Genomic DNA, 57,671 nt, shown 5'->3' with positions numbered 1-57,671 from the left:
GTGCGCGTGGATGCCGCCCGCATGGCGCTGGCCCAGCAGGCGGTGATGCTTGTGGGCCTGCAGCGCGAGGATTTCAGCGCTGCACTGGAGGCCGTGCTGGTCAGCCGGGAGCAAGACCGCATGGTGTTCCGCGAGCTGTTTGACGCCTACTTTCGCAACCCCAACGTCGCGCAGAAGCTGCTGGCACAGATGCTGCCCAGCGCCGAGTCCAAGGCCGAGCCCGTCAAACGCCGCCCGCGTGTGAGCGAGGCGCTGGCGCCGGTACGCGCTGCACGCAACGCGCCGCCTGCACGCGAAGAAGACAAGATCGAGTTCGATGCCGCCATGACGGCCAGTGACCTGCGGCGCCTGCGGCAGGCTGACTTCAACCAGCTCTCGGCCAGCGAATACATCCTGGTGGAGCGCCTGGCGCGCGACGTGCCCTTGCCCTTGCCGCACTACGCCGCCCGCCGCACCCGGCCGGGCGCCCGCGGCAGCCGCCCGCACTGGCCCGGCGCCATGCACCATGCGGCGCGCAGTGGGGGCGAGGTGCTGCACATCCCCTTGCTGCAGCGGCGCCAGCAACCGCTGCCGCTGCTGGTGCTGGTGGATGTGTCGGGCTCTATGGAGCGCTACGCGCGTTTGCTGCTGGCCTTTTTGCACGCGGCCACCGCACCGCGCCACACCGGCGCCGCCGTGCGCCGGGACGTGTTTGCGTTTGGCACCGGCTTGACCGACCTCACGCCCGCCTTCCGCCTGGCCGACACCGATGCGATGCTGGAGACTGCCAGCCATGCCATCACCGACTTTGCTGGCGGCACCCGCATGGGCGACAGTCTGGGCCAGTTGCGCCTGCAGCACGCGCGGCGACTGGTGGGGCGGCGCACGCTGGTGCTGCTGATTAGCGACGGGCTGGACACGGGAACGCCCGAGGTGCTGGAGCGCGAGCTGGCCTGGTTGCGCCGCCACTGCGGTCGCCTGCTGTGGCTCAACCCCCTGCTGCGCTACGAGGGCTACGCCCCCACGGCGCGCGGTGCGTCGGCCCTACACCGCCAGGCCCACGGCATGGTGGCCGTGCACAACCTGAGCCATCTGAAGGACCTGGCTGCCAGCCTGGCGAGCGTGCTGCGGCAATGACGGCGTCGTGCCCCACGCCGCACTGAGTCCAGCCATGCAGCGGACCGATTGAATTCCCACAACATCCACACACATTAAAGACCGAGAGGACCCACCATGGAAATGCAAGCCAGCCGAACCCTTGCCGTCAGCCAGCAACAGGCCTGGGAGGCGCTCAACGACCCCGAGGTGCTCAAGCTGTGCATTCCCGGTTGCGACAAGGTCGAGCCCACGGGCGAGAACCAGTATTCGGTGGCCATGGCGCTCAAGATCGGGCCTGTGTCGGCCAAATTTGCGGGCAAGATCACGCTGTCCGACATCGTGCCACCCGAGAGCTACAACATCGCCTTTGACGGCTCCGGCGGCGTGGCAGGCTTTGGCAAGGGCAACGCCCAGGTCAAGCTGGTGCCGCTGCCCGCCGACGCTGCCGGGCAGGCCAGCTGCGAGCTGCACTACACCGTGCACGCCTCGGTGGGCGGCAAGATCGCGCAGCTGGGCCAGCGCCTCATCGACGGCGCTGCCAAGAGCATGGCCGAAGACTTCTTCAAGCGGTTTGACGAGGAGATGCAGCGCCGCTTTCCGCGCGCTGAAGCCCCCCCTGCAGACGCAGCGGCCAGCGCCGATGCCATCACCCAGCCTGGCACCGTGGAAGAGGGCAGCGCCACCCAGGGTGGCGGTATCCCTGCGTGGGTGTGGGGTGTTGGCGTGGCGGCCCTCGTATTGCTGGCCTGGTGGTTCAATCGGGGCTGATTGCTCGGGGCAGCGGAAGGAAGTGAGTCATGGAAAATTTGGACGTCGTCGTGCTGCGCACGCTGCAGGGCTGGCGCGCCGCAGGGCGCCGCGCGCTGCTGGCCACGGTGGTGCGCACGTGGGGCTCATCACCCCGGCCGGTGGGCTCGATCATGGCGCTGTGCGAAGACGGCGCGGTGGTGGGGTCGGTGTCGGGCGGGTGCATTGAAGACGATTTGATCGACCGCCACACCCGCGCCTATGCACAGGCGGGTGCGGCGGCAGACGGTACCGACCACCGCATCCCCAGCGGCCCGCCATCGTTCGTCAAATACGGCGTCAGCGCCGACGAGGCCCACCGTTTTGGCCTGCCCTGCGGCGGCACGCTGGAACTGTTGCTGGAGTACGACCCTGATCCCACCCTGCTGGCGGACCTCATTGCCCAGTTGGCCGCCGGGCGCCTGGTGCAGCGCACCGTGCGCTTGTCTGACGGCACCGTGACCCTGGCGCCCACCCAGGCCCCCGAGGATCTCAAGGTGGATGCGCAGCAGCTCACCAACACCTTCGGCCCCGAGTACCGCATGCTGCTCATCGGTGCGGGGCAGCTCACCGAATACCTGGCCACCATGGCCTTGTTCAACGGCTTTGCCGTGACGGTGTGCGACCCGCGCGAGGAGTACCGGGGCAGCTGGAGCGTGCCCGGCGCCACGGTGGTGAGCGACATGCCCGACGATGTGGTGCTGGCCTTCAAGCCCGACCGCCGCACCTGCGTGGTGGCCCTCACGCACGACCCCAAGCTGGACGACCTGGCGCTGCTGGAGGCGCTGAACACCGAGGCGTTCTACGTGGGCGGCATTGGCTCGCGCCGCAACAACGAGGCGCGGCGGGCCCGCATGATCGAGCACTTTGACCAGACCGAAGCCAGCCTGCAGCGCCTGCGCGGGCCCATTGGCATCTACATCGGCAGCAAGACACCGCCCGAAATTGCGGTGAGTGTGATGGCCGAAATTTTGGCCGTGAAGAACGGCGTGACCCTGCCGCGTGACATGGAAGTGGCCCAGGCCAAGAACGACCGGGAGCTGGCTCACAACGACCCGGGCGCCCTGGTGTGCGGCGTGCGGTAGCTCGGGCCGTCCCGGTGGTCAGTGCTGCACCGGTGGCACCTGCGCCTGCAGCTGGTCTTGCAGCTGCCGCTGCACGTGCCTGAGCAGCCCTTCGCAGGCGTCTTCCACCAGGTCCAGCACCTCCTCAAACCCCTGGCTGCCGCCGTAGTACGGGTCGGGCACCACCGGGCTGTCGAACTGCAGGCAGAACTCCGTCATGCGCCGCAGCTTGTGCGCGTGTGCGGGTGGGCACAGGTCTTGTGCCAGGGCGAGGTTGTCCCAGTCCATGGCCAGGATCAGGTCGTAACGCGCAAAGTCCGCATCCGTGATCTGCCGGGCCCGCAGGTCCGACAGGTCATAGCCGCGCTGCGCCGCGTGGCGCTGGGTGCGGGTGTCGGGCGGCTCGCCGGGGTGGTAGTTGTGCGTGCCCGCCGAGTCCACCACCACACTGTGCGCCAGGCCGCTGTGGGTGATCTTGTGGCGAAACACACCGTGGGCTGTGGGGCTGCGGCAGATGTTGCCCATGCACACGAACAGGATGGCGTAGCGGGACATGGTGATGGTCGCGTACGTTCAGGCCTCGATCACCACCGGGCCGCCCTTGGCAATGCCGCGCTGGTAGGCCGGGCGGGCATGCATGCGCTCCAGGTAGGCCTGCAGGTGCGGGCAGCGGCTTGCGTCGTTGGCGCGGGACATCAGCGCCTCCACCGCAAAGCTCATCTGAAAATCCGCCATGGTCAGGTGCTCCCCGGCAAACCAGCGGTGGGTGCCCAGGTGCTCTTCAATGAATGCCAGCGCCGTGTCCACGTTGGGGTCGATGAGCTTTTGCTGCACCGTGCCGCACAGGGCGCGCGCAATGGGCTTCACAAAGAACGGCATGGGCTGGGTGGGGATGGTCTTGAACACCAGCTTCATCACCAGCCAGTTCATCAGCGAGCCCTCGGCATAGTGCATCCAGAAGCGGCACTGGCGGTGTTCGGCGGTGCGTGGCGCGGGCTGCAGGTGGGCCAGGTCGCCCCGGGCTTGCTCGCCATAGGTTTCCACCAGGTACTCGATGATCGCACCCGATTCGGCGATCACTTCGTCGCCATCCGTGATGACCGGTGACTTGCCCAGGGGGTGAATGGCCTTGAGCGCCGGTGGGGCCAGCTTCGTGGCCTTGTCGCGCGCGTAGATCTTGAGCTCGTAGGGCACGCCCAGCTCTTCCAACAGCCAGAGAATGCGCTGCGAGCGCGAGGTTTCGAGGTGGTGCAGGGTGATCATGGCCGCCATCTTATTGAAGAGTGGGCCGAATCCACCCTGCCTCGGTCCTTGTTTTTTGCGCGAGCTTTGGCTGATCTGGTGGGTTCAGGCGGTGCGGCGCCGCTGCTGCCAGATGGAACGCTGCATCCACTGCACGTACAGGTCCACAGAAAGCAGCACAGCCATCGCAAAGGCGCAAGCGGCCACAGTTGGGCCCAGGCCCAGCGAACTGACCAGCCCGGTGCCCTGCACGGTGGCAAAGCGGTTGGGGGTGGTGCAGATGAACTCGGCCGCACCCATGCCGGTGTAGTGCATGGCACACACGGCAGCGGCCATAAGCAGGGCGGCCCCTGCGCGGCTGGCCATGCTGCGGGTGTTGAAGGCCAGCCACAGGGCGGCTGTGCCTGCTGCCACCGCGATGAGCACTGAAAGCGCCACGGTCCGCAGGTCCCAGTTGATGTAGCCGCCAATCTTCATGCCGTACATGCCCAGGTAGTGCATGCCCGCCACACCCAGGCCCAACAACAACCCTGCGCCCAGAATGCGTCCCAGGTCCCGAGGCGCCTTGGACACGACGATGAGTGCGGCCGAGGTGCAGACCACGGCAGCCACCAGGGACACCGCGCTTTCGACAATGCCATAGCTGCTGGCTACATCCAGCCTTAGCGCCACCATGCCCACAAAGTGCATGGACCACACGCCGATCCCACCCAGGGCCACACCCGCCGTGACTGCGGCTGCGCGGTTCAGCGAGCCATCCTGGTAGCGGATGCGCCGCGTGACCATCAGCGCGATCAGTGAACCGATGAACGCCAGTGCGAACGAGGCGGCGACGAGGTGAGGGCGGTATTCGGAGACAACGGTGGAGTCCATGGAGAGCTGCCTGTGAGGGGTGAAAGGGGCGTTTCACACCGCTCAGGGAGCGGTTGAAACCAATTGTTTCCATATTAGACCAATTGGTTATTTTTTGCTCTGAATGGTTATTTTGGAGAAAAGTGGTGCCGTCCCCCGATGGGGTGGGTGTTTTCAGGTGGGGGGTGGCTGGGTGGAAGATCGCCCACTGCCGGACCGCTGCAAGGCCACGCGGTGGGCCCGTAGCGCCACTGGCGCCGGGTCAGAGCTGCAGGAGAAACGCCCGCAGCAGGCGCCAATGTTCCAGGCACGCCTCGGGGGCAGACTGGGCGGCCGCGTTTTCCAGCTGTCGGGCGCGCACGCTCTGGGCTGGGTGGCCGAGGGTGAGCAGCACGGTGGCGAGGCTGTGTGCCAGGCGCCGCAGCGCGGGCCAGTCTTGCGCCGTGCAGGCGGCGTCGCCTTGCCGTACGTCGGCCGGGAACTGCTGCAGGCAGCTGGCGCGGTAGGCCTTGAACAGAAACTCATCGCCCGCAAAGTGGGTGGCAATGGCCTGCGCCTCATCGTCGGCCGCTTCATCGGCCGGCGTGGTGGTTGCGGCTGGCGCGTTGGCAGGGGGATCGGCCACCAGCGCCAGCGCATCGGTCACGCAGGCCTCCAGCTCTGCCACCGACGCGGGTTTGGACACCATGCGCCACACCTTCATGGCCTGCAGTTGCTCGCGCACGGGGGGGGTCAGGCCTGCGCTGAACACCGCGACTGGAATCCGGCGGCCCTGCACCGGTTCCTGCAGCAGCCGCTGTACCAGGTCAATGCCGGACTCGCCTGGCAGCATCAAGTCCGTGATGATCAGCTCTACGCCGCCTGCATGCAGCGTCTGCATGGCGTCCGGCACGTTGGCACAGGTCACCAGCTCAATGGGAAGCTCCTCCAGCGCCATCTGCACAAAGCGTGCGATGGAGCTGTCGTCTTCCACCAGCAGGACCTTGGGCGTGCTCATGCGGGCACCTGGGCCTGTGGAATACACGCAGCCAGTGCGCTCGGCAGCTCGGCCACCAGTCGGGGTTTGTGAATGACCTTCACGCCCTGCAGGGCGAAGGCGTAGGGCTCGCGTTGCTGCTCGTCGAGCGAGGTGACCACGATAAGGTGGCTGCGCGCAAACTGAGGGTGCGAACGCAGCGTGGTGATCAAGGTGGCGCCGTCAATGCCCGGCAGCAGGATGTCCACGATCAGCACCTCGGGTTGTATCTGCCCATACAGCGCCAGACCGGTGATGCCATCGTTTGCCACCTGCAACTGCACACCCGGAAAGTGTTGCTGCACGATGAGGCCGACCAGATTCTGGAAATGGATCGAGTCTTCAATCAGCAGGATCTGCGGCGCGCGCCCTTTGGCGGGGGCCACGGGCGGTGCCAGAGGGGGGCGGCTGGTCACCGGCGTGCCGGCTGCGGGTGCCGGGGCCGCGCCCCCGGCGCCGTGGGCGGTCATCCAGCGTTCCACCGATGCGCGGGAAATACGGCGATGTCCGCCCGGCGTCTTCCAGGCCTCCAGCTCGTTGCGGTCCACCATCAGCTGGACGGACCGTACGGCCATCCCCAGCATCTTGGCGACTTCGAGCGTTGTGTAGTGGTCGGCCATGGCGCGCTCCGCGAGGGAATGGTCAGATTGCATAGATCGCGCATTTTCTCCTAATTTTTTCAAACACGTGTCTTGTATTTGATAAAAATGATTGATATGATTCTATCAATGGCAAAAAAACACCCTGATCTGTGCTTTTTTGTATTTCCAAGCCGACCTCTGCCCCACAAGGGTTCCCGCCATGAAAAAGATTCTCATCGTCGAAGACCACATCGATATCCGCAAGCTGCTCAAGATGACGCTGGAGTTTGATGACTTCGAGATCCACGAAGCCGCCACGGGCGACGCGGGCTGGGTGCTGGCCCAGGAGCTGCAGCCGGACATCGTGCTGCTCGACGTGATGATGCCGGGCACCCTGAACGGCCTGGATGTGTGCCGCCGCATCAAATCGGCCCCGGGCATGCGCCACACCAAGGTGATCATGCTGACGGCCCGGGTGCAGTCGGATGACCGGGCGGCAGGTTTCGCGGCAGGAGCCGACGACTACCTGATGAAGCCCTTCAGCACGCTGCAGGTGCTGGAGACCATCTACCGCATGGAGGCAGCGCAGTGACTTCGCTCCCAGTGCTGGAGCCTGCGCCCCAGGCGCCGCCAGACACGCGGTGCTTTGACGAGGCCGCAGCGGCGCAGATGGAGCGTTTTGTGCGTGACTTCGGCCGCATGTACCGGGAGCGCAACGAAGCGCTGCGCGAGGTCACCCGCGCACACCACGCGGCACTGCTGCACCTGTCGGCCGCCGCAGACCTCAAAGACGATGACACCGGCGTGCACATCGTGCGCATCGGCTATCTGGCCGAGGCCTTGGCCCTCGCGCTGGGGCAGACGGTGGGCTACGCCCGCATGCTGCGCAAGGCGGCGCCCATGCATGACATCGGCAAGATCGGCACCCCGGACAGTGTGCTCAAGAAGCCCGGCAAGCTCACCCCGGAAGAGCGCCAGACCATGAACTGCCATGCCGCCATGGGTGCCGAGATCCTCGGGCGTTCGCAGATTCCCGTCTTTCGCATGGCGGCCGAGGTGGCGCTCACGCACCACGAACGCTACGACGGCCAGGGCTACCCTGCAGGCCTGGCGGGCGATGCCATTCCGCTGTCGGGCCGCATCACGGCCGTGGTGGACTTTTTTGACGCACTGACGATGGACCGGGTGTATCGCCCCGCCTTCACCGTGCCGGTGGCGCTGGAGATGCTGGCAGCCGAGCGTGGGCGCGCGTTTGACCCGGTGATCGTGGACACGTTTTTGGCGCATGCTGCGGCCATTGACGCACTGCGGTGCAAGATCACGCAGGAATGCCCGTCGTTTGATGCACTGATCGATGCGCCCTGACCCTTTTTTGGCCGCTCTGCGGCAGGCCACTGTGGGTACGGTGGTTGGATTGATTCAAGGATTCCCCATGATGATGACGATGATGCAGTGGCTGAAACCGGGGGCACGTGCCATCACCCGCCTGCTGCTGGCGGGGTGCGCCACCAGCGCGCTGGCAGGGCCTGTGGCCGACCGGGTCCAGAGCCAGTCGGTGCTGCGCGTGTGTGTGTGGCCGGACTACTACGGCGTGACCTTTCGCCACCCGCGCACGCAGCAGCTGGGCGGCATCGACATTGACCTGTCGGGCGAGCTGGCGCGCGATCTCAAGGCCCGGGTCGAATACGTGGACTCTTCCTTTCCCACCCTCATTGATGACCTGAACCAGGACCGTTGTGACGTGGCCATGTTCGCCATTGGCATGCTGCCCCAGCGCATGGAGAAGCTGGCTTTCACCCAGCCCTATATGCGCAGCGACATCTATGGCATCACAACCAAAACCAACACGGTCATCAAGCAGTGGGCCGACATCGACAAGCCAGGCGTGCTGGTGGGGGTGCAGGCGGGCACGTTCATGGAGCCCATCATGGCCCAGCGCCTCAAGCAAGCCACGCTGGTGCGCATCCAGTTGCCCGCAACCCGGGAGCGCGAGCTGACGGCCGGGCGCATTGACGTGTTCATGACCGACTACCCCTACAGCCGGCGCCTGATGGACAACGCCGACTGGGCCCGGCTCATCGAGTCGCCCGAACCTTTTTCGGTGCTGCCCTACGGTTATGCGGTCAAGCGCGGTGATGCTGCATGGCTGGCCACGGTTGAGGCCTTTGTGGCACGCATCAAGGCGGATGGCCGCCTGCAGCGCGCTGCCTCCCAGAACGGCCTGAGCGCCATCGTGGTGCGCTGACATGGCGGACCGTCAGCTGCGCCAGTCCCCCTGGGCCAGACTGCGCGCATGGATGTCGCAGACCAGCCATCTCGTTCTGATCACCGGCGGGCTCTCCGCACTCGCGGCACTGGTCGCTGTGAGTGCACTGGCCGTCAACGGCTTTCGCTCAGAACACATCAGCCACCAGAACCATGCTGCCATGCTGGCCCGGGTGTTGGAGGATCAGGCGACACGCACCATGCAGACGGCCGAGCTTTCCATGGAGTCACTAGCCACCTCCCCCGCTCTTACGGCGGTGACATCTGAGCCTCGGCGCATGCAGGAAGCCCTGGGCCAAGCCCTGGCAGCGCTGTCATTTCTCCGAGGGCTGGCCGTGGTGGATGCGGGCGGTCGGGTGATCGCCAGTACGTCCCAAGGAGATGCCGAGAGTTTTGTGGACTTGTCCAAGCTGGCGCCTCCGGTGGAAGTGGGGCGGACTGTACAGGGGGGGCTCATCCCGGGCCGCAGCTTGCAAAGCGTGCGCCTGGGGGCCGCAGCTCAGACGGTCCCCGTCGGTGTGGCTTTCATACCCGTGCTCTACGGCTACCAAAACGAGGCCAAGCAAAAGCTGGTATTGGTAGCTTTGGTCAACCCTGACTCACTGTCCAACTTTCAGCATCTGACGTTGGAGTCCGAGATTTTTGACTCGGTGGTGACTTCGTACGACGGGCAGGTGCTGGCGACATCGGGCGCAGCGTCAGCCTTGGCTGGCACCCGGGTGAATCACATCCCCGTGTTCAGCCAGTATCTGCCTCGGCAGGAACATGCCACTTACCTTGGGGCAGGTGTGCTGGGAGAGCGACAGATCGTCAGTTTTAGAGCTTCCTCCGCCTTGCCGCTTGTAGTGGTGGTCGAAACCTCGTACCGGGCGGCTGTGCAGAGCTGGTTGGCAGACGCCAGGGCTCTGATCGGCATTGGTGTGGCGCTGGTCGCTTTGGTGCTTGGTCTGACCTTCGCGGTATGGCGAGGCCTGCGCACCCGTGAGCGTGCGCGGGTGGCGATTGATGCGGCACAGGCCCGCATCGCTCGCAACGAGCGGGATCTTTCGGTGCTCATGCGCAGCGTGCAGGAGCTGATCTTTCGCACCGATGCCCAGGGCGTGATCACCTATGTGAACGCCCACTGGACCGTCATGACGGGCACTTCCCCCGACCGCGCCATTGGCAAGCGCCTGCACGATCTGGTGGAGCCGCAAAGCCGCAACGAGGTGGTGCGGGCCATCGACCCGCGATCGCCCGATGGCGTGCGGGTGTGCCAGGTGCTGTCCCGCTCTGCGGCGGGCAAGGAAATGACATTCAAGGTGGCGGTGGTGCCCTTGGTGGCGTCCGGGCGCGTGATCGGTTTTGCAGGCAGCGCGGTGGATGAAACCGAACGCTGGATGGCCCAGCAGCAGCTGCAGGCGCAGATCGCTTTCCAGGATCTGCTGCTGGAGACCAACCCGCTGCCCATCTCCGTGACCGATGCGCAGGACCGCTTTGTGCGCGTGAACAAGGCGTGGGAGGAATACAAGGGCCGCGAGCGCGCCACCGTGCTGGGCAAGGCAGTGGCCGAATGCCTGCCCCCTGACGAAGTCAAGGTACACCAGTCGGCCAACAGGCAACTGCTGCGCTGGGGCGGACGGACGCTGGTGGAAACACAGGTGCGCCATGGCGACGGATCGCGCCGCGATACGCGTCTGGCCAAGGCGGCCATTGCAGATGAACATGGCCAGGTCACCGGCGTGCTCACTATCTTGATGGATGTGAGCGAGTTCCGCGAGGCCGAGCGCGCCACCCAGGAGGCCCGCGATGCGGCCGAAGAGGCGTCACGTGCCAAGTCGGAGTTCGTGGCCAACATGAGCCACGAGCTGCGCACGCCGCTGCAATCCATTCTGGGCTTTGCCGAACTGGGCATGTTGCGTGGCCGCACCCAGCCCAAGCTGGCGGGCATGTTTGAAGACATCCATTCCGCCGGCCAGCGCATGCTCACGCTGGTGAACGACTTGCTGGAGGTCTCCAAGCTGGAGAGCACGGTGGGGACCTTCCACATGGAGCGCATCGACTTGCGCGGCGTGGTGCGCCCCGTGATCCGCGAACTGGAGCCCTTGCTGGAGCGCAGCCATCTGATGATGGACTTGCGCATGCCCGACCTTCCGCTGGTGGCCAAGGCCGACCCGCTGCGCTTTCAGCAGGTGATCCGAAATGTGGTGGCCAACGCCATCAAGTTCTCTCCGCCTGGAAGCACCATCACGCTGGAGGGCTACGCGGACCCCCAGGGCCAGACGCACCTGGTGGTGCGCGACGAAGGCCCAGGCATTCCCCCGTCAGAGTTGCACAGTATTTTTGAGGCCTTTGTGCAGTCCAGCAAAACCAAGGATGGATCGGGCGGCACGGGCCTGGGCCTGGCCATTTGCCGCAAGATCGTCGAGGCCATGGGCGGGCGGATTTTTGCCGAGAACGTACCCGCCAGCGGCGCCGCGTTCCACATCATTCTCCCCGCCAGAGGCCAGGCGGAAACCATGCCCGCGCCGCTGGAATAAGCAGGGGGAATAGGCTGTGCAACGCCCACAAAAAAGCCCTCGGAGGAGGGCGTTTTTGTAGATGCTGGTGGGACGCCGCAGCGCCCCGGGTAGCCGATCAGCCGCCCTTGCGCGAACGCTTGCCAGGGTTCTTCTTGCTGCGCGTGGCGACACCACGCTCCAGGCTCACGCGCTGGCCGCGGCCGGGGGTGTTCAGCGTCACGCCGGGCAGTGGCTTGGGTTGGGGGGTGCGCTTGCGGTCTGCTTCGGTGACGATCTTGTTGCCCATGATTGGTCTCTGAGAAAGTGGAGAAAAGGGCCATATTAGGCCACAGGTGCAGCGCGGGCCCCAAAACGGGTGGCACCACGCCCTGCAAGGAAAGGCGCGAAGGTTCAGCTGGGCAGGGCCCATCGCGCCAGAACCTGCGGGGCAGCGCCACCCTGTTGGCGCAGGATAAGTGCCTCGCCCGAGCTCGTGCTGTCTTGTGTGAGGTCGGCCTGTACAAACATGTGGCTCACCCACACTTCAAACCGGCCGCTGCGTGCGGAGGCTGCGGCCAGCGCGTCGCGCAGAGCTCGCAAATGGGCCGCTCCGGTCGTCTCGGGATAGCCCCGGGGCGAGCCCAGCGGCGCCCAGACCTGGGGTGCACCAAAGGCCAGCGTGGCCGTATCGATGCACCGGCACCAGGGGCTGGATAACACCTTGGCTGGCTGCAACTGCCGCGCCTGAAACCATTCGCCAACCCGCCGTGCCTGGGCCCGGCCCTCGTCGTTCAGGTTGCGCTGGGTGCCGCAGTCGCCCAGACGGAAGCCCGGCGGATCGAACGTGCCAGGGGCCAGCGCATGGCGGAATAGCGCCACCACGCCCCCCTGGCGCAGCAAGGCTTCTGCTCCCGCCTCCTGGGCGGCCCAGCTCTGCAAGGCTGCGACACCCAGGGCTCCACCCACGGCGCCCGCCGCGCCCCTGCCCAGCAGGGTGCGCCGCGTGAGGCGTGCGCCGTCCGCACTCGCCGTACCCCCGGCAGCGTCGGTATCAGGCCGCAGGCTGGAAGGCATAGCCATTGCCCGATGCCGCCATGCGACCAAAAGCGGGGAACGGGAAGTGGAAGCCACCCAGCATGGCGTTGCTGGCGGTGGTGCGGGCAAACACTTCGCGCCGTACCTTGCGAGCCGCCTCGGCATCCATGTCAAAGGTCACGGCCCAGTCGGGGTTGCGCGCGAACAGCGCGGGCACGTTGGTCAGGTCTGCCACATAGAAGAAGTTCTGGCCTGCCGACTTCAGCTCAAACAGCGTGTGGCCCGGCGTGTGACCATAGGCGGCCACCGACTGGATGCCCGGCGCAACCTCGTTGCCCGCTTCAAACCGCACCAGCGTATCGGCTGGCATGGTGGCAAAGGTGCGGCGCGCGTTCTCGAACGCGCCCTTCATGCCGGCAGGGGCCGCCGCCATGCGCGCATCGTCCATCCAGAAGGCGTGTTCCGCCGCCGGCACCATCACCTTGGCCTTGGGGAAGGTCCATTCGCCCGCCTTGTTCCGCAGCCCGTTGATGTGGTCGCCGTGGAAGTGGCTGATGAGCACGGTGTCGATGTCCGAGGCCTGCATGCCAGCGGCACGCAGGCTGTCGAGCAGCTTGCCGGTGGTGGGGCCGCCAAACTCGCCCAGCCCGGTGTCGATGAGGATCTTGCGCGCACCTGCCACCACCAGGAACGGGGTGTAGGGCACGTCGATGTAGTCGGTGGGCAGATTCTGCGATGCGAGCAGAGCGCGCACTTCGGCCAGCGGCGCGTTCTTCACGAACTCTTCGCCCAGGGGGCGGCGCGTAATGCCGTCGTTCAGTGCAATCACTTCCACATCGCCCACCTTCATGCGCCTGAAGCCTGGGCTGGGCAGGGTGGGCGTACCAAAGTTGGGGGCGTTCTGAGCCCAGACGGGCACGAAGGAGCCCGCGGCGTAAACAGTGGTGGCCAGGCTTGCGCCCAGGAAGTGACGGCGTGACAGCATGAAACTCTCCAGTCTCGGGTTGAACTAATGAGTCGCAACTGTAACGCCGGACCTCATAAAGGCGTGGCCTGGTGCACTAACCTGTTTGCAACGTGGGGCTTTTTGTCGCTAATTGGGGATAAGGATGTCCTGCATCACTCCCTGCGGTCTGTGATAGCGCGGCCTCGGGCCATCCGCTGCGTTGCTTTTTTTGCCAACAGCACGGCTACTGGCTGCAAAAAGACGCCTTGCGGCCTGTCCCTATCCGCACTACCACCGACTCGCGAGGGTGATGCAGGACATCCTTAACCCTTTGGTCTGGCTTGGGGAGACGGGTCGTGAAGAGGCGGCTCATTCCATCTCAAAGGCCTCGCGCAACGCGGTGCAGAAGTCGCTGCTGCCGCTGAGTGTCAGGGTCAGCGTGGTGCGTGGTGGCGCGGCACTGCCTGTGACCGTGTGCAGTTGCCCAGTTGCTTCGTCAAAGGACAAAGTCAGCGGGCTCTGCACCTCTTGCACACCATGCAGGTCGTAGTGCCACGCGCCGCCGTCTTCCAGCGGTGCGCAGGCACCAGGCCAGTGTGCATGCGCCCAGGCCAGCACGGCGGCGATCTCGCTCTGCAAAGCAGGCAGTTGGGCGGGCAATACGCTGGCCATGGCATCCAGGGTGCCGTTGCCATCAGCGTCTTCGCTGTAGTCAAAGTCGAGGTAGTTCAGTGGCATGGTGAGAGCAGGTGTGAATGCGTCAGGGAGTTGCCGCGTGATGGCTCAAGCCCAGGTCCTGCCTAGCGCCTGTGCGGCCTCTCCCAGCCGAGGTACCAGTTGCAGCGCCCGCCCCAGCGGCATGCGGGCAGAGGGTGCCTGCAGTGCCACGGCGCTGCGCACCTGCCGCCGCCCGCCCGCCATCACGGGCACAGCCACACAGACGAGGCCGTCCACAAACTCCTCGGCATCGGTGGCATAGCCTTGTCGCAGGATCTGCTCCAGCTCGGACTCCAGAGCGGCGCGGTCGGTCAGGGTGGTGGCGGTGTGGCGGGTGAGGGGCAGACCGTCGAGGATGGCGGCCCGGCGTGCGGGCGACAGGTGGGCCAGAAACAGCTTGCCGCTGGCCGAGCAGTGGATGGGCACGCGGGTGCCGGGCCGCAATTCCATGCGCAGCGGAAAGGCTGACTCCACCCGGTCCAGGTAGATCACTTCAGCGCCACTCAACGCCGTGAGGTTGCAGCTTTCGCCAATGTCGGCCACCAGTTGCCGCAGCACGGCGTGGCGCACCCCATGCTGGGTGCCCGCACTCAGCGTGCTTTCGGCCAGGCGCAGCAGGCGTGGCGCGGGGGTATAGCGCCGCCCGTCGGGCTCGCGTGCCAGCAGGCCGCCTCCTTCCAACTGGCCCAGCATGCGATGCACGCTGGGCTTGGGCCAGCCGGTGGCCTCGATGGCATCGCCCAGGCTGAAGGGCTGGCCGTGCGCGCACATCGTTTCCAGCAGTTCAAACAGGCGCAGACTGGGCGGCGTGTTGGTCATAAATCTCGGAATTCGAGACGAATTCATAAAACATTTCGGGATTATTCAGCATTGTGGCTAAGCTGCAAACCCAATTCACCAGGAGCTTCATGACCGCCTCTTTCCAGAACGTAGTGCTCACTGGCGCCTGTGGCGGGCTGGGCCAGGCGCTGGCGCGCGAGCTGATCGGCCAGGGCGCTGCCCTGGCGCTGGTGGGCCTGAACCGGCCCGTGCTGGAGACCCTGGCCGCGCTGGCGCCAGAGCGCTGCACCGTCTATACGCCCGATGTGGCCGACACCACCGCGATGCAGGCCATGGCCGCCGACTGGATGGGCCGGCGTGGGACGCCGGACCTCGTCATCGCCAATGCCGGGGTGGCCGGTGGCTTTGACACCGCCCAGGCCGACGACCTGGCCGTGATGCGGCGCATGCTGGAGATCAACCTGCTGGGCGCTGCCACCACTTTCCAGCCGTTTGTGGCAGCGATGCGGGCGCAGCGGCGCGGCGCGCTGGTGGGCGTGGCCAGCATTGCGGGCTGGCGGGGCATGCCGGGCAACGGCGCGTACTGCGCCAGCAAGGGTGGGCTGATCCGTTACCTGGAGAGTCTGCGTGCCGAGCTGCGCAGCGATTCCATCGTGGTGAGCACGGTCAGCCCCGGCTATCTGCGCACCGCGCTCACCGCAGGCAACCGTTTTGCCATGCCTGGCCTGTTGGAGCCCGAGGACGCGGCGCGTGCCCTGCTGGCCGCGGTGATCCAGGGGCGCACCCACATCGTGCTACCCGCGCGCATCGGCTGGCTGGCGCGCCTGTTGAACCTGTTGCCCGACGCCCTGCACGACCGGCTGCTGCTGGGCCAGCCGCGCAAGCCGCGCGTGGGCGAGGCGGGGGCCACCGCCATTCCGGGGCTGCCCGTGCGCGCCGACAAGAACATCGACACCTGAGAGAGAAAACAGCGAATGACGACAACAACAACGATGCCGGAGACAAGCCCTGCAACGCCCGCAGCGCATGACCTGCGCGGCCACATCGCCCTCATCGGCGCCGGCCCCAGCGGGCTGGCCGCGGCGCGCAACCTGCAGAAGCTGGGTGTGCCTTTTCAGGGCTTTGAAGCACACACCGATGTGGGCGGGTTGTGGAACATCGACAACCCGCGCAGCACCGTCTATGAATCGGCGCACCTGATTTCGAGCAAGCACACCACGGAGTTCACCGAGTTCCCCATGCGCCCCGAGGTGGCCGACTACCCAAGCCACCGGGACATGCGCCAGTATTTCTTCGACTTTGCAGAGCACTTTGGCCTGCGCCAGCACTACTGGTTTGGCACGCGCGTGCTCCGGGTCGAGCCTGTGGGCGAGGGCGCTGCGCCGCTATGGCGCGTGACCTGGACGCAGCACGGTGGCCCCGCGCAAACCGCAGAGTTCAAGGGCGTGGTGATTGCCAACGGCACGCTGGCCGAACCCAGCATGCCCCGCTTTGAGGGGCACTTTGACGGGGAGCTGCTGCACACCAGCGCCTACAAGAGCCCCGAGCTGTTCAAGGGCAAGCGTGTGCTGGTGGTGGGTGCGGGCAACTCGGGTTGCGACATTGCGGTGGATGCGGTGCACTACGCACGCAGCGTGGACATCTCGGTGCGGCGCGGCTATTACTTTGTGCCCAAGTATGTGTTCGGCAAGCCCGCAGACACGCTGGGCGGCAAGTTCAAGATGCCGCCCTGGCTCAAGCAGAAGGTGGACAGCGTGGTGCTGCAATGGTTCACCGGCGACCCGGCGCGCTTTGGCTTGCCCAAGCCCGACTACAAAATGTACGAGTCGCACCCGGTGGTCAACTCGCTGGTGCTGCACCATCTGGGCCATGGCGACATCCACGTCAAGCCCGACATCGCGCGTTTCGAAGGTCACACGGTGCACTTCAAGGACGGCAGCGCGCAGGACTACGACCTGGTGCTCTGCGCCACCGGGTACAAGCTGCATTACCCCTTCATCGACCACAGCCTGCTCAACTGGCAGGGCATGGCGCCGCAGCTGTACCTCAACATCCTGTCGCCCCGGTTCGACAACCTGGCTGTGATGGGCATGATCGAGGCCAGCGGCATCGGCTGGCAGGGGCGCTATGAACAGGCGGAGCTGGTGGCACGCTTTTTCAAGGCGCAGGCCGAGGGCTCGCCGCGCGCCGAGGCCCTGCGTCGGGCCAAGGCCGGGCCGCCGCCGGATTTGTCGGGCGGCTTCAAGTACCTCCAGCTCGAACGCATGGCGTACTACGTGCACAAGGACACCTACCGCAACGCGGTGCGTGCTGCTGCTGCAGCCCTGGAATGAAAGCCCCCCTGAGGCGCTGCGCGCCTTCCCCCCGCTCTCACAGCGCTGCGCACTGCGGGCAAGGGGACGACGCCCTCGCTGCGGGGCGGCCCTTGCTCGGCGTCCCGCGCTGTCGCTGCGACAGTTTCGTGCGTTGCGCGTTTCGCAATACGCGGTGAAGAACTGAACTCAAAGGTTATCTATGCTGCCTGTGGACGAAATACGCCTCAACTTCAACCCCGCGTCGCTGGTGGTGCTCAATGGGGTGCTGGGTTTTCTCATGTTTGGCATTGCGCTGGATACGCGTGTCGCCGACTTCAAGCGCGTGCTGCGTATGCCGGGTGCCATGGCAGTGGGCATTGCCGCGCAGTTCATCGTGCTGCCTGCGGTGACCTTTGTGCTCACGCTGCTGCTCAAGCCTGGGCCCAGCATTGCGCTGGGCATGATCCTGGTGGCCTGCTGCCCGCCCGGCAATGTGAGCAACATCCTTACCCACCGCGCGGGAGGCAATGTGGCGCTGTCGGTGTCGATGACGGCCATCTCCAACGCGCTGGCCATCGTGCTCATGCCGCTCAACTTTGCTTTCTGGGGCGGCATGCACCCCACGGCGGCGCCGCTGCTGCGCAGCATTGCGCTCGACCCGCTGGAGATGGCGGGGCACATTGTGGTGATTATCGGGCTCCCCTTTGTGCTGGGCATCCTGTGTGCCGAGAAGCTGCCGCGCCTCACGCAGCGCGTGAACAAGCCCGTGCGCATCCTCAGCTTTTTGTGCCTCATCGGCTTCATCGTGGGCGCGGTGGCGGGCAACTGGCGCTACTTCCTCGACTATGTGGGCCTGGTGCTGCTGGCTGTGGCACTGCACGATGCGCTGGCCTTCGGCACCGGCTACGCCTGCGCGCGGCTCAGCGGCTTGCCAGACTACGACCGGCGCGCCGTGAGCATCGAGGTGGGCATTCGCAATGCGGGCCTGGGCCTGGTGCTGATCTTCAGCTTCTTTGGCGGGCTGGGCGGTATGGCCGTGGTGGCGGGCGTGTGGGGCTTCTGGGACATCATCGCGGGGCTGACTCTGGCGGGCTGGTGGGGGCGCAGGCCTGCGCAGCTACCGCCGGTCGACGCGCTCGGGGAGCCGCGCACATGACCGGCGTGGTGTGGGAAAACCGGCGCATTCTGGTGACTGGCGCAGACGGCTTTCTGGGCCGCAGCGTGGTAGCTGCACTGGCGCGTGAAGGGGTAGGGACCATCGTGGCGGCCGATGTGCGTGAGGTGCCTACAGAGCGCCGCCTGCCTGGTGTGACCTACCGGGTGCAGGACGTGCGCGACCCTGCATTGGCGCAGACGCTGGCGGACCATGCCATCGACAGCGTGGTGCACCTGGCGTCCATCGTCACGCCCGGCAAGGGCTCCAGCCGCGAGTTTGAATATTCGGTGGACGTGCTGGGCAGCCAGAACGTCCTGGATGCCTGTGTGGCCACTGGGGTGACGCAGTTGGTCGTCAGCTCCAGTGGCGCGGCGTACGGCTACCACGCCGACAACCCCGCGTGGCTGCGCGAGACGGACGCACTGCGGGGCAACGAGGTCTTTGCCTATTCGCACCACAAGCGGCTGGTGGAAGAGATGCTGGCGCAATACCGCACGCAGCACCCGGCGCTGGCGCAGACGGTGCTGCGCATCGGCACCATCCTGGGAGAGCGGGTGGACAACCAGATCACCGCCTTGTTTGAAAAGCCGCGCCTGCTCGCCATCCGGGGTAGCGAGAGCCCGTTTGTGTTCATCTGGGACGAAGACGTGACTGGTGCCATCCTGCATGCGCTGCGCACGCAGCGGGCTGGCTGTTTCAACCTGGCGGGCGATGGTGCCTTGCCCTTGCGCGCGATCGCCCAGCGCTTGGGCAAGCCCGTGCTGGAGCTGCCCGCCGGGCTGCTGCGCACCGCGCTGGCCGTGGGCTCCGCGCTCGGCGTGAGCCGCTACGGCCCCGAGCAGCTCGACTTTCTGCGCTACCGGCCCGTGCTGCTGAATACCGCACTCAAGGAGGTGCTGGGGTATGTGCCGGGCAAAACCAGCGCCCAGGCGTTCGACGCCTTTGTGGCTGCCCGGGCGCGGCAGGGCCGTCCGGTGGCTGCGGGCGCTGCGGTGGCGGCCGCATGAGTGCGCCGGCGGCCTTGAGCCGTGGCGACCTGTTGCGCGCCCTGACGGTGGTGGTCATCTGGGGGCTGAACTTTGTGGTGATGAAGCTCGGCCTGCAGGGCCTGAGCCCCATGCTGCTGGGCGCGCTGCGTTTTACGGCGGCATCGTTGCCTTTTTTGCTCCTCGTGCCGCGCCCGGCCTTGCCCTGGCGCTTTGTGGTGGGCTATGGGCTGGCGCAGGGGCTGGGGCAGTTCGGCTTTCTGTTTCTGGGCCTGCAGCTGGGCATGACGGCGGGCATGGCGTCGGTGGTGATGCAGACCCAGGCGTTCTTCACCTTGTTGCTGGCTGCGCCGTTGCTGGGGGAGCGCGCCAAGCCCTGGCAGTGGGGCGGCTTGTTGCTGGCGTTCGGCGGCTTGATGACCATCGGCCTCGCGCATGGCGAGGGGCCGGGCCAGATGACGCTGGCGGGGTTTGTGCTCACCCTCGGCGCCGCGTTCATGTGGGCGGTGTCCAATCTGGTGGCACGCCGCGCGGCGCAGGCTGGGGCGTATGCGCCGTTTCCGTTCATCGTGTGGAGCAGTGTGGTGCCCATCGGGCCGTTTTTTGCGCTTGCACTGTGGAGCGATGGCGCCGCCGCCGTGTGGGCACAGCTGCAGTCTTTGAATGGCACGGGGTTGCTGGCCGTGGCCTACCTGGCCTTTTTGGCCACCTTGCTGGCCTACACGCTGTGGACGCAGCTGCTGCAACGCCATGCAGCTGGGCGGGTCACGCCGTTTTCGCTGCTGGTGCCGGTGGTGGGGCTGTGGGCGGCCTATGCCTTTCTGGGTGAAACGCCTGCGCCCCTCCAGTGGGCGGGGGCGGTTGCGGTGCTCTGTGGGCTGGTGGTGAACCAGGTAGGGGGCTTGTGGTGGGCCCGGCGTGCCACAGCTTCCTAGAATGGCCGCTTTCCGCATCGAGGAGGCAGGGTGGCTGAGAGCGCGTTTTTGTGGGTGAAAGGGTTGCGTTTTGCGTACCCGGAGTGTGCGGTGCTGGACAACCTGTCGCTGGCCTGGCCCCCGGGCCTGGCTCTGGTGCGCGGTGATGAAAGCACCGGCAAAACCACGCTGCTGCGCGTGCTGGCTGGTGCGCTGACAGCGCAGGCTGGCAGCATCACGCTGCAGGGCGTGGACCTGATCCGAGCCGCCAAGGCCTCGGCCCCCCGGGTGTTCTGGGCGGACCCGCGATCCAGCGAGTGGGACCCGCTCACGGCCCGGGGTTGGCTCGACAGCCTGCCCGCGCGCTACCCCCTGTGGGATGCGGCAGCCCTGGTGGAGCACATCGACGGGTTCAGCCTGCACGAGCATCTGGACAAGCCTTTTTATGCCCTGTCTACCGGCAGCAAGCGCAAGGTGCTCATGGCCGGGGCCTTCGCGTCGAATGCACCGCTGACCCTGATCGACGAGCCGGTGGGAGGGCTGGACAAACCTTCCGTCCGTTACCTCGCGCAGGCACTGGCGTCGCAGGCGGCCCGATCAGACCGCCTGACCGTGGTGGCGCACTACGAAGCCCTGCCCGATGTGCCCTGGGGCTCGGTGCTGGACCTGGAGCGGTTGTAAGGCGCTCTAAGGTGGTCGATGGCGCCTTGGGGGCATGTGCCCTGGGGGCGGTTGTGTCGGCAAGGTCTGCCGTAGACTGCAGAGCTGATTGTTTCCTCTCACCTACGCCTCACCCTGCAAGGACCGCACCATGGATGCGCTGCTATTTGTTCCAGTTGCCATCGCCATCTCGCTCACCCCCGGGCCCAACAACTTTTGTGGCCTCAACAACGGCATCCGTGCAGGCGTGGGCCCCGCGCTGATCGCCACAGTGGGCCGCGCAGCGGCGTTCGCGATCTTTCTGACGGTGTCTGCGGTGGGGCTGGGGGCGATGCTGCTGGCATCCGAGGCGGCATTCACTGCTGTGAAGTGGGTGGGTGCCGCCTACCTGTTCTGGCTGGGCTGGAAGGCCTGGCACAGCCGTGAGTTCAGCGGCCTAGCACTGGATGATGCGCCCGGCGGTGCCCCGGCATCGGGCCAACCGGCACAGTTCTCTTTGCGTGCGCTCATCACCCAGGAGTTTCTGCTGGGCATCACCAACCCCAAGGCGATCATCCTGTTTGCGGCGATCTTTCCGCAGTTCATCGACCCCGCGCAGCCTGCAGCGCGCCAATTTCTGGTGCTCGGCTCCATCTATCTGGGCAGCGAATTCGTGTCGACCGCTGTGTACGCCAGCTTCGGGCGCCAGATCCGCCGCTTCATCCGCACCTCGCGCGGCGTGGCCCGGCTGAACAAAGCCACGGGCGGCTTTTTCATGGGCGCTGGCGGCCTTCTGCTGGCCACCAACCGCTGATTTCTAGCCCCGGGCGGGGCTGAGCCGATACATCGGTAAACCCCGCCCAAAGCGCGCGTAAATCCCCGGTAAAGGGGGCCTGCCGGACGGCAGCCCCGGGGGATGCGCTGGCTACCATACCCCTTCGCTCATTCCTGGTTGCGCCCCACCATGCCCCTGAACCGTTCGTTTGCCCGTCCACAGAGGCCCGCACAATTGCAGTCCGGCAAGCTGCGTTGGACCTCCGCGTTGTTGATGGCCGCCATTGCGCTGGCGGCGGTGGGAGGTGGTGCCTGGTGGTGGAAGCAGCGCCAGGATGCAGCGGCTGGGGCCACCGCTGGTGGTGCCGCCACGGGCCCGAACGCGGCGCGCAGGCCGGGCGGTGGTCCCGGGCGCTTTGGCGGCGGCAACGTGCAGCCCGTGTCGGTGGGCACCGTGCAGCGGGGCGATGTACGGGTGGTGGTGAGTGCCATCGGCACCATGAGCGCCCGCGCCACTGCCGTGGTGCGCGCCAAGGTGAGCGGTGAGCTGACGTCGGTGCGCTTCAAGGAAGGCGACGAGGTGCGTGCAGGCCAGGTGCTGGCCGAGATCGATGCACGCAGCTACCAGGCTGCGCTGTCGCAGGCCCAGGGCACGCTGCAGCGCGACCAGGCGCTGCTCAAGAATGCGCAGCTCGACCTCAAGCGGTATCAGGACCTGCTGGCGCGCGACTCCATCGCCAGCCAGCAGGTGGACACCCAGGCCGCACTGGTGCGCCAGCTGGAGGGTACCGTGGCCTCCGACCAGGCGCAGGTCGATGCCGCGCGCCTGCAACTGAGCTACACCCAGGTCACCGCACCCTTTGCGGGTCGGCTGGGCCTGCGCCAGGCGGACAAGGGCAACGTGGTGGGGCCGAGCGATGCCAACGGCATCGTCACCATCAACCAGGTACGGCCCATCGATGCCGCGTTCTCCGTGCCCGAGGCGCACTTGCCCCAGATGCGCCGCCGCATGGCCGCTGGCGAGGAACTGCCCGTGGAGCTGTGGGACCGCGACAGCCGCCGCCAGCTGGCCAAGGGCCGCGTGGTGGCGCTGGACAACGCCATCGACAGCACAACCGGCACCATCAAGGTCAAGGCCGCTTTTGCCAATGAAGACGGCGCCCTATACCCCAACCAGTTCGTCAACGTACGCCTGCAGGTCAACCTGCTCCAAGGTGTGCTGACCGTACCGGCCACGGCCGTGCAGAACAACTATGTCTACCTGGTGCAGGAAGACAGCACCGTGACCCAGCGCCGCATCCGCGTGGGCGTGACCGACGGCGACCGCGTGAGCGTCGAAGGCGAGCTGCGCGAGGGCGAGCAGGTGGTCACGGACGGCATCGACCGCCTGCGCGAAGGTGCCAAGGTCGCCGTCATCGATGCCGGTGCTGTCACCCGTGCCGACCAGGCAGCGCAGGACCTGGCCGCGCAGCGCCGTGCCTTCATTGCCTCGCTGCCGCCCGATGTGCGCGAAAAGCTGCAGAAGATGAGCCCCGAAGAGCGCCGCGCCTTCCTGCGCGAGCGGCGGGCACAGATGGGTGCGGGCGGCACAGCGGCTCCTGCGTCGGCGGCCTCTGCTGCTGCCTCTTCCGCGTCGGGCGGGGGTACTCCCGCCGCTGCCCCGGCGTCCGCCCCGCAGGCCTCTTCAGCGCCCCCACAGAAGCGCAGCGAAGCACCAGCCCGTGCTGCTGCACCGCAAGCCTCCCCTGGCGCGGCGCCGCCTGCAGCGTCTGCGGCCCCCTTAGCACCTGCTGATCGCGCTGCAGAACCTCCACGGGGGATCCCTCCGCAGGTGAAGGCGCTGCTGGACCAGATGCCCGCTGACGAGCGTGCCCGTGTGATGGCAATGCCGCAGGAAGAGCGCCGTGCCTACATCCGCGAGCGGCTGCAGCAGCAGCCGCCGTCCCCAAGTGGCGCGGCCAGCCCGGCGCGCTGAGCGCAACGGTACCCCGGTTTCTCCCCTGCCTGTTTTGCCAGCGCACCCGTCGCCATGAACCTGTCGCGCCTTTTCATCCTGCGTCCCATCGCTACTGCGCTGCTGATGGTGGCGATCCTGATCGCAGGGCTGATGGCCTACCGGCTGCTGCCCACCTCGGCCCTGCCCGAGGTGGACTACCCCACCATCCAGGTCACCACGCTGTACCCGGGCGCGAGCCCGGACGTGATGACCTCCAACGTCACGGCCCCGCTGGAGCGGCAGTTCGGCCAGATGCCGGGGCTGTCGCAGATGTCGTCCACCAGCTCGGGCGGGGCCTCGGTGATCACGCTGCGTTTTGCGCTCGACATGGCGCTGGATGTAGCCGAGCAACAGGTGCAGGCGGCCATCAACGCAGGCAGCAACCTGCTGCCCAGCGACCTGCCCATGCCGCCGCTGTACAGCAAGGTCAACCCGGCCGATGCGCCCATCCTCACACTGGCCATCACCTCGCCCTCGCTGCCCGTGATCCGCGTGAACGACCTGGTGGAAAACCGCCTGGCACCCAAGCTGTCGCAGGTGCAGGGCGTGGGTCTGGTGGCGATTGCGGGCGGGCGCCGCCCGGCCGTGCGCATCCAGGCCAACCCCACGGCGCTGGCGCAGCTGGGCCTCACGCTGGAAGACGTGCGCACCTCCATCGCGGCGGCCAACGTCAAGCAGGCCAAGGGCGGCTTTGACGGCCCGGCCCGTGCATCCACCATCGATGCCAACGACCAGCTGCAGTCGGCGGCGGAATATCGTGACCTCATCATCGCCTTCAAGAACGGCGCCCCGGTGCGCCTGAAGGACGTGGCCGACACGGTGGACGATGCCGAGAACACGCGCCTCGCCGCCTGGGCGGGCACGGCAGACACCGGGGCCAAACCCGGCGTGATCCTCAACATCCGCCGCCAGCCCGGCGCCAACGTGATCGACACGGTAGACCGCATCAAGGCCCTGCTGCCGCAGCTGCAAAGCACCTTGCCCGCGTCGCTGGATGTGCAGGTGCTGACCGACCGCACGGTGACGGTGCGCGCCTCGGTGCGCGACATGCAGGTGGAGCTGGGCCTGGCCGTGCTGCTGGTGGTGGCGGTGATCTTCGTCTTCCTGCGCAGCCCCTCGGCCACGCTGATCCCGAGCGTGGCCGTGCCGCTGTCGCTCATCGGCACCTGCGGCGTGATGTACCTCGCGGGCTTCTCCATCAACAACCTCACGCTGATGGCGTTGACCATCTCCACAGGTTTTGTGGTGGACGATGCCATCGTGATGATCGAAAACATTGCCCGCTATGTGGAAGAGGGCGAGGCACCGCTCGCGGCCGCGCTCAAGGGCTCGCAGCAGATCGGCTTCACCATCATCTCGCTCACCATCTCGCTGATCGCGGTGCTGATCCCGTTGCTGTTCATGGGCGATGTGGTGGGGCGGCTGTTCCACGAGTTCGCCATCACGCTGGCCGTGTCCATCCTGATCTCGGCCGTGGTGTCGCTCACGCTCACCCCCATGCTGTGCGCGCGCCTGCTGCGCCACACGCCCGAGGAGAGCCACGGCCGCCTGTACCGCGCCACAGGCCATTTCTTTGACCGCACCATCGCGGGCTATGGCCGCATGCTGGGCTGGGTGCTGAACCACCGGGGCACCACCTGGCTGGTGTTTGCGGCCACGCTGGCGCTCACCGTGGTGCTGTACCTGTTCATCCCCAAGGGCTTCTTTCCGGTGCAGGACACCGGCACGCTGCAGGCCACCACCGAGGCCGACCAGTCGATCTCGTTTGCCGGTATGGCCGAGCGCCAGCAGGCCGTGGCTGAGCGGCTGCTGCAAGACCCGGCCGTGCGCAGTGTGTCGTCGTTCATTGGTGTTGATGGCGCCAACACCACGCTCAACACAGGCCGTATGTTGATCGACCTGCAACCCCATGCAGACCGCGACAAGGCCGATGTGGTGCAGCAGCGCCTGGCCGAGCGCGTGCAGAACCTGCCGGGCATCCGCCTGTTCATCCAGCCCGTGCAGGACCTGACCATTGAAGACCGGGTGGCGCGCACGCAATACCAGTGGCTGCTGTCATCGCCCGACATGCAGCAGCTGACTACCAGCACCACCGAGCTGCTGCGCCGCCTGCGCGCCTTGCCCGAGCTGACCGATGTGGCCAGCGACCTGCAGGACCAGGGCCGCCAGGCCTATGTGCAGATCGACCGCGCCCAGGCCAGCCGGCTGGGTGTGACGGTGGCGGGCATTGATGCGGCGCTGTACAACGCCTTCGGCCAGCGCCTGATCTCGACCATCTTCACCCAGTCCAACCAGTACCGCGTGGTGCTGGAGGTGGCGCCGCAGTTCAAGGTGGGGCCCGAGGCGCTGCAGAGCATCTATGTGCCCTCCAGCGTGGGGGCGCCGGTACCGCTGTCGTCGGTGGCGCGCATCGAGGAGCGCAACATGCCGCTGGTGGTGAACCACGTGGGCCAGTTGCCCGCCGCCACCATTTCGTTCAACACCGCGCAGGGGGTATCGCTGGGCAATGCGGTGGCTGCCATCGAGCGCGAGAAGGCGGCCGTGCAGGCCGAGGGGCAGTTGCCGCTGTCGGTGGAGACGAGTTTTCAGGGGGCGGCGCTGGCGTTCCAGGCGTCGCTGTCGAACACGCTGCTGCTCATCCTCGCGGCGGTGGTCACCATGTACATCGTGCTGGGCGTGCTGTATGAGAGCACGGTGCACCCGGTCACGATCTTGTCCACGCTGCCCTCGGCCGGGGTGGGCGCGCTGCTGGCGTTGATGGCGGCCCGGCTGGACCTGGACATCATTGCCATCATCGGCATCGTGCTGCTGATCGGCATCGTGAAGAAGAACGCGATCATGATGATCGACTTCGCGCTGGAGGCGCAGCGGGACGAGGGCTTGGGTGCGCGTGATGCGATTTATCAGGCGTGTTTGCTGCGGTTCCGGCCCATCTTGATGACGACGTTGGCGGCCTTGCTGGGGGCGTTGCCGATGATGCTGGGGACAGGGGTGGGCAGTGAGCTGCGGCATCCGCTGGGGGTGACGATGGTGGGCGGGCTGATCCTGAGTCAGTTGCTCACGCTGTTTACGACCCCGGTGATTTACCTCACGTTTGAGGGGTGGGCGCAGCGGTGGCGTGGGCGTTCCGAGGTCGTGAATGCCTGAAGCGTTGGCCCTTATGAATAGCGTGCTTGGTTTGATCGCGGGAGCCGGGTTGTCGCCCCGGCGGGCGAGGTACTTTTCTTTGCTCCGCCAAAGAAAAGTACCCAAAAGAAAGGCGACCCCCAGTCTGCGACCCCTGCGCTTCGCTCAGGGGCAAACCTGCGTCGGGGTGGTTGCGGGGTGCGCCGTGGAACTCACTGCGCTGCGTTGCAGCTTCGTTCAGACATCCACGGCGAGTCAGTGCACGAAGCATGGGCGCTGCGACGCCCATGCCACCCCCCAACCGCCCCGCCGCAGGCGCAGCCAGCAGGGGTGGGACATCCGAACAGCCGAACAGCCAACATCCATTCGGGCCATTGCTGCGCTCGGTATCGTCTCGCGGGCGCAAGCGCCACGCGCTGCGCAAGCTGGGCCGAGCGAAGCAAAGGCCCGTGGGGATGTTTGGTTCCCCACTCCCCTCTGGATGCGCCGAGGAGCGCAGCGGGCGGGGTGGCGCGTGTGCCGCAGGACACACGCGCTTCGTGAACTGACTCGCTGCGGCTGTTTGAGCGGAGCGCGCCAGCGCGCAGCGAGTTCCGCAGCGCACACCGCCCGCGAGCACCGCAGGTTGCCCCGTAGCGAAGCGCAGGGGACGCAGACAGCGGGGTCGCCTTTCTTTTGGGTACTTTTCTTTGGCGAAGCAAAGAAAAGTACCTCGCACGCCGGGCGACTCCCGGCCTCCGCCCTCAACCCAAGCATGCGGCCAAATCAGCGCACGCAGCTAAACGCTACAAAATCAATAGCTATCAGCGCATATTCCACTAGCGCATCCAGCCAAAAACACCCCAAAACCACCCGGAGAGCCCACCCATGAGCCTCTCCACCCCCTTCATCCACCGCCCCATCGGCACCATGCTCCTCACCCTGGGCCTGGCCCTGGCGGGTGCGGTGTCGTTCTTCCTGCTGCCCGTGGCCCCGCTGCCGCAGGTGGACTACCCCACCATCTCGGTCAGCGCCAGCCTGCCCGGGGCCAGCCCCGACACCATGGCCGCCACCGTCGCCACGCCCCTGGAACGGTCGCTGGGCGCCATTGCGGGCGTCACCGAGATCACCTCGCGCTCTATCCTGGGCAGCACCTCCATCACGCTGCAGTTCGACCTGGACCGCAACGTGGACAGCGCCGCGCGCGATGTGCAGGCCGCCATCAACGCCGCGCGCACGCTGCTGCCCACGGGCATGCCCAGCAACCCGACCTACCGCAAGGTCAACCCGGCCGACTCGCCCATCATGATCCTAGCGCTCACGTCGGACCTGCTCACACGCGGGCAGATGTACGACGCGGCCTCGACCGTGCTGGCGCAAAAGCTCTCGCAGGTCGAGGGCGTGGGCCAGGCCACGGTCAGCGGCGGCGCGCTGCCCGCCGTGCGCGTGGAGCTGGACCCGGTGCGGCTCGCATCCAACGGCATCTCGCTGGAACAGGTGCGCAGCGCCATCGTCAGCACCAACGCCAACCGCCCGCTGGGCGCGGTGGAGCGGGAAGACCACTACTGGCAGGTGGCCACCAACGACCAGGCCCGTGTGGCGGCCGACTACGCGCCCCTGGTGCTGCGCTGGAAGAACGGGCAGGCCGTGCGCCTGCAGGATGTTGCCGACGTGGTGGACTCGGTGCAGGACGTGCGCAACTTCGGCGTGGCCAATGGCAAGCCGGCGGTGCTGCTGCAGGTGTACAAGCAGCCCGGCGCCAACATCCTCGAAGCCGTGGAGCGCGTGCGCTCGCTGCTGCCCGCGCTGCAGGCGTCCATCCCGGCGGCCATCGACATCGAGGTGGTGTCCGACCGCACGCCCACGCTGCGGGCTTCCGTCAAGGAGGTGGAGCGCGCGCTGCTGATTGCCGTGGCGCTGGTGGTGCTGGTGGTGTTCCTGTTCTTGCGCAACGGGCGTGCCACGCTCATCCCCAGCGTGGCGGTGCCGGTGTCGCTGGCAGGCACGTTTGGCGTGATGTACCTGGCGGGCTACACGCTCGACAACCTCTCGCTCATGGCGCTCACGGTTGCAACGGGCTTTGTGGTAGACGACGCCATCGTGGTGCTGGAGAACATCATGCGCCACATGGAGCGGGGCAAGACCGCGCTGCGGGCGTCGCTCGACGGTGCGCGCGAGATCGGCTTCACGGTGGTGTCGATGAGCATCTCGCTCATTGCAGTGTTTGTGCCCATCCTGTTCATGGGCGGCATCGTGGGGCGGTTTTTCCGCGAGTTCGCCATCGTCATGTCCTCGGCCATCCTGGTGTCGATGGTGGTGTCGCTCACCACCACGCCCATGATGTGCGCCGCGCTGCTCAAGCCCCACAGCCCGGCAACGGCGCGGCGCAGGGGCTGGGCTGCGGCCTTCAGCCATCGGATCGGTCGCTGGGTGGATCGTATGCAGGTGCGGGGCATGCGCCTGTACCGCCGCAGCCTGGCCTGGTGCCTGCGCCACCAGCCCGTGGCCCTGCTGGCGCTGGTGTGTGTGGTGGGGCTCAACGTGTACCTCTACACCGCCATCGACAAGGGCTTCATGCCCGAGCAGGACACCGGGCGCATCTCGGGCTTCATCCGGGCCGACCAGGCCACGTCCTACCAGGCCATGGAGCAGCGGCTGCAGCGTTTCCTGTCCATCGTGCAGGCCGACCCGGCCGTGGAGCATGTGACCGGCTTCACGGGGGGCTGGCAGCGCAATGCGGCGCAGATGTTCATGACCCTCAAGCGTGGGCCCGGGCAGGAGAGTTCGGAGGCCGTGATAACGCGGCTGCGCGAGCAACTCAAGAACGAGCCGGGCGCGCGCCTGTTCATGGTGCCGCAGCGCGACATTCGCATTGGCGGGCGGCAGAGCGGTGCCTCGTTCGACTACACCCTGCAGGCCGATGACATTGGCGACCTGCGCACCTGGGAGCCACGCATCCGCCAGGTGCTGAGCCAGCTGCCCGAGCTGGAGGACGTGAACAGCGACGTGCAGGACTTTGGCCTGCAGACCTCGCTGGTCATCGACCGGGATGCGGTCACGCGCCTGGGCCTGACCATGGCACAGATCGACGCCACGCTGAACAACGCCTTCGGCCAGCGCCAGGTGGGCGTGATCTACAACCCGCTCAACCAGTACCGCGTGGTCATGGAGGCCGCGCCGCGCTACCTGCAGAACCCCGAGACGCTGCGCGGCTTCTTTTTCGTCAACAGCCAGGGGCAGCAGATTCCGCTCACTGCGTTTGCGCGCATCACCACCACCAACACACCGCTGTCGGTCAACCACGACCGGGGCACACCCGCCAGCAGCATCAGCTTCAGCCTGGCGCCGGGGGTGTCGCTGTCGCAGGCCACCGAGGCGGTGAACAATGCGGTGGCCGAGCTGGGCGTGCCGGTGTCGGTGCGTGGCTCGTTCAGCGGCACGGCAGGGGCGTTCCAGGACGCGCTGGCGGGTCAGCCATTGCTGATCCTGGCAGCCATCATCACCATCTACCTGGTGCTGGGCATGTTGTACGAGAGCCTGGTGCACCCCATCACCATCCTGTCCACGCTGCCCTCCGCGGGTGTGGGCGCGTTGCTGGCGCTCATGCTGTTCAAGACCGAGTTCTCGCTCATCGCACTCATTGGCGTGATCCTGCTGATCGGCATCGTGAAGAAGAACGCGATCATGATGATTGACTTTGCCCTCACGCGGCAACGCCAGCAGGGGCAGCCGGGCCGGGCGCCCGTCACAGCCGCGCAGGCCATCTACCGCGCCTGCAACCTGCGGTTGCGCCCCATTTTGATGACCACCGTGGCCGCCATCTTTGGGGCCCTGCCGCTGGCCCTGGGGCGGGGCGATGGTGCAGAGCTGCGCCAGCCGCTGGGCATTGCGATTGTGGGCGGCCTGCTGGTAAGCCAGTGGCTCACGCTCTACACCACGCCGGTGGTGTATGTGGCGCTCGACCGGCTGCGTGCGCGCGTGCTGCGCGCGGTGGGGCGGCGCCGCAAGCCAGCGGGCGCCGCGCCTGGGGCCCCGGTGGTATTGCAAGGAAACGACGGATGACCTCTTTCACTTTTTCACGTCGGGTCGCCTGGCCTGCGCTCGTGGCCAGCGGCCTGTGGCTGGCGGGCTGCGCGCAGACGCCGCCGTACGAGCGGCCCACCATTGACATTCCTGCCGCTTACAAAGAGCAGGCCGCCGCCCAGGCCCAGGGCATCTGGAAGCCCGCGCAGCCACAGGCCTCCACCGCCTTGCCCGAGACTTGGTGGACCGTGTACGGCGACGCTGTGCTGGACCGCTTGCAGCAGCAGGCCGAGGCCAACAGCCCCACCCTGGCGCAGAGCGCTGCCCGCCTGCGTGCGGCCCAGGCGGCCGTGACCAGCAGTGGCGCGGCCGCCTTGCCCACCGTGGGGGCCAATGCCAGCAGCAGCCGCGCGCGCAGCGGCACGCAACTGAGCAATCAGGGGGATGGCAGCAGCACCGCCCGCATCAGCACCAGCCATTCGCTGGGCCTGTCTGCCAGCTGGGAGCTGGACCTGTGGGGCCGCATCTCTGCCGGGGTGAGTGCGGCGCAGGCCAGCGCCCAGGCCAGCGCCGACGACCTGGCCGCTGCGCGCCTGTCGCTGCAGGCTGCCGTGGCGCAGACATATTTTTCGCTGCGCGCGGCCGAGGCCCAGGCTGCGCTGCTGGGCGAGACGCTCAAGGCCTACGACCGCAGCTGGGAGCTGACGCGCAACCGCCAGGCGGCCGGTGTGGCGTCCAGCGCCGATGTGGCGCAGGCCGAGGCGCAGTACAAGTCCACCCAGGTGCAGCTGCTGGAGGCGCAGACCACGCGCAGCCAGCTGGAGCATGCGCTGGCCGCGCTGCTGGGGCAGGCGCCTGCCGCCTTTGCGCTGGAGCCTACCGCCGCGCTGCCCGCACCGGCCGATGTGCCCCAGGCCCTGCCGTCCGACCTGCTGCAGCGCCGACCGGACATTGCTGCTGCAGAACGCCGCGTGGCGGCGGCCAATGCGCAGATTGGCGTAGCGCGCGCGGCGTATTTCCCCACGCTCACGCTGTCGGCAGCGGGCGGATACCGGGGGGCGCCGCTGGCGGATCTGTTCAGTGCACCCAACCTGTTCTGGTCTCTGGGGCCGGCGCTCGCGGCGTCGATTTTTGATGGCGGTGCGCGCAGTGCGGCGGTGGAGACCGCCCGTGCCAACCACGCGCAGGTCACGGCCGCCTACCGCCAGACGGTGCTGACCGCGCTGCAGGAGGTGGAGGACAACCTCACGGCCGCTGCTGCGCTGGCGCAGGAGGAACAACTGCAGCGCGAGGCCACCGCCGCCGCCCAGCGTGCGCTGGACGTGGTGGAGAACCAGTACCGTGCGGGCACCGTGGGCTACCTGAACGTGCTGGCGGCCCAGACCACCGTGCTGTCATCGCAGCGCAGCCTGATCGACGTGAAAAGCCGCCGCCTGACGGCCGTGAACGCGCTGCTGAAGAATGTGGCCGGGCGCTGGGAGGCGCTGCCGCCCGCTTGACGCCCGCGTCAAGTCCACGTCAGGCCCGCTTGAACTGCGGGGCGCAGCTACATGGCCTTGAACAGGTGCGCGTAGAGGCGGCTCACCGGCAGCCGCTCGGGCCGCCCGCGCAGGCTCAGGTGCTGCTTGCCCGCCTCGTCGCGCGTGACGGTGGCAATGGCCGTAGCGCGTACCAGCGTGCTGCGGTGCACCTGCCAGAACTCCTGTGGATCAAGCTGCTCGATCAGCTCCTTGAGCGCGGTGCGGATCAGGTATTCACGCTCGGCGGTGAGCACGCGCACGTACTTGTCGGCCGCCTCGAAATACACCACCTCTGCCACCGGCACCATGTGGATCTGCGTGCCGTGGCTGGCCTGGATCACGCTCAGCCGCGTGGCCGCAGCAGCAGGCGCGGCGGCGGGCGCAGTGCCCACGCCGGGTGCGCCCAGCAGCGCGCGCAACTGGGCCATGGTGGCTTCAAGTTCGGGCGTGGGCAACGCCGCCGATGGTGCTGCGGGCGGTGCGCCGGTGGTCGCAACGGCTGAAGCGCGCTGCGCCAGCAGGCCCTGTACCTTGGCCACGGTGCGTGCCAGCCGGTCGGCCTGGATGGGCTTGAGCAGGTAGTCCACCGCCTGGGCTTCAAACGCCTGCACGGCGTACTGGTCGTAGGCCGTAGCAAACACCAATGCTGGAAAGGGCTGGTCATCCGGCCATGCGTCGGCCAGCTCGGCAGCCGCCTCGATGCCGCTCTGGCCGGGCATGCGGATGTCGAAGAACAGCACGTCTGGCCGCAAGGCCAGCGCATGCCGCACGGCCGAGCGGCCGTCGCCCACCACGGCCACCACCTGCAGCTCCGGCCACGCGCGGGCCAGGTCCTGCTGCAGGGCGGCGGCCAGCAATGGTTCGTCTTCGGCAATCAGGGCGCGCGGGACGGGCTCTGTCATGGTGTGGCGGCAGATTTCAAGGGAAAAGTGACGGTAGCGCTAGTACCGTTTGGCTGAACAGCTATCAATTCAAGAGCGCCTGCGGAACCGTGCAGCGTGGCCAGGCGTTCGCGCACCTGGGCCAGGCCAAAGCTCTGGCCGGGGCCCGGGGCGGGCAGTGTGGCGGGCAGGCCTGCGCCGGTGTCTTGCACCTCGATGACCAGCAACGGGCCGTGGGGGCTCTCCTGGGTGGTGGCGCGCACGGTGATGTGGCCGCCTTCCACCTGGGGCTCCAGCCCGTGGCGGATGGCGTTCTCCACCAGCGGCTGCAGCAGCAGGGGCGGCACCGGCACATCGCGCAGGGCCTCGGGCAGGTCCAGGGTGTAGGCCAGGCGCGGTCCCATGCGCACGGCCATCAGCTCCAGGTAGTCGCGCAGGCGCTCAAACTCTAGCGCCAGCGGGTGCTGGGTGCTGCGCGATGCGCTGAGCGTGGCGCGTAGGTAGGCAATCATGCGGTCCAGCATGTGCTGCGCCCGGGCCGGGTCGGTGCCGATGAGCACGCGCAGGTTGGCCAGAGTGTTGAACAGCATGTGGGGTTCCAGCTGTGTCTCCAGCAGCTTCAGGCGCGACTCGCTGGCGTGCATGCGCGCTTCGGCCATCTTGCCTTCCAGGTACGCCGACTTGTTGACCGCGTAGAAGTAGAACGTGCCCACCAGCCCCGCAATGGCCGTGATGAGGATGGACGTGCGCTGGTCAGCGCCCGAGATCAAGGAGCCCGCCGGGTAGAAGTGAAAGTAGTGCACGCACAGCGTGTCCGCCAGCAAGGTGCCGGCCAGGTAGCCCACGACGATGCCTACCAGAACCAGCGCAATGCCCTGCCAGCCGTGCGGCCAGCCGGTTTCGGCGGCGGACGGTATCAGCTCCCGCCCCAGGTCGATGATCGCCCATGTGAAGGTGCCGATCAGCACCGAATACACCACCGGCGGCCCGTAGGGCTTGTCGGGCATGAACGTGCACTGGATGGTGGCCACCACCAGGGTGAAGGCCACCACCTGCAGGTAGTGCCGCAGCTTGCTGACCCCGTTGAACTCGCGGTGCAGCTTCATGGCCGGTCTTGGCGGCGCTGCAGGGCCTCGCGCTCGCGCTGCACCATGCGCTCGCGCAGGCCGCTGCCAGTGCCCAGCAAAAACACCGACACCCCATGCAGCACCAGCCCCAGCCCCCAGCCCAGCAGCGGGTACACCGACCACGGGCGTGTGCCAAACGCATAGCGCGACATGGCAAAGATGAGGGCGTTGACCAGCACGAAGGCCATCGCATGCAGGTACCAGCCCAGCTTGGCGTTGGCGCGGCGGCGGGCGAGTTGGTCGAGGTCTTCGGGTGTCATGGGCATGGAGCTTTGCATTCTAGGCGGCTCAATGGGCGCAGCAACGCGTCCGCACGGGTGCTGTCATGGGCGTGGCGTGAGTGAGACCGGCTTGAGCGGCTGCAGGTGCTTGGCAAAGAATGCCACGGTGCTTGCATCCACCCGCGGCAGCACGCTGCGGTCAAAGCCGGGCGGGTCGCCCAGCAGCTCACGGGTCAGGTCGTTCATGCGGTCCAGGGGCGGCATGGGCGACAGCATGATGCCGTGGCTGCCGTCCTGCAGGTCGGCAAGGTGGGTGCAGCGGTCCTGGCACGCGGCCAGCACGGCGCTGCTGTGAAAGCGTGGAATCTGGTTGACGTCCTTGCCCGCGGTGATGAGCCCCAGCGCGATGCGGGGGGTGGCCAGGCTGTCCATGTCGAAGTCGGCCGCAAACGGCACCACGGCCACCGTGGCCGCCACGCGCGGGTCGGTGTGTGCATACAGCGTCTCGTCGCCAAAGCGGTGGCGGATGATGGTGATGGCCACGGCCTTTTTGATGCCGTCTAGCCAGTTGCCGTGCAGGCGGGTGGTGAAGCCGACGCAGGACGAAAAATCCTCCGCCAGATGGGCCTCGCAGTGCTGCTTGAAGCGGGCGGGAGACCATTGCCCCCCGGCAAACACCAGGGCGGTGTGGCCCCCGGCCGAACCACCGAACACGCCCACCTTGTCCAGCGCCAGCAGCGGCGCCAGGCGCGCATCCTGTGCGACGGCATCCACTGCGCGGGAGACCTCGGCGGGGCGGCGCTTCCAGCTCTCCGGGCCGGGGGTGGAGTGGTCTTTGTAGTTGTCGCCCGCATGCTCGGGCAGGGCCACCACAAACCCGGCCTGCACCAGCGCACGGGCCAGATCGGTGTGCACCCAGGGGCTGCCGCCAGAGCCGTGCGACACCACCACCAGACGGCCGTTACCCGCCACGGGTGTGCCCTGCCAGGCCAGCTGCAGCGCAAAGGGGCCGCGCTGCACGGGCTGGTCGGCCTCTTGTGCCGGATAGAACACCGTGACGGGCCCGTCCCCCTGTTGCCCTGGCAACTCTGCGAGACCCACGCCTGCATGGGCGGGGCTGGCTGTGATGACGGCTGCGGCCAGCAAGGCCAGGCACCAGGCCATCCAGGTTTTTGTCATGGCCGTGTTTTTGTCGGGAGGAGTCATCATCAGCCGATCAGCGGGGGTTTTGCGCAGCAGCCAGTCGGTCGCGTTCCGCCTGCACCATGCGCTCGTGCAGGTCGCTGCCACCCGCAAGAACGAACACCACCACGCCATGGATGGCCAGGCCGATGCCCCAGCCCAGGGCCGGGAACACCGCCCAGTGCCGCCCGCTGCCCACCGACAGTGCGACCAGCAGCAGGTTGACGAGCAGGTACACGCTGGCATGGATGTACCAGCCCATTTTGGCCCCAGCGCGGCGGCGGGCCAGGCGTTCGATGGGGTCGGTCGTGAGTGTGTGGTTGCGCATGGGATGCTCCTGTGCAGAGGGATGGTTATGGGGGGCTCAGGCGGTGGCCGGCGATGTGGCCAGGGGGGCGCTGCGTTGCACCAGCTTCCACAGCCGCAGTGCGCGGGCCGCAAACAGGCCGTTAAACACGCCATACAGCGCAGCAATCTGCAGCGCAAAGCCGCTGTCACGGGCCAGCGCGGGTTGCAGGGCCAGTTCCACCCCCACGAGGTATTTGGTGAGGAAGATGCCCAGGATCAGGGCCAGCGGCATGGCGCTGCCTGGAATGTAGAAGCAACGTGACTTGCTTTCGTACAGCGTGCCCTGGGGCGCCGCAGGTTGCAGCCACAGCGCCACGCCGGCAATCAGCACGGCTGCAGCCAGCCAGGCGACCACCGGCAGCAGGGCCTGGCCTGCGGCGCCAAAGGCCGAGACGATGCCGTACACCGACAGACCGGTCATAGCCACCGGCATGACCATGGCCCGCACCAGGCTCACGTTGCGGGCCAGCAGCTGGCTGCCGCCCAGCCAGAGCAGACCGGCCAGCAGGGCCCAGACCCAGTAGGGCGTGTTTTCGATGATGCGACCCAGCATCTGGGGTTGTTGGACAAGAAGGTTGAGCAGCATGGTGGTCGTCCTGTAAACAATGAAGGGAGGGGAGGGGGGTCAGATCAGTCCGAGTGCGGACCAGACCGTGTGGCCCAGAAAACGCCCTGGCAGCAACGTGAACACCCCGGCGACCACGCAGGCGCCGATGTAGGTGCGCTGCATCATCTTGCGGTGGCCCACGACGTTGCGGCGGGCCAGATAGACAAAGGCCATGACCAGCATCCCCAGCGTCACCGGGATCAGCAGGTGAATGAGCCCAAAGCTGCCCAGGCGGGGCCCGCCGCCGCCGGAAATGAAGAGGGCCGATACGGCTGTGGCGACCATCAGGGTCACCCAGGCGTAGCCGGCCGCGCGGTGAATACGGGGGCGCTGCGTGGCGCCTTGGCGGGCCCAGAGGGCAATGGGGCCGATGGCAACGGCCGCCAGGGCGGCGGCCATGTGGATGGCGATGACGGGTGTGATTTGCATGGCGGGGGCTCCTGGCGGGTTCGATGGGGTGGACTGTGCCGGGAGCCCCCAGAGGCAGCCAGTGCCTTGCGACGAAATGCAGCCTTCGGGCCGTGAAATGCACGGGCGTGGCGTGAGTTGCGGGCCGTTTTTGCGCTGAAAGCGGCCCGCACAGGTGACAGAAGGGCCCCGCCGCCCGTTGCGCCAGCCCGCCCGGCGGATAATCCCGCACCTATTTGCAAGGAGTGCGCGTGGACGTTGTATTACTGGTCAAGGCCGCCATCATGGGGATCGTCGAGGGGTTGACGGAGTTTTTGCCCATCTCTTCCACTGGGCACCTGATCCTGGCCGGGTCACTGCTGGGGTTTGACGATGCCAAGGCCAAGGTGTTTGACATTGCCATCCAGACGGGCGCCATTTTTGCGGTGATCCTGGTGTACTGGGCCAAGATCCGCTCCACGCTGGTGGCCCTGCCCACCGAGCGCCAGGCGCAGCGGTTTGCGCTCAACGTGTTCATCGCCTTCGTCCCCGCCGTGGTGCTGGGGCTGCTGTTTGGCAAGGCCATCAAGGCGCACCTGTTCACGCCCGTGGTGGTGGCCAGCACTTTCATCATCGGCGGCTTCATCATCCTTTGGGCCGAGCGGCGACCGCCCTCGGCCACCCGCATCCACAGCGTGGACGCCATGACGCCGCTGGATGCCATCAAGGTCGGCCTGGTGCAGTGCCTAGCCATGATTCCGGGCACCAGCCGCAGCGGGGCCACCATCATCGGGGGCATGCTGCTGGGCCTGTCGCGCCAGGCGGCCACCGATTTTTCGTTCTTTCTGGCCATTCCCACCCTGATCGGGGCCGGGGTGTACAGCCTGTACAAGGAGCGCGCGCTGCTGTCGGCGGCCGATATTCCACTGTTCGCCACCGGGCTGGTGTTCTCCTTCCTCAGCGCCTGGCTGTGTGTGCGCTGGTTATTGCGCTACATCAGTACCCACAGCTTTGTGCCGTTTGCCTACTACCGCATCGTGTTCGGCATTATCGTTTTGGCCACGGCATGGACGGGCTGGGTGCAGTGGGCCGACTGATAATCGGGCCATGCGTTTCACTACCGGTCGGGTCTCCGCTTCCTTGATTTCCTTGCGGGCGATAGCGCTCGCGGGCTTGTGTGTCAGCCCCTGGGTGGGCGCCCAGGGCTTGCCGGAGACTCCCGGCACGGACACCGCTGTGTCCGACAAGGCAGAGAGCCAGCAGGCCGTTGCGCCCAAATTCAACTACGCGATTGGCGCCATCGTGGGCAGCAGCCCCGACTATGCCGGTGGCGACGGCCGCAAGAACAGCCTGCGTCCCGCCTGGGCCATCGAGTACGGCCGGTTTCGCCTGAGCACCTCGCGCGGCAGCGCCTTCATGGGCCATGGCCTGGGGCCCCGCGAGTCCGGCGCCAGCGCCACGCTGGCGCAGAGCGACCGCTTCAGCCTGAGCGCAGCCTTGCGGATCGACAAGGGCCGCGATGGGTCGGATGCGCCCATTCTGGTGGGTCTACCGTCAGTGCGGTCCACCCTGCGGGCGCGGATCAGCGCAGGCTATGCCATCACCGACCGCTGGGCCGTGGGCGCCGGGGTCTCGCAAGATATCCTGGGCCGCGACGGTGGCGCGCAGTGGTCCACCAGCATTGGCTACACCTGGCCCGTGACGGAGCAGACCAAGGTCAGCTTCGGGGCGGGCGCGAGCTTTGGGGACCGCACCTACGTGCGGGGGCATTTTGGGGTGCCGGCCGGTGGCAGCAGCCCCTTGCCTGCGTTCGAGCCACGCGGCGGGCTGTACAGCGTGGATGCCGGGGTGGAGGTGATGACGGCTCTCAACCGGCACTGGGTGGTGCTGGGCGCGGCCCGAGTGTCCCAGCTGCAGGGCGACGCGCGCCGCAGCCCGTTGACCGTGCAGCCGGTGGGCTATTCGGTCTCCGTGGGGCTGGCTTACCGGTGCTGCCGCTAGGCGCATCCGCTGTGGCAAGGGTTCAACGGGAGCGGTTGTGCCTGGCGAAAGTGCTAAGCTGCCGCTCACAGACAGTTACGCCCAGGCGGCCGCACCCCGTGCCATCACCCTGTCGTGGTGTGTGAAGCTGCCCCTTCGCTGATCCTCTCCCCCACTGGGGTATTGCCGCATGACGCCAGAAGCGCCCGAGTTGTCCACGCACCCGGAGACCGCCCGCCAAAAGGTGTGGTCCAAGGCGGACCTGCTTGATGTGATCACCCGCAGCGCAGGCGCCACCATGGCTGTGATCGACCGCAGCCTGTCGATGATCTATGTGAACGACGAATACGCGCGCTGGTTCGGCACGGTGCCGGAGGAGCTGGTCGGCAAGACACTGGTGGAGGTCTATGGCGAGCAGGACTGCGCCCGGTTCATGCCGTTTGTGAACCGCGTACTCAGCGGCGAGCGGGTGCAGTACCAGCGCATGCTGCGAACGCCTTATGGCTTTGACGAGTGGCGCACCATCTGCCTGACGCCCTGGCACAACCCGCAAGGCGCGATCGACGGTTTCATCACCACGGCGCTGGACGTGCACGAGCTTCAGGTCACCATGAATGCGCTGCGCGCTGCCAACCAGCGCCTGTCGTCCCACATGGAGAACAGCCCCCTGGCCGTGGTGGAGATGGATCACCAGCTGCAGCTGCTGCATTGCTCGCAGCGTGCGGTCCAACTGCTGGGCTGGCTGCATGTGGCGGGGTTAGAGGGGCGGCTGCTGACGGACCTGCTGGCCCCCGCATCGATGGACGACAGCCTGCAGCAGGCGCTGCAGCGGCTGCAGTCCGGCCAGGAGTCGCAAAACCGGGCCGAGACCTGTTTTGTGCGCAGTGATGGCACCGAGGTGCACTGCGAGTGGTTCAATTCCGCCCTGACCGACGCGGACGGCCAGGTGACGTCGATCATGGCGCTGGTGCAGGATGTGTCCGCCAAGATCCAGATCGCGCGGCAGCAGCACTACCTGGCCAACCACGACTCGCTGACCGGGTTGCTCAACCGGGCCGCTTTCCAGGGGCGGCTGGAGCAGTCGCTGCTGCATGCGCGGCACACCGACGGGTCGGTGGCGCTGTTGTTCATTGACCTCGACGGGTTCAAGCACGTGAACGACGCCGAAGGCCACCGCGCGGGCGATGAGGTGCTGCGCATCGTGGCCCAGCGCATTGCCAGCACGGTGCGTGCGGGCGACACCATGGCGCGGCTCGGGGGCGACGAGTTTCTGGTGATGCTGGACCGCGAGGTGACGCGTGAGGTCACCGATACCATCGGCCACCGCATCATCGACGCCCTGCAGCAGGGCATGACGGTGGACGGACGCGAGCTGCGCATTGGCGCCAGCATTGGTGTGGCGGTGTACCCCCCGCTGGAGGGAGACATCGACGCGCTGATGAACCGCGCCGACCAGGCCATGTACGCAGCCAAGCGGGCAGGCAAGGGCCGCCTGCATTACGCGCAGACGGCCTGATCTACCGGGCTTCTTACCGTGCCCCACGGGGCAGGTGTATCACCTCACCGCATCACCGCATTGGCGCGTTACGGCAGCCGAATGCTTTGCTGGAAGTGGAAGAAGTTGCCAGGGTCGTAGACCGCCTTGACCCGCTGAAGCTGCGGGTAGGCGGGGCCCCAGTAGGCCGAGGCAAAGTCGGTCAGCCGCGCATCCGGGTAGTTCTGGTACACGTGGCCGTTCAGGAAGGGCCGCACCAGCTGCATGAAGCCGTCGAGCCAGGCTTCCATCTGGGCGCGCTCCGCCGGATTGCGCCAGAACACATCCACCACCAGGTCAGCGTCCACATTGCGATGCACAAAAGCGCTGTCGCCCACCGGGTAGCGGTTGATGGCGCCCCCGTAGGGCTCCAGATACGCCAGTGACCAGGGGTTGGGCGAAGTCTTGAAGTAGTCGATGATGCGCTGCCAGTCGGTGGGCGAGAGCCGGGTATTGATGTATCCGCTGGCCTTGGTTTCGGCGATCCCGTCCGGCAGGTTGTCGGGCAGGGTGTAGGGGTGGTCTTCCAGCCACACGTTCATGTCGGGGTAGGTGCCGGTCTTGTCCACCAGCAGCTGCGCGCTGGGGATGGCCATCAGCGGTGCAATGGCTGCCAGCCCTTCCTCGCGGCTGCCGCAGAACATGCCTTGCACCATGTACACGGGCACACCGTTCTGGAAGCCGAGGTTCATCATGTAGCCCAAGGCGTCGGGCGCACCGGTCTTCATGTAGCCAGCCTGCAGCAGCGTGAGTACCTGGGCCGCGTGCACGGCGTCCCAGCTGATGGCCCAGGCCCACACCTGGTCCAGCCGCTGCATGCGGTAGGTCACCTGCAGCACCACGCCAAAGTTGCCGCCTGTGCCGCCGCGCAGGGCCCAGTAGAGGTCGGGGTGCTCCTGCGCGCTGGCGGTGACGATGGTGCCGTTGGCCAGCGCCACACGGAAGGAGTCCACCAGATCGCTCTGGATGCCGAACGCGCGCGAGGTGTAGCCGTACCCGCCGCCTTGCACAAAGCCCCCCACGCACACACTGCCACAGGCGCCCGTGGGCACGTGCCAGCCCGTGTGGTTCATGGCGCCGTTGAAGTGGTCGAAGTCGGTGCCGGGCAGCACGTGCACGCGTTCGCGCGCAGGGTCCAGCACCACGCCTTGCAAGTCGCTCAGGTCCACCACCATGCCGCTGTTGACCGAGTAGCCGGCCGTGCTGTGGCCGCCGCAGCGCACAGCCACCCACACGCCGTAGGTGCGGGCCACGGCCAGGCACTCCAGCACATCGTTTTCGCAGGCGCAAAAGACGATGATCTCCGGGTACGACTGGAAGGCCGGGTTCGACTCCTGCCGCGCAGCGTTGTAGTCGGGGCTGGAGGGCAGCACGATGCGCCCGACGATCCGCGCCTCCAGTGCGGCCACCGCCTCCCAGGTGAGTACGGGTGCGCTGGCCTGCGCGGCGTTCAACGCCGGCTGTTTTGCCGCCAAAGATAAAAAGTGCGCGACGCGTGCGTCTTTGGCGAGTCGGGCCGAACTTTTGCGATGGGCCATGGCGAGCGATCCTTCAGGAAGTTGCGAAGCCCCGGGTGTACCGGAGCCGGATCGCTTTGACCAGAGGGAAATGGCAGGCGCATGTTGTCGGCCTGCATCCGTGCCCGCAGGGCGGGGCTGTCAGGCGGAGGACAGTGCAAGGTCGCCCGTGTTGCGCCGCAGGCAGAACTTGCCGCCCTGTTTGCCGCTGTACATGGCGGCGTCGGCCAGCTTGAGCAGGCCAATCGCGTCAGTGCTGTCGTGTGGTGCGATGGCGTACCCAATGGTCAGACCGATCTCCACCTGCACGTTGTTCAGCGAAAACGGCGAACGGAATGCGTCCAGCAGCTTGTGCCCCAGCTCCTGTGCCTGTTGCAGGCTCTGCAACTGTCCGGCCATCACCACGAACTCGTCCCCGCCGAGGCGCGCCACCAGGTCGCTCTGGCGCACATGGCCCTGCAGGCGCCGTGTCACGGCCACGAGCAGTTCGTCGCCCACGTCGTGGCCATGCTGGTCGTTGACGGGTTTGAATCCGTCCAGATCCATCATGTACACCGCGAGCATTTTTTCAGAGCTGCACCGCGAGAGTGCGGATGCAAGTGCTATGTTGAGCCCGCGCCGGTTGGGCAGGCCGGTGAGCGGATCGGTGTGGGCGAGGGAGCGCATCACGTCACGCTCGCGGTTGGCGTCCAGCGCCTCCAGCCGCAGGGCTTTGGTGCGCAGGCCCAGCACGCGCATGAACAGCAGCATGTCCAGCGTGGCGCCAAACTGGAAGGAGTGCAAGGTCCAGAAGTTCACCGGCACCTTGCCCTGTATCACGCCGATGACCGTGGCAGTCGCCAGAAAGTACACCAGCCAGGCCAGCAGCAGTGTGGATCCGACCGGGTCTCCCAGCCGTGCGCGTCGCACAGCCCCTGGGATGCCCATGAGCGCAGGCACCAGCCCCAGGATGCTGACGATGCCCGTCACTGCCCGGGTGCTGAGCAGGTCCAGGGCATAAAGTGCGGCCAGCACCACGCACAGCACGGCGCCGCCCCGCATGCTGCGCAGCAGCCGGCTGCGGGGCCGGTCACCGGCCAGGGCCTGGCTGATGAATAGAAAGGAGCCGCAGGTGGCCGTGAGCGCGGCCAGGCTGGCGGCATGCAGCTCCACCCAGGGCATGTCGCGCCACAGGTATTGGGTGCCCAGACCAAACAGGTGCAGCGAAAACAGCAGGCTGCCCGTGATGAGCAGTGCGTACTGGATGAACAGCACGTCGCGCAGGTTGAGCCACTGCGCCAGGCTGTAGATCAGCAGGCACAGCGCCAGCCCGGTGAGAATGCCTTGCAGCATCTGCTCGTTCAGGGCCTTGCTGTGCCAGGTGGTGGGTTTGTTCAGGGTGATGGGCAACACCATGGCGCCCCGGGTTTCCACACGCAGCAGCAGGTCGTAGGCGTGCCCTGGCAGCATGGTCAGCGGCAGGGCGTGCGTGCGGCTGCGCAGCGGGCGCTGGGTGTAGGGCTGCAGGCTGCCCAGCGTGGCCTGCTGGGTGACGTGACCGTCTGTCGCCAGGTACACCTCGATGCGCTGCAGCACGGGATAGTCGATATCCAGCACCCACAGGCCATTGGATGCCACCGGCACGGTGACCGGGATGCGCACCCACACCGGTTCCGCCCGTACGCCCAGGGTGCCGCTGGTGCCTGGTGGGGTTTGAAAGCGGGCCAATTCCGCAAGGACATCATTCACGAGCAAGGTGCCGGAGGGGTCTGGCAGCACGGTGACTGCAGGCCAGGCCTCGATGGAGAGCAGGTCATCCCGCAGTTCAAGGGCGGTAGCCCGTGCATGGGTCGGGAATGATCCCTGCAGCAGGCAAAGCGCTACGATCAGGCACGCCGTGCGCCACCAGCTCTTAAGAGCCTTGCAGTACATGTTGAAGCCAACCAAACGCGTGCAGGTCATGGGCTCAGCGCCAGTTCGCCAGGATTGCGGCGTATGCAGTGCTTGCCGTTCTCCTTGCCTGCATACATGGCTGCATCCGCCAGTCGGACCAGATGCTGTGCATCGTCGCTGTCCAGCGGTGCGAGTGCGTAGCCGATGGTGAGGCCCACCTGAATGGACAGGTGGCCCAGCCGGAATGGCTGTTCAAACGCATGCAGCAAGGCACGCCCCAATTCATGGGCTTGCTCAGGCGTTGCCAGCTCTCGTGCCATGACGATGAATTCGTCGCCGCCCAGGCGCGCTACCAGGTCGGTGTGCTGCCGTACATTGGCCTGCAGCCGGTGGCCCACGGCCACCAGCAGGTCATCGCCTACATCGTGGCCATACGTGTCGTTAACCGGTTTGAACCCATCCAGGTCCATCAGGTAGAGGGCCACCATGCGTTGGGATTTGGCCTGTGCCAGCGCCGACTGCAGCGCCATCTGCATACCGCGCCGGTTGCACAGTCCTGTCAGCGAGTCGGTGTAGGCGAGTGATCGCATGGTGTCGCGCTCGCGCAGCGCCTCGGCTGCCGCGTGGCGCAAGGCGGCAGAGCGCTGGCCGAGTACCCGCAGGAACAGCAGCATGTCGGCAGCCGCCCCGAGCTGGAAGGAGTGCAGCGTCCAGAAGTTGACTGGCAGCAGGCCTTGCACCAGACACACCATGGTCACGGCTGCCGTGAAGTACGCGATCCAGGCTGCGAGCAACGTGGTGCTGACGGAGTCCCCCCGGCGTGCACGTGCTACGGCAATAGGCAGGCTGATGAGCGAGGGCAGGGGCCCCAGCACGCTGATGATGGCGGTGGTGGTCCGGGTGTTGATCAGATCGACCAGGAAGGCCGCGAGCAGCACCAGGCTTAGCACTGCGCCTGCCTGCATCACCCGCAGGAACTGGCTGTGGGGCATGTGGCCCATGAGCGCATGGCCCATGAAGAGGAACGAGCCCGCAATGGCCAGCAGCCCTGTCGCCCCTGCGGCGTGTACCTCGATCCAGAGCTGGTCGCTCCACAGGAATTGGGTCCCCACACCGAAGAACTGCAGCGAGAAACCGGCACTGCCCACCACCAGCATGCAGTAGTAGAGGAACAGCTTTTCGCGCTGGCTGGCCCATTGGGTAAAGCTGTAGACCACCAGGCACAGGGCCAGCCCGGCCAGCACGCCCTGGAACATCTGCTCGCGCAGAGACCGGTGCACCAGATAAGGTGCCTTGCTCAGGGTGATGGGCAGGATCATTGCGCCCGAAGTCTGTACGCGGATCAGCAGCTCATAGGGCGTGTCCGCCGCCAGGTCCAGCGTCATCGCCGGGGTGCGGCCGCGCAGCGGGCGCTCGGAGTAAGGCCGCAAATTGCCCAGCGCCGCGTGCTGAATCAGCTGGCCTTGCTTGGTGAGGTAGATGTCGACTTCATTGAGCACCGCAAAGTCGATGTTCACGATCCATTCATTGCCCGACGCCACGCGCGACATCAGCGGCACGCGCAGCCAGATGGCCTCCTTGCGCACACCCAGGCTGCCGCCCCGGCTGGGGGGCTCTGCGAAATCGGGCAGACGTGCCAGCGCGTCCTGCACACCCCATTGCTGTGAAGGGTCGGCCAGTAGGGTGGCTACCGACCAGACGTTGACCGGGCGGGAATCGGCGGGCAGCACGAGCGGGGAGGGCTCTGAGGCCCGCGCGGTGGCGGGCAGGGCTAGCACCTGCCAGAGTGCCAGTAACAGCAGCAACACCAGAGGGCGTGGGAGTGTGGGCCGACCAGTGGGCCGACCAGTGGGCAGGGCGTTGCGATGCATCGTCGTCATGTCAGTGCTGCCGTGGCGCGGATGCGCTGCACCGAGTGCTTGCCGCGTTGTTTGCCTGCGTACATCGCGGCATCTGCGTACCGCAGAAGGCCCTGCGGATCGTCGCTGTCCAGCGGTGCGAGCGCGTACCCGATGGTCAGGCCCACCTGGATGCGCAAATGGCTCAGCGTGAGCGGATGCTCAAAGGCCCGCAGCAGCGAACGGCCCAAGTCCTCGGCCTGCTCGGGCGTGGCCAGGTCGCGGGCCATGATGATGAACTCGTCCCCGCCCAGCCGTGCGACCAGGTCTGTCTGGTGCCGCACATTGGCCTGGAGGCGGTGGCCCACGGCCACCAGCAGGTCGTCCCCCACATCATGGCCGTGCGCGTCGTTGATCGGCTTGAATCCATCCAGATCCATCAGGTAGACCGCAACCAGCCGCTGGGGTGAGCAGTGGGCCAGCGCGGCGTGCAATGCGTGCTGGAGGCCACGCCGGTTGCTCAGGCCGGTGAGCGGATCGGTGTTGGCCAGTGACTGCATCAGATCGCGCTCGCGTATAGCCTGCTGGGCTTGGGCCTGGACCGCCCGGGCGCGCAGGCCCAGCACGCGGAAGAACAGCAGCATGTCCAGGGTGGCACCGATCTGGAACGAGTGCAGTGTCCAGAAGTTTGCAGATACCCAGCCCTGCACCAAGCACACCATCACACCGGCAGCGATACCAAAGGCGATCCAGGCCACCAGCAAGGTGGCGCCAATGGGGTCTTTCTGCCGCACGCGCGCCAGAGCTGCTGGAAGGCTGATGAACGAGGGCAGTGCGCCCGCCAGACTCATGAACGCAATCGCAAACGGCACAGTCAACCAGCCCAGCACCAAGGCAATGCAGACCGCTGCCGTGATGCCTGCACCCACGCGCATGGTGCGCGCGTACCGGCTGTTGGGGTTGTCTCCACCCAGAGTGTGGCCAAGAAAAAGGAACGACCCGGTCAGCGCCATCAGCCCGGCCGCTGGGCCGGAGTACCGGTCCATCCACGGGTTGTTGGGCCACAGATACTGCGGGCCAATACCAAAGAACTGCAGCGAGAAGCCCGCACTGCCCAGCACGACCAGTGCATAAAAGCCGAACATGCGATCCCGCTGCGTGACCCACTGGATCAGGCTGTACGCAAGCAGGCAAAAAGCCAGTCCGTTGAGGAGCCCTTGAAGGATCTGCTCACCCAAGGCGTGGCGCAGGTGAATGGGCATTTCGCTGACCGTGATGGGCAGAATCAGTGGGCCTGTGGCCTGCACGCGTACCAGCAGGTCGTACGGTTGTCCGGGCTGCAGGTCGAAGGCCATGGCGGGCGTTCGGCCTGCCAGCTGCGCTGGATCGGATTGGCGTGCGCGGGCCTGCTGAAGCACCTTGCCTCCCTGGGCCAGATACAGGTCGGCCCTCAGCGAGCTGTAGCCGAGGTTGACAACCCAGGACGTGCGCTGCGCCTCGCGCGCAACAATGGGAATGTGCAGCCACATGGCCGTCTTGTGCACGCCCAGCGAGTTGCCAGGGCGCGCCGGCGGTTTGAATTCGCCCAGGCGGTTCAACATGTCTTCGACCGAGAGCTGGTAGGTGGGGTCGGCCCGGAGAGTGACGGCTTCCCAGGCGTCCACCTCCGGCCTGTCGTGTGTGAGCACCAAGGGCTCGCCTGCCCGCACTTGCCCGGGTAATGCGGTGAGCACCAGCAGGCACAGCACCAGGCTCGCCACGCCGCAACCCGCACGCCACAGGCGGGCCAGCATCGGGAGGTTGCGCAGCGCGGGAGGCATGGGCTAGGCGCTATGGCGTGGTGGCTTGAGGTGCCTGGCCTGCTGCACCTGCTTGTGTTGACTGGGCCTTGCTGGCGAGGCCGCGACTCCAGCTGCCGGAGGTGGTCAGCCGGTCCTCGATGCGGTTGAGCCATCCGGGTGCGTTGGGGTCGTCGCTCCAGCTGTGCACCACGGTGTCCACCTGGTTGAGCAGCTCGGTGGGCAGTTGCAGTGGGCGCGTCTGGCTCATCAGCACCCGACTCATGAAGTGGTAACCCAGGGCCCGGGTCAGCATGCGCACGATCGAAAAACGCGGCAGCAGCATGCCGACCACGGTATCGATCAAACGTGCCAGCAGGAGCACACCCCAGAACAGCAGGGCCGACTGCCAGGGTACAGGCTGGTTCAGCCCCAGGTCCTCGGCGGTCTCGCGCCCGCACAGGTAGCGGGTCATGAGCTGCGGGAAGGGTTTGACGATGCGCCAGGGCAGCGCGTTGGCCATGGTCTGCATCAGTGCCAGGCCCAACGCCGGGCGCGGGTCGGGGGTGACCGGCTCGGCGCGGCCGCGCGCCTGCATGAGCGCCATCAGCGCATCGCCCTGGGCCATGGTCTCCACCATCAGGGAGCGGTCAATGCCCAGCACGTGGCCCACCACATTCCAGGCATGCAGGTAGGCCTCCTCGTCGTGGGCGGGCAGCCCGAGACCCAGTCGGCGCAGGCTGCGCAGGAACACGTAGCCGAAGGTCAGCAGCGTGTAGGCCAGCTCCTCCTGGTTGCAAGGGAGGCCTTTGGCGGCGAGGTTCCAGCCGCGTGCATAGAGCGTCTGGTACATCATGGACCGACCGCCGCCAGCGGGGGCGACGCCAGGCACGACCAGGCCGTCTCCACCCGCCTGCCATTGCGCCATGGCATGTTCGGGGCTGCCGTGCAGGATGAGATTGCGCACCGTCGCGTGGATCAGCCGCACCTTGAGCACCTGGGCCACGCCGGCGCCGCGTTGGCTGAGGCCGCCATGCAGCATCACCGGGAAGATCATGGCGGCGGTGGAGCGGATGCGGTATTCCGTGTTCTGCTCCAGCTGGCCGGTGGTGTGCAGCACGCTCGACAGGTCCGGCACCACATAACACTCGGGCAGGCTGGCGCAGAACAGCAGGATGCACGACAGCGCCCCGTGGTCCATGAAGAGTTTTTCGGCGCGCTCGATCTTGCGGGCGTCAGCCCAGGGGGGGAGCACCTGCGCCGCTTGCACGTAGTGGTTCAGCGCCTCGGCCATCTCGGCAGTCACATAGCCTTTGGCGGTCTTGTCACCTTCTCCCACCTGCACCGGGCCTTCTGTTGCTTGCCAATGGGTCAACGTGGCGTTGTCGGCCCACTGGCTGAACAGCAGGTTGACCGTATTGATGTGTGCCCACTGCGGGGCGTCGGCGGCCACGTCGCCGGGGGGCCACGGCCCCAGGATCTTGGCGATGGTTTCGTCGGCCAGCGGATCGGCGTGGTGCTGCATGGGAGCCAGGTCAGCGGCTGGCAGGTGGGGGCTGGGGTGGGTTCCGGTCATGGGGCGACCTTACCCGGAGCGCGCCAGCGTTGGAAGCCCGCCAGCGCGCACAGCAGCGGAATCCCCATGGCGAAAGCGGCGATGGTCCGGATCTCCACCGGGTTGCCCAGAATCATCTGAAACACCATGCCTGCCGCGTAGATGGCCAGCGGCACCATCGCGTGGCGCCGCAGAAAAGGGCTGGCGGGCTGCAGCGGGCGCTGGCGCACCGACATGCGAAAGCCGAAGACGATCACAAAAGCCACAAACACCCAGCCGAAAAAGCCCTGCACGGTTTCTCCAAACCAGGCGCCATCGGTCTTGGCCATGATCCACGCCTTGAGGGTGTACACAAAGTAGGGGTCTGCGCCCAGGTCGAACGCAGTCACGATCATGGCCGCCAGAAATGACAGCATGGCGGCATTGCCCAGGCCGGGTGCGCCGTCCACCGCCGATTGCCAGACGATGAGGTTGCTGATCACATAGCCCGCGTACGTCAGCGCAAACCACATCATCGGAATCACCAGTGGCACATCCAGCAAGCGGGGGCCCAGCACGTCGGTGTAGGTGTAGTGCCCGAAAAACCATCCCCGGCTGGAGCCCATCTGTTCCGCAAACCACCCCAGGCTGACCGCAATCAACACAAACTGCAGCGCTGCGCGGGCGCCCAGCAGGTGGGCGGCGCTGGCCCAGCAGCAGGCGAACATCAGCACCGAGGCGATGACGATGGCGATGGTGGTGTCGTTGTGGGTGCGAGAGGCTGTGGCGATGACAAAAGCGGCAAGAAGCGCAAAGCTGAGCGCGGGTAAGCGCCCGGCCGTCGAGGGCGGTGCAGACATGTCGGGTGTATCACGCTGTAACAATTGCGCCAGTGTAGGGGATTGGTGCCTGGTGTGTGTCCCCTGTTTCCCCTGATCCAGGGGCTCTGGCGGCTGCTTATTTGCCCCCCAACGTCTGAATTTGGTGGTAAGCAGCACCCGGCGACCCTGGCCGGGGTCTCTTTGAACAGGTCCTCGGTAGCGGCTCAGCGCTGCAGGGGGGTGAGCGCGGCCAGGTTGAGCAGGGCCGCCTCGATGGCGGCCGCCGTGGCCACGGGCTGCTCCATGGGGAACAGGTGGCTGCCGTCCAGCATCATGGTGCGGCCCTCGGTCACACGCAGCGTCATGGCCATCCCAACCTGCTTCATCTCGTCCGAGTCGCGCCCGCCGATGAAGGCGGCCGGGCACTGCAGCGGGTGTTTGCTCAGCAGCCGGCCCAGGTTGTGGGGCAGTGTGTTGTAGATGGCCGTTTCCACCGCGCGGTCGAAGCCCAGCACGCGTTTGCCGTCCTGGTCCTGCAGGCCATGGGTGATGTAATCGTGCAACACCTCGGGGTGCCAGCGGGCAAACGCCTTTTTCTTTCGGAAGTGCTCCAGCGCTTCTTCATTGCTGGCCCAGCTGAAGCGGCGCTGGCGGCTGACGCGGCCCGGCGATATCGATCCCACCACCTGGGTCCGCTTGGCGACGCCCACCACGTTGGCCTTCCAGCCGCCAATGAGCGGTGAGTCGATCAGCAGCACGCCGCGCACCAGCTCGGGGTGGCGCGCTGCCGCCATCACGCTGAGGAATCCGCCCAGCGAATGGCCCACCAGGAACACCCGCTGGCCGAGGCGCTGCACCTCGGGGCCGGCAAAGTCGGCCAGTTGCTGCACCAGGTGGGGCCAGTTGCTGGTTACCGGGTATTGGGGGTCGTGGCCATAGCGCTCGACTGCGCTGACTTCAAACCCCCGGGTCTTGAGGTGCTGGAACAGCACGCGGTAGGTGCTGGCCGGAAAACTGTTGGCGTGCGAGAAAACGATGGGCAGCATGGAGGTGGTGACAGGGCAGCAGGGCCGACCAGCAAAGACGCGTGCGGCCGGGATGCAGCGGGCGCGCAGGCCCGCAGGAGGGCGTCAGATCAGCCGGTCGGTGTGGTTGGTGATCTTCTTGAGCGGCTTGCTGCGCGAGGGGGTGACCATGATCGGCACTTCGGTCGCGCCGCCGCTCCAGGCCGGGTCTTCGATGCTGTCGAACACCTGGCGCAGCTTCTGGCCCCAGCTGTCGTGCAGCATACGGAAGTAGGGGTTGTTCTCGTCGATGCAGATCACCTTGTCGGTGGCAAAGCGGTCGGCCTCGTACACCACCAAGTCCAGGGGCAGGCCCACCGACAGGTTGGATTTGAGCGTGCTGTCCATCGACACCAGCGCGCACTTGGCGGCCTCGTCCAGCGGGGTTTCGGGCGTGAGCACGCGGTCGAGCACTGGCTTGCCGTATTTGGATTCGCCCACCTGGAAGTACGGGGTCTCGGATGTGGCCTCGATGAAGTTGCCCGCCGAGTAGACCTGGAACAGGCGCATGCCCTCGCCCTTGATCTGGCCGCCAAACACCAGGGACACGTTGAAGTCCACACCCGAGCGCTTGAGGGCGGCACCGTCGCGCTCGTGCACGTGGCGCACGGCAGCGCCCAGCACACGGGCGGCGTCAAACATGCTCTTGGCGTTCCAGATCGTGATGGCCTCGCCCGACTCGCTGTCCTTGATCTGCTCGGTCTGCAGGATCTCGCGCACCGACTGCGAGATGGACAGGTTGCCCGCCGACAGCAGCACCATGAAGCGGTCGCCCGTCTTCTCATAGACCATCATCTTGCGGAACGAGCTGATCTGGTCCAGGCCGGCATTGGTGCGGGAATCGGACAGGAAAACCAGCCCGGCGTTGAGTTTGATGGCGACGCAGTACGTCATGGAGCAATGGGGTTCGTTGGAGGGAGAGAATCCGCGAGTTTAGTCGCCCGCGAACCCGAGGCCTTGCGCCCCGCCAGGCGGCCAGGCACCACAGAGGCTTCAGAAACACCGGAACGAGGCGCTCGTAGCGTCTACTGGGTTGTCGTGGTCAATGCGCCGCACGACGGTGGGGGCTCCTCCTGCTTAGGAAGCAGATACAGGTCGCGCCTATGATCCAGCGCTCTACTTCCTTCCCAGAGGACATACCGTGTTGAACACCTTGATTTCCTATGGAGTGCGTTGTGCTCCGACCTTCGTCCTGACGGCTGTACTGGTGGGCTGTGGTGGCAGCGACAACATCGGAGGTGGCATTAATCCTCCCGTATCCCCCCCTGTGACCGAACGCGCCGGGCGACTTGAGTCGGCAGCATTGCTGAGTACAGTTCCAGTGACGGAAATTAGTGCAGCGCTCGCTGCCAAAGAGTCTCTGGCACAAAACGTGGTACCGCGCTATGCCGTCACTTCGTACCGGTTGGACTATTTGACTACCGATGCCGACGGCCGGGAGGTACGCGCGTCCGGCATGGTCAGCGTGCCACAGAAGCCGGTGGGCGCTAAAAGCCCGCTGCTGAGCTACCAGCACGGCACCATTTTTCGCGACGCCGAAGCCCCCAGCAACAACGCAGTGGCGTCCGAGGTGGCCGTGGTGCTGGCGTCGCTCGGCTACATCGTGCTGGCCCCTGACTATGTGGGGTTTGGAAGTTCCAAAGGCACGCAGCATCCGTACCTGCTGTCGGCGCCGTCCGCCGCTGCTACGCTGGATTTTTTGACCGCTGCCCGCACTTGGCGCGGCAATGCCAATGTGGCTGACAACGGACAGCTTTTTCTGACCGGATATTCGGAGGGGGGCTACGTAACGATGGCCGCGCACCGCGCCATGCAGGAGAGCGGTTCACCCCACCTGCAGCAGCTACGCATGGTGGTGCCAGGTGCAGGGCCTTACAACGTACAGACCACCATGGATGGTTTGGTGGACTTGGTTCGACAAGAGCAGCCCGTGCTGGGCGCGCTGATCAATCCGGGCTTTCTGCGCTACCTGGGAGGGAGTGTGCAGCGCGAGGTAAGGCGCCTGCTGCTGCGTGTCCTGATTCCTGGTGATGCTGACGTGGTTTACGACACCCGCTTCATCGATCGGTACCTTGCGGACGACACCGGTTATGTTGCCGACGTGAGCAGCGTCCACGATTGGAAACCCAACGTGCCTGTGCGCCTCTACCACGGCCGCGATGACCGCACCGTGCCCTATGCGAGTTCGGTCAGCACCCTGCGTGCCATGCAGCAAAAGGGCGCTGGAGAACTGGTGAGCTTGACTGAATGCCGCGCAGTACCTACGGCCGGGCACGTGCAGTGTGTGCCGCCGTTCATCACTTTTATGCTGGGGCAGTTCGCGGGCGTGGCGCAGGATTTGTGAAACCAAGTGCTCATACGACCCCCGTGGCTGTCCCGGTAGGGCGTCCTTGGGTCAGCCCAGCATCTTCTTGAGCTGGTACAGCGCATCCAGCGCTTCACGGGGGCTCATCGCGTCGGGGTTGATGCCTGCCAGCGCGGCTTCCACCGGGCTGGCGCCCGCGCTCTCGGGCACCTCGGGCGCGGCGAACAAGTCCACCTGCAATTCATCCTCGCCCGCGCGTTCTTCGAGCGCCGCCAGCGCATGGCGGGCGTGGTGCAGCACGGGCGATGGCATGCCCGCCAGCTTGGCCACCTGAATCCCGTAGCTGCGGCTGGCCGGGCCGGGCTGAATCTCGTGCAGGAACACGATGTCCGCGCCGCTCTCGGTGGCGCTCACATGCATGTTGATCGCGTGGCGCGCCTTGGTAGGTAGTTCGGTCAGCTCGAAATAGTGCGTGGCAAACAGCGTGAAGGCGCGGGTTTTGTCGTGCAGGTGCGTGGCAATGCCGCTGGCCAGCGCCAAGCCGTCGAACGTGCTGGTGCCTCGGCCGATCTCGTCCATCAGCACCAGGCTGTGGGGCGTGGCGGCGTGCAATATTTGCGCGGCCTCGGTCATCTCCAGCATAAAGGTGGACTGCGCGTTGGCCAGGTCGTCGGCCGCGCCGATGCGGGTGTGGATGGCGTCGATGGGGCCCAGGCGGCAGCTCGCGGCGGGCACATGGCTGCCCATGCTGGCCAGCAGCACGATCAGCGCCACCTGCCGCATGTAGGTCGATTTACCGCCCATGTTGGGGCCGGTGATGACCTGCATGCGCGTGTTGGCGTTGAGCCGCGTGTGGTTGGCGATGAAGCTGCCGCTCGATGTCTCGGCCAGGCGGGCTTCGACCACGGGGTGGCGACCACCCTCGATCTCGATGCAGGGCTCGGGCACGAACTGGGGCGCGCACCAGTTCAGGGTGAGGGACCGCTCGGCCAGCGCGCACAGCACATCGAGCGTGGCCAGCGCCTGCGCCAGACGGGTCAGCTGCGGAATGTGGGGCTGCAGCTGGTCCAGGATCTGCTCGTACAGCCACTTCTCGCGCGCCAGTGCACGCTCGCTGGCCGACAGGGCCTTGTCTTCAAACGCTTTGAGCTCAGGCGTGATGAAGCGCTCGGCATTTTTCAGCGTCTGGCGGCGGCGATAGTCATCGGGCACCTTCTCGACATGGCTGCTGGTGACCTCGATGTAGAAGCCATGCACCTTGTTGAACTGCACGCGCAGGTTGGGGATGCCGGTGCGGGCTTTCTCGCGGACCTCCAGGTCGAGCAAAAAGGCGTCGCAGTTGGTCTGGATGGCGCGCAGCTCGTCCAGCTCGGTGTCGAAGCCGTTGGCGATCACGCCGCCGTCGCGCACCAGGGCAGCTGGCTCTTCGGCAATCGCGGCCTGCAGCAATGCCATGCAACCCTCGGGCGGCTGCAGGTGGCTGAAGATTTGCATCAAAAAGGGCTCTGGTGCCCGTCCATTGAGCGCAAGCAGCTCTGCTTTTTGTAGCGTCTTGCCCAGCGCGACCAGCTCGCGCGGGCGCACCTGGCGCAGCGCAATGCGGGCGGTGATGCGCTCCACATCGCTCACGCCCTTGAGTTCGCTGCGCAGTGTGGACCAGGGGCCCGCACCGCCACCTGCGCCGCCCGCGCCCCGCAAGGCTGTGGTGGCCGACAGGCGCTGGCGTGCCTCGGCGCGGTCACGGCGCGGCTCCAGCAGCCAGGTCTTGAGCAGTCGGCTGCCCATGCCGGTCATGCAGGTGTCGAGCAGCGAGAACAGCGTGGGCGCATCGTCACCACGCAGGGTCTTCACCAACTCCAGATTGCGGCGCGTGGTGGCGGGCAGGTCGATGAGGTCGTCGTTGCGCTGCACCTGCACGCTGTGCACGTGGGTGAGGGTGCGGCCCTGCGTGTGCTCAGCATAGGTCAGCAGCCCGGCGGCGGCGGCGTGGGCCTCGCCCAGGTCTTGCGCACCCCAGGCCTGCAGGCTGGCCGCGCCCAGGTTTTCGAGCAGCTTGCGCTCGCCCAGGGCGCTGTCAAACTGCCAGTCGGGCCGCAGGCTCATCGGGCAGGTGAAGGCGCCGCCTTGGCGCAGCACCTGCAGTTGCTGCTCAAAGCGTTCGGTCACGCCTGCGCTGTAGATCAGCTCGCTGGGCGCCACGCGCGCCAGCCAGGCGCCCAGTTCGTCCAGCGCGCATTCGGCCAGGAACACGCGGCCCTGCGTCACGCTCAACCAAGCCAGGCCGCAGCGCGCGCGGGGCGCCTGATGCACGGCCATCAGCAGCGATTCGGATTTGTCGGACAGCAGCTCGGTGTCGGTCAGCGTGCCGGGCGTGACCACGCGCACCACCTTGCGCTCTACCGGCCCCTTGCTCGCGCCCACCTCTCCCACCTGCTCGGCAATGGCTACCGACTCGCCCATCTTGATGAGGCGCGCTAGGTAGTTCTCCAGCGCGTGGAACGGCACGCCCGCCATCACCACCGGCTGCCCGCCCGACTGGCCGCGCTGCGTGAGCGTGATGTCGAGCAGGCGCGCGGCCTTTTCGGCGTCTTGCCAGAAGACTTCGTAGAAGTCGCCCATGCGGTAGAACAGAAGCGTCTCGGGGTACCCGGCCTTGAGGGCGAGGTACTGCTGCATCATGGGCGTGTGGTGTTCGAGCGTGTCGGACATGCAGGGGGTGGCAGGAATGAGGCGTGGACTGTAGCAGTTCGGTCATCGGGTTTCCCCTTGGTGAATTCCACTGCGTTCTGCCAAGATGTTACGTTTTGACATACTCTTGGCTGTATGCTGGCAGCTTGACCCTGAACGGAGCCATCCTCCGTTTGCGCATTGGTGTTTCAACCCCAGGATTCAGAGGCTTCAGAGCGACCGTGATCTCGTCCGAACTGCTGACCGACCTCCTCGCCCCTGCCGGGGACGGCCTCATCGAGCCCATGGCGCAGGCGCGCCTGCAAGCGCTGGTGGATGCAGTGCCAGTGGCACTCATGGAGTTCCGTCTGCAGGACGGCCGACTGCTGCTGCTGGCCGCCAACGCCGCGGCCCGGCGCATGCCGGGGCTGGGCGCGGTGCGGCACCCTGGCGTGGACGCATCCGAGGTGTTCGACCTGCTGGCCAACACACCCTTGATGGACCAGTTGCTCGGCGTGGTGCGCGTGGGTGCACCGCTGGAATGCCGCCAGGTGGTGCGCGAGCCCGGCCGGCTGTTGCTGGCCTGGGACTTGTCGGCTCGCCGCGTGACGAATGACTGCATCGTGGTCACGGTGCGTGATGCCTCGGAGGCTGAGAATCTGCGGGTGTCGCTGGCCGCGTCCGAACGCGCGCTGGAAGAAGTTCGGCGCGAGCTGCGCGAACAGACCGATGTGTTCAACACCATGGAGAGTCTGGCGCGCACCGGCCACTGGCGGCGCATTGAAGACCCGGGCGAAACCGTGCTGCTCTGGTCGCCCGGCCTGTGCAATATTGCCGGGTTTGAGCAGCAGGAATGGGTGGACCCCGAGCGCGCAGTGAGTGGCATCCTGCCAGAAGACCGCCACGTGTTCGACAAGATCCGCGAGCGTGGGGCCGGGCTGGACGTGGAGTACCGCTGGCGCCGACCGGACGGCGAGGTGCGCTGGATGCGCTCGCGCGTGCAACGTACGCTGCCGCGTGACGGCGTGCAGGTGGTCATGGGCGTGGTGCAGGACGTGACAGACGAGCACCGCGCTGCAGAGCAGTTGCGTGAGCAGCTGCTGTTCATCCAGCGCATTGCCAGCCGCATTCCCGGCTTCATCTACGAATACCGGCTGCATTCCGACGGCGGCACCAGCGTGCAGTACATCAGCGATGCCGTGCGCGAATTCATGGGGGTGGAGCCGCACGAGGTCACGGCCAACCATGGCGTGCTCATGCACCGCGTGGTGCCCGAAGACCTGCCGCAAGTGCAGCGCTCGGCCATCATGTCGGTGCGCAAGCTGGTCCCTTGGCAGTGCGAGTACCGCGTGCGCATGCCTGACGGCAGCGTGCGCTGGCACATGACCAATGCCATTCCGCACCGCGAGGCGGATGGCTCGGTGGTGTCGCATGGGTTCACCATGGACATCACCGACCGCAAGCTGGCCGAGCAAGAAATCGAACGCCTGGCCTTCTACGACGCGCTCACGGGCCTGCCCAACCGCCGCCTGCTCCTGGACCGCCTGCAACGCTCCATCGCCGCCTGCCAGCGCACCCGCAACCTCGGCGCCCTGCTGTTCATCGACCTCGACAACTTCAAGGACTTGAACGACACCCTGGGCCACGACATGGGCGACCAGCTCCTGGCCCAGGTCGCCGCCCGCCTGGTGGGCAGCGTGCGCGAGGCCGACACCGTCGCCCGCTTTGGCGGCGACGAATTCGTCGTCATGCTCGAAGCCC

At 66.6% G+C, this 57,671-nt stretch carries 49 protein-coding genes (1 of these 49 running past the window's edge); 23 read left to right on the top strand and 26 right to left on the bottom strand.

Annotated elements, in window-relative coordinates:
- The 3 genes from ACODSU_RS16165 to ACODSU_RS16155 all read left to right on the top strand — a co-directional run.
- Positions 1–1,116 carry the 3' portion of a vWA domain-containing protein gene (locus ACODSU_RS16165; protein ID WP_488843355.1) on the top strand. It extends 99 nt beyond the left edge of the window, so 1,116 of the gene's 1,215 nt are visible here — the last part of the coding sequence; the start codon falls outside the window, past its left edge; its stop codon occupies positions 1,114–1,116.
- A 96-nt stretch (positions 1,117–1,212) separates the two neighbouring features.
- On the top strand, positions 1,213–1,845 hold the full coding sequence (locus tag ACODSU_RS16160; RefSeq protein WP_488843157.1) for an SRPBCC family protein: 633 nt from the start codon (positions 1,213–1,215) through the stop codon (positions 1,843–1,845).
- A gap of 29 nt (positions 1,846–1,874) precedes the next feature.
- Positions 1,875–2,948 (top strand): XdhC family protein, encoded by a 1,074-nt coding sequence (locus tag ACODSU_RS16155; RefSeq protein WP_015015234.1) that lies wholly within the window; start codon positions 1,875–1,877, stop codon positions 2,946–2,948.
- Between the two features lie 18 nt (positions 2,949–2,966).
- Here ACODSU_RS16155 and ACODSU_RS16150 read toward each other — a convergent pair whose 3' ends face one another.
- From ACODSU_RS16150 to ACODSU_RS16130, 5 genes are all read right to left on the bottom strand, one after another.
- The gene (locus ACODSU_RS16150; protein WP_295939603.1) at positions 2,967–3,482 is read right to left on the bottom strand and encodes a low molecular weight protein-tyrosine-phosphatase; all 516 of its coding nucleotides are present in this window, start codon (positions 3,480–3,482) and stop codon (positions 2,967–2,969) included.
- An 18-nt stretch (positions 3,483–3,500) separates the two neighbouring features.
- Complete coding sequence (locus ACODSU_RS16145; protein WP_192419965.1) at positions 3,501–4,190, bottom strand: glutathione S-transferase family protein; 690 nt, start codon at positions 4,188–4,190, stop codon at positions 3,501–3,503.
- Between the two features lie 84 nt (positions 4,191–4,274).
- A complete protein-coding gene (locus tag ACODSU_RS16140) occupies positions 4,275–5,042 on the bottom strand; it encodes an MHYT domain-containing protein (RefSeq protein ID WP_488843154.1) in 768 nt (255 codons plus the stop codon).
- 241 nt (positions 5,043–5,283) lie between these two features.
- Positions 5,284–6,018 (bottom strand): Hpt domain-containing response regulator, encoded by a 735-nt coding sequence (locus ACODSU_RS16135; RefSeq protein WP_488843152.1) that lies wholly within the window; start codon positions 6,016–6,018, stop codon positions 5,284–5,286.
- Positions 6,015–6,689: an excisionase family DNA-binding protein gene (locus tag ACODSU_RS16130; RefSeq protein WP_060985686.1), complete on the bottom strand. Its 675-nt coding sequence runs from the start codon at positions 6,687–6,689 to the stop codon at positions 6,015–6,017. The genes ACODSU_RS16135 and ACODSU_RS16130 overlap by 4 nt, the downstream gene beginning before the upstream one ends.
- A 148-nt stretch (positions 6,690–6,837) precedes the next feature.
- Between ACODSU_RS16130 and ACODSU_RS16125 the strand changes: the two genes are divergently transcribed.
- From ACODSU_RS16125 to ACODSU_RS16110, 4 genes are all read left to right on the top strand, one after another.
- Positions 6,838–7,209 carry a response regulator transcription factor gene (locus ACODSU_RS16125; protein WP_015015228.1) on the top strand — a complete coding sequence of 124 codons (372 nt, stop codon included), beginning with the start codon at positions 6,838–6,840 and terminating at the stop codon, positions 7,207–7,209.
- A gap of 77 nt (positions 7,210–7,286) precedes the next feature.
- A complete protein-coding gene (locus ACODSU_RS16120; RefSeq protein ID WP_083871677.1) occupies positions 7,287–7,982 on the top strand; it encodes an HD-GYP domain-containing protein in 696 nt (231 codons plus the stop codon).
- A gap of 67 nt (positions 7,983–8,049) precedes the next feature.
- Positions 8,050–8,862: an ABC transporter substrate-binding protein gene (locus ACODSU_RS16115; protein ID WP_343736030.1), complete on the top strand. Its 813-nt coding sequence runs from the start codon at positions 8,050–8,052 to the stop codon at positions 8,860–8,862.
- Position 8,863: 1 nt separating this feature from the next.
- Complete coding sequence (locus tag ACODSU_RS16110) at positions 8,864–11,401, top strand: sensor histidine kinase (RefSeq protein ID WP_488843149.1); 2,538 nt, start codon at positions 8,864–8,866, stop codon at positions 11,399–11,401.
- 97 nt (positions 11,402–11,498) lie between these two features.
- Here the strand turns inward: ACODSU_RS16110 and ACODSU_RS16105 are convergent, their stop codons facing one another.
- From ACODSU_RS16105 to ACODSU_RS16085, 5 genes are all read right to left on the bottom strand, one after another.
- On the bottom strand, positions 11,499–11,669 hold the full coding sequence (locus ACODSU_RS16105) for a hypothetical protein (protein WP_015015224.1): 171 nt from the start codon (positions 11,667–11,669) through the stop codon (positions 11,499–11,501).
- Between the two features lie 104 nt (positions 11,670–11,773).
- Positions 11,774–12,436, bottom strand: coding sequence for a histidine phosphatase family protein (locus ACODSU_RS16100; RefSeq protein ID WP_209819226.1), 663 nt, complete (start codon positions 12,434–12,436; stop codon positions 11,774–11,776).
- The gene (locus ACODSU_RS16095; RefSeq protein ID WP_488843147.1) at positions 12,414–13,382 is read right to left on the bottom strand and encodes an MBL fold metallo-hydrolase; all 969 of its coding nucleotides are present in this window, start codon (positions 13,380–13,382) and stop codon (positions 12,414–12,416) included. Before ACODSU_RS16095 ends, ACODSU_RS16100 begins: the two co-directional genes overlap by 23 nt.
- Positions 13,383–13,712: 330 nt before the next feature.
- On the bottom strand, positions 13,713–14,081 hold the full coding sequence (locus ACODSU_RS16090) for a hypothetical protein (RefSeq protein WP_110959959.1): 369 nt from the start codon (positions 14,079–14,081) through the stop codon (positions 13,713–13,715).
- A gap of 45 nt (positions 14,082–14,126) precedes the next feature.
- Positions 14,127–14,879: an IclR family transcriptional regulator gene (locus ACODSU_RS16085; RefSeq protein ID WP_488843145.1), complete on the bottom strand. Its 753-nt coding sequence runs from the start codon at positions 14,877–14,879 to the stop codon at positions 14,127–14,129.
- An 89-nt stretch (positions 14,880–14,968) separates the two neighbouring features.
- Between ACODSU_RS16085 and ACODSU_RS16080 the strand changes: the two genes are divergently transcribed.
- From ACODSU_RS16080 to ACODSU_RS16030, 11 genes are all read left to right on the top strand, one after another.
- Entirely contained in the window at positions 14,969–15,799 is an 831-nt protein-coding gene (locus tag ACODSU_RS16080) for an SDR family oxidoreductase (protein WP_488843142.1), read from the top strand.
- A 15-nt stretch (positions 15,800–15,814) separates the two neighbouring features.
- Entirely contained in the window at positions 15,815–17,173 is a 1,359-nt protein-coding gene (locus tag ACODSU_RS16075; RefSeq protein WP_488843140.1) for a flavin-containing monooxygenase, read from the top strand.
- Positions 17,174–17,354: 181 nt separating this feature from the next.
- Complete coding sequence (locus ACODSU_RS16070; protein WP_488843138.1) at positions 17,355–18,290, top strand: bile acid:sodium symporter family protein; 936 nt, start codon at positions 17,355–17,357, stop codon at positions 18,288–18,290.
- Positions 18,287–19,297 carry an SDR family oxidoreductase gene (locus tag ACODSU_RS16065; protein WP_488843136.1) on the top strand — a complete coding sequence of 337 codons (1,011 nt, stop codon included), beginning with the start codon at positions 18,287–18,289 and terminating at the stop codon, positions 19,295–19,297. The genes ACODSU_RS16070 and ACODSU_RS16065 overlap by 4 nt, the downstream gene beginning before the upstream one ends.
- Before the next feature lie 14 nt (positions 19,298–19,311).
- Positions 19,312–20,211, top strand: a complete 900-nt coding sequence (locus ACODSU_RS16060; protein WP_488843352.1) for an EamA family transporter — start codon at positions 19,312–19,314, stop codon at positions 20,209–20,211.
- Between the two features lie 54 nt (positions 20,212–20,265).
- Positions 20,266–20,871, top strand: a complete 606-nt coding sequence (locus tag ACODSU_RS16055; protein WP_488843350.1) for an ABC transporter ATP-binding protein — start codon at positions 20,266–20,268, stop codon at positions 20,869–20,871.
- Between the two features lie 130 nt (positions 20,872–21,001).
- Complete coding sequence (locus ACODSU_RS16050; RefSeq protein ID WP_108624931.1) at positions 21,002–21,643, top strand: LysE family translocator; 642 nt, start codon at positions 21,002–21,004, stop codon at positions 21,641–21,643.
- A 150-nt stretch (positions 21,644–21,793) separates the two neighbouring features.
- Positions 21,794–23,578: an efflux RND transporter periplasmic adaptor subunit gene (locus ACODSU_RS16045; RefSeq protein ID WP_488843134.1), complete on the top strand. Its 1,785-nt coding sequence runs from the start codon at positions 21,794–21,796 to the stop codon at positions 23,576–23,578.
- 54 nt (positions 23,579–23,632) lie between these two features.
- Positions 23,633–26,746 (top strand): MdtB/MuxB family multidrug efflux RND transporter permease subunit, encoded by a 3,114-nt coding sequence (locus ACODSU_RS16040; RefSeq protein ID WP_488843132.1) that lies wholly within the window; start codon positions 23,633–23,635, stop codon positions 26,744–26,746.
- Positions 26,747–27,592: 846 nt separating this feature from the next.
- Complete coding sequence (locus ACODSU_RS16035) at positions 27,593–30,766, top strand: efflux RND transporter permease subunit (protein ID WP_488843130.1); 3,174 nt, start codon at positions 27,593–27,595, stop codon at positions 30,764–30,766.
- Positions 30,763–32,226: an efflux transporter outer membrane subunit gene (locus ACODSU_RS16030; RefSeq protein ID WP_488843128.1), complete on the top strand. Its 1,464-nt coding sequence runs from the start codon at positions 30,763–30,765 to the stop codon at positions 32,224–32,226. The genes ACODSU_RS16035 and ACODSU_RS16030 overlap by 4 nt, the downstream gene beginning before the upstream one ends.
- Positions 32,227–32,273: 47 nt before the next feature.
- Here the strand turns inward: ACODSU_RS16030 and ACODSU_RS16025 are convergent, their stop codons facing one another.
- Genes ACODSU_RS16025 through ACODSU_RS15995 form a run of 7 tightly spaced genes read right to left on the bottom strand, consistent with a single transcriptional unit; the run spans position 32,274 to position 37,042 of the window.
- Positions 32,274–33,149, bottom strand: coding sequence for a LytR/AlgR family response regulator transcription factor (locus tag ACODSU_RS16025; protein WP_488843126.1), 876 nt, complete (start codon positions 33,147–33,149; stop codon positions 32,274–32,276).
- Positions 33,146–34,234 (bottom strand): sensor histidine kinase, encoded by a 1,089-nt coding sequence (locus ACODSU_RS16020; protein ID WP_488843124.1) that lies wholly within the window; start codon positions 34,232–34,234, stop codon positions 33,146–33,148. Before ACODSU_RS16020 ends, ACODSU_RS16025 begins: the two co-directional genes overlap by 4 nt.
- Complete coding sequence (locus tag ACODSU_RS16015) at positions 34,231–34,521, bottom strand: 2TM domain-containing protein (RefSeq protein WP_488843122.1); 291 nt, start codon at positions 34,519–34,521, stop codon at positions 34,231–34,233. The genes ACODSU_RS16020 and ACODSU_RS16015 overlap by 4 nt, the downstream gene beginning before the upstream one ends.
- 57 nt (positions 34,522–34,578) lie before the next feature.
- Entirely contained in the window at positions 34,579–35,655 is a 1,077-nt protein-coding gene (locus tag ACODSU_RS16010) for an alpha/beta hydrolase family protein (RefSeq protein ID WP_488843120.1), read from the bottom strand.
- 37 nt (positions 35,656–35,692) lie between these two features.
- On the bottom strand, positions 35,693–35,986 hold the full coding sequence (locus tag ACODSU_RS16005; protein ID WP_291446585.1) for a 2TM domain-containing protein: 294 nt from the start codon (positions 35,984–35,986) through the stop codon (positions 35,693–35,695).
- Positions 35,987–36,022: 36 nt separating this feature from the next.
- On the bottom strand, positions 36,023–36,592 hold the full coding sequence (locus ACODSU_RS16000; protein ID WP_291446584.1) for a DUF6622 family protein: 570 nt from the start codon (positions 36,590–36,592) through the stop codon (positions 36,023–36,025).
- Between the two features lie 39 nt (positions 36,593–36,631).
- The gene (locus tag ACODSU_RS15995; RefSeq protein ID WP_015015202.1) at positions 36,632–37,042 is read right to left on the bottom strand and encodes a DUF2306 domain-containing protein; all 411 of its coding nucleotides are present in this window, start codon (positions 37,040–37,042) and stop codon (positions 36,632–36,634) included.
- A gap of 230 nt (positions 37,043–37,272) precedes the next feature.
- Between ACODSU_RS15995 and ACODSU_RS15990 the strand changes: the two genes are divergently transcribed.
- The 3 genes from ACODSU_RS15990 (at position 37,273) to ACODSU_RS15980 (ending at position 40,496) form a co-directional block, all read left to right on the top strand.
- Positions 37,273–38,097 (top strand): undecaprenyl-diphosphate phosphatase, encoded by an 825-nt coding sequence (locus ACODSU_RS15990; RefSeq protein WP_488843117.1) that lies wholly within the window; start codon positions 37,273–37,275, stop codon positions 38,095–38,097.
- Positions 38,098–38,107: 10 nt separating this feature from the next.
- Entirely contained in the window at positions 38,108–39,001 is an 894-nt protein-coding gene (locus ACODSU_RS15985) for a MipA/OmpV family protein (RefSeq protein WP_488843115.1), read from the top strand.
- Positions 39,002–39,170: 169 nt separating this feature from the next.
- On the top strand, positions 39,171–40,496 hold the full coding sequence (locus ACODSU_RS15980) for a diguanylate cyclase domain-containing protein (protein WP_488843113.1): 1,326 nt from the start codon (positions 39,171–39,173) through the stop codon (positions 40,494–40,496).
- Between the two features lie 68 nt (positions 40,497–40,564).
- Here the strand turns inward: ACODSU_RS15980 and ACODSU_RS15975 are convergent, their stop codons facing one another.
- From ACODSU_RS15975 to ACODSU_RS15940, 8 genes are all read right to left on the bottom strand, one after another.
- On the bottom strand, positions 40,565–42,052 hold the full coding sequence (locus ACODSU_RS15975) for an FAD-binding oxidoreductase (RefSeq protein ID WP_488843112.1): 1,488 nt from the start codon (positions 42,050–42,052) through the stop codon (positions 40,565–40,567).
- Between the two features lie 120 nt (positions 42,053–42,172).
- Entirely contained in the window at positions 42,173–43,972 is a 1,800-nt protein-coding gene (locus tag ACODSU_RS15970; RefSeq protein WP_488843110.1) for a diguanylate cyclase domain-containing protein, read from the bottom strand.
- A complete protein-coding gene (locus ACODSU_RS15965) occupies positions 43,969–45,774 on the bottom strand; it encodes a diguanylate cyclase domain-containing protein (protein WP_488843348.1) in 1,806 nt (601 codons plus the stop codon). The genes ACODSU_RS15970 and ACODSU_RS15965 overlap by 4 nt, the downstream gene beginning before the upstream one ends.
- Before the next feature lie 5 nt (positions 45,775–45,779).
- Positions 45,780–47,561, bottom strand: a complete 1,782-nt coding sequence (locus ACODSU_RS15960) for a diguanylate cyclase domain-containing protein (protein ID WP_488843108.1) — start codon at positions 47,559–47,561, stop codon at positions 45,780–45,782.
- Positions 47,562–47,571: 10 nt separating this feature from the next.
- The gene (locus ACODSU_RS15955) at positions 47,572–49,095 is read right to left on the bottom strand and encodes an oxygenase MpaB family protein (protein WP_488843106.1); all 1,524 of its coding nucleotides are present in this window, start codon (positions 49,093–49,095) and stop codon (positions 47,572–47,574) included.
- On the bottom strand, positions 49,092–49,913 hold the full coding sequence (locus ACODSU_RS15950) for a carotenoid biosynthesis protein (protein WP_488843104.1): 822 nt from the start codon (positions 49,911–49,913) through the stop codon (positions 49,092–49,094). Before ACODSU_RS15950 ends, ACODSU_RS15955 begins: the two co-directional genes overlap by 4 nt.
- A gap of 185 nt (positions 49,914–50,098) precedes the next feature.
- Positions 50,099–50,920: an alpha/beta hydrolase gene (locus ACODSU_RS15945; protein WP_015015192.1), complete on the bottom strand. Its 822-nt coding sequence runs from the start codon at positions 50,918–50,920 to the stop codon at positions 50,099–50,101.
- An 84-nt stretch (positions 50,921–51,004) separates the two neighbouring features.
- Positions 51,005–51,832: a proteasome-type protease gene (locus ACODSU_RS15940; protein WP_015015191.1), complete on the bottom strand. Its 828-nt coding sequence runs from the start codon at positions 51,830–51,832 to the stop codon at positions 51,005–51,007.
- A 250-nt stretch (positions 51,833–52,082) separates the two neighbouring features.
- On the opposite strand from ACODSU_RS15940, the gene ACODSU_RS15935 reads away from it, so the two are divergent.
- The gene (locus ACODSU_RS15935; protein WP_488843101.1) at positions 52,083–53,282 is read left to right on the top strand and encodes an alpha/beta hydrolase family protein; all 1,200 of its coding nucleotides are present in this window, start codon (positions 52,083–52,085) and stop codon (positions 53,280–53,282) included.
- A gap of 51 nt (positions 53,283–53,333) precedes the next feature.
- Here ACODSU_RS15935 and mutS read toward each other — a convergent pair whose 3' ends face one another.
- Complete coding sequence (gene mutS / locus ACODSU_RS15930) at positions 53,334–55,952, bottom strand: DNA mismatch repair protein MutS (protein WP_488843099.1); 2,619 nt, start codon at positions 55,950–55,952, stop codon at positions 53,334–53,336.
- A 200-nt stretch (positions 55,953–56,152) separates the two neighbouring features.
- Here mutS and ACODSU_RS15925 point away from each other — a divergent pair.
- Positions 56,153–57,671 (top strand): diguanylate cyclase (locus ACODSU_RS15925; RefSeq protein WP_488843097.1); only part of this gene is annotated, 1,519 nt, incomplete at its 3' end.

It is taken from the genome of Acidovorax sp. FG48, from assembly GCF_057809085.1.
Note: the sequence above shows the minus strand (reverse complement) of the source record. Positions and strands in the feature narration are given on the sequence as shown.

Coding starts and splice junctions, on each gene's coding strand:
- ACODSU_RS16005 (WP_291446585.1), bottom strand. CDS start 35,986: ATGCGCAACCACACACTCACGACCGACCCCATCGAACGCCTGGCCCGC.
- ACODSU_RS15995 (WP_015015202.1), bottom strand. CDS start 37,042: ATGCAAATCACACCCGTCATCGCCATCCACATGGCCGCCGCCCTGGCG.
- ACODSU_RS16125 (WP_015015228.1), top strand. CDS start 6,838: ATGAAAAAGATTCTCATCGTCGAAGACCACATCGATATCCGCAAGCTG.
- ACODSU_RS16040 (WP_488843132.1), top strand. CDS start 23,633: ATGAACCTGTCGCGCCTTTTCATCCTGCGTCCCATCGCTACTGCGCTG.
- ACODSU_RS16075 (WP_488843140.1), top strand. CDS start 15,815: ATGACGACAACAACAACGATGCCGGAGACAAGCCCTGCAACGCCCGCA.
- ACODSU_RS16010 (WP_488843120.1), bottom strand. CDS start 35,655: ATGACAAAAACCTGGATGGCCTGGTGCCTGGCCTTGCTGGCCGCAGCC.
- ACODSU_RS16085 (WP_488843145.1), bottom strand. CDS start 14,879: ATGACCAACACGCCGCCCAGTCTGCGCCTGTTTGAACTGCTGGAAACG.
- ACODSU_RS15965 (WP_488843348.1), bottom strand. CDS start 45,774: ATGCATCGCAACGCCCTGCCCACTGGTCGGCCCACTGGTCGGCCCACA.
- ACODSU_RS16100 (WP_209819226.1), bottom strand. CDS start 12,436: ATGCCTTCCAGCCTGCGGCCTGATACCGACGCTGCCGGGGGTACGGCG.
- ACODSU_RS16025 (WP_488843126.1), bottom strand. CDS start 33,149: ATGACAGAGCCCGTCCCGCGCGCCCTGATTGCCGAAGACGAACCATTG.
- ACODSU_RS16145 (WP_192419965.1), bottom strand. CDS start 4,190: ATGATCACCCTGCACCACCTCGAAACCTCGCGCTCGCAGCGCATTCTC.
- ACODSU_RS16070 (WP_488843138.1), top strand. CDS start 17,355: ATGCTGCCTGTGGACGAAATACGCCTCAACTTCAACCCCGCGTCGCTG.
- ACODSU_RS16135 (WP_488843152.1), bottom strand. CDS start 6,018: ATGAGCACGCCCAAGGTCCTGCTGGTGGAAGACGACAGCTCCATCGCA.
- ACODSU_RS16110 (WP_488843149.1), top strand. CDS start 8,864: ATGGCGGACCGTCAGCTGCGCCAGTCCCCCTGGGCCAGACTGCGCGCA.
- ACODSU_RS16020 (WP_488843124.1), bottom strand. CDS start 34,234: ATGAAGCTGCACCGCGAGTTCAACGGGGTCAGCAAGCTGCGGCACTAC.
- ACODSU_RS16155 (WP_015015234.1), top strand. CDS start 1,875: ATGGAAAATTTGGACGTCGTCGTGCTGCGCACGCTGCAGGGCTGGCGC.
- ACODSU_RS16015 (WP_488843122.1), bottom strand. CDS start 34,521: ATGCCCATGACACCCGAAGACCTCGACCAACTCGCCCGCCGCCGCGCC.
- ACODSU_RS16160 (WP_488843157.1), top strand. CDS start 1,213: ATGGAAATGCAAGCCAGCCGAACCCTTGCCGTCAGCCAGCAACAGGCC.
- ACODSU_RS16045 (WP_488843134.1), top strand. CDS start 21,794: ATGCCCCTGAACCGTTCGTTTGCCCGTCCACAGAGGCCCGCACAATTG.
- ACODSU_RS15985 (WP_488843115.1), top strand. CDS start 38,108: ATGCGTTTCACTACCGGTCGGGTCTCCGCTTCCTTGATTTCCTTGCGG.
- ACODSU_RS16150 (WP_295939603.1), bottom strand. CDS start 3,482: ATGTCCCGCTACGCCATCCTGTTCGTGTGCATGGGCAACATCTGCCGC.
- ACODSU_RS16090 (WP_110959959.1), bottom strand. CDS start 14,081: ATGCCACTGAACTACCTCGACTTTGACTACAGCGAAGACGCTGATGGC.
- ACODSU_RS16140 (WP_488843154.1), bottom strand. CDS start 5,042: ATGGACTCCACCGTTGTCTCCGAATACCGCCCTCACCTCGTCGCCGCC.
- ACODSU_RS16115 (WP_343736030.1), top strand. CDS start 8,050: ATGATGATGACGATGATGCAGTGGCTGAAACCGGGGGCACGTGCCATC.
- ACODSU_RS15960 (WP_488843108.1), bottom strand. CDS start 47,561: ATGCCTCCCGCGCTGCGCAACCTCCCGATGCTGGCCCGCCTGTGGCGT.
- ACODSU_RS15980 (WP_488843113.1), top strand. CDS start 39,171: ATGACGCCAGAAGCGCCCGAGTTGTCCACGCACCCGGAGACCGCCCGC.
- mutS (WP_488843099.1), bottom strand. CDS start 55,952: ATGTCCGACACGCTCGAACACCACACGCCCATGATGCAGCAGTACCTC.
- ACODSU_RS16035 (WP_488843130.1), top strand. CDS start 27,593: ATGAGCCTCTCCACCCCCTTCATCCACCGCCCCATCGGCACCATGCTC.
- ACODSU_RS16105 (WP_015015224.1), bottom strand. CDS start 11,669: ATGGGCAACAAGATCGTCACCGAAGCAGACCGCAAGCGCACCCCCCAA.
- ACODSU_RS16095 (WP_488843147.1), bottom strand. CDS start 13,382: ATGCTGTCACGCCGTCACTTCCTGGGCGCAAGCCTGGCCACCACTGTT.
- ACODSU_RS16130 (WP_060985686.1), bottom strand. CDS start 6,689: ATGCAATCTGACCATTCCCTCGCGGAGCGCGCCATGGCCGACCACTAC.
- ACODSU_RS15975 (WP_488843112.1), bottom strand. CDS start 42,052: ATGGCCCATCGCAAAAGTTCGGCCCGACTCGCCAAAGACGCACGCGTC.
- ACODSU_RS16120 (WP_083871677.1), top strand. CDS start 7,287: ATGGAGCGTTTTGTGCGTGACTTCGGCCGCATGTACCGGGAGCGCAAC.
- ACODSU_RS15970 (WP_488843110.1), bottom strand. CDS start 43,972: ATGACCTGCACGCGTTTGGTTGGCTTCAACATGTACTGCAAGGCTCTT.
- ACODSU_RS16080 (WP_488843142.1), top strand. CDS start 14,969: ATGACCGCCTCTTTCCAGAACGTAGTGCTCACTGGCGCCTGTGGCGGG.
- ACODSU_RS16050 (WP_108624931.1), top strand. CDS start 21,002: ATGGATGCGCTGCTATTTGTTCCAGTTGCCATCGCCATCTCGCTCACC.
- ACODSU_RS15945 (WP_015015192.1), bottom strand. CDS start 50,920: ATGCTGCCCATCGTTTTCTCGCACGCCAACAGTTTTCCGGCCAGCACC.
- ACODSU_RS16000 (WP_291446584.1), bottom strand. CDS start 36,592: ATGCTGCTCAACCTTCTTGTCCAACAACCCCAGATGCTGGGTCGCATC.
- ACODSU_RS15940 (WP_015015191.1), bottom strand. CDS start 51,832: ATGACGTACTGCGTCGCCATCAAACTCAACGCCGGGCTGGTTTTCCTG.
- ACODSU_RS16030 (WP_488843128.1), top strand. CDS start 30,763: ATGACCTCTTTCACTTTTTCACGTCGGGTCGCCTGGCCTGCGCTCGTG.
- ACODSU_RS16065 (WP_488843136.1), top strand. CDS start 18,287: ATGACCGGCGTGGTGTGGGAAAACCGGCGCATTCTGGTGACTGGCGCA.
- ACODSU_RS15955 (WP_488843106.1), bottom strand. CDS start 49,095: ATGACCGGAACCCACCCCAGCCCCCACCTGCCAGCCGCTGACCTGGCT.
- ACODSU_RS15950 (WP_488843104.1), bottom strand. CDS start 49,913: ATGTCTGCACCGCCCTCGACGGCCGGGCGCTTACCCGCGCTCAGCTTT.